Below are 57,076 nucleotides of genomic sequence, written 5' to 3' on the forward strand. Positions count from 1 at the left end.
CGTATCCGGAGCGGGTGTTGAATGGGTATGTGAAGGTGCAGTTGAGGGGGGAGGAGATTGTCGAGACGTTTTATGGGGAGGATGGCAGTGTGCGGTGGTCTTCCCAGTAGTCGGTGAATGTCAGGCCGCTATCGCGAGCAAGCTCGCTCCCACATGGGGTCTTCGGTGCGCTGAAGACCCCCTGTGGGAGCGAGCTTGATCCGGGCGGCGATCCGACGATGCTTTTGATTTAGCCCTGGACCGGCACGCCCTTGAGGTACGGCGCCGGCTCGGCCCCCAGGTTATTGAGCATGCGCTCGCTGTACCAGTCCACGAAGTTCACCACGCCGAACTCATAGGTCTTGGAGTACGGGCCTGGCTGGTAGGCGGTGGAGTTGATGCCGCGCTGGTTTTCCTCGGCCAGGCGACGGTCCTGGTCGTTGGTGGCGTCCCAGACCTGGCGCATGCGCTCCACGTCGTAGTCCACGCCTTCGACCGCGTCCTTGTGCACCAGCCACTTGGTGGTGACCATGGTTTCCTGGGCGCTGATCGGCCACACGGTGAAGACGATGATGTGGTCGCCCATGCAGTGGTTCCACGAGTGCGGCAGGTGCAGGATGCGCATCGAGCCCAGGTCCGGGTTCTTGATGCGACCCATCAGCTTGGCGCAGCCCTGCTTGCCGTCCATGGTCATCGACACGGTGCCCTTGAGCAGCGGCATGCGCACGATGCGGTTGCGCAGGCCGAAACTGGCGTGGGCGTAAGGGATCTTCTCGGCTTCCCAGGCGGCGGCGGAGGCGGCCACGTGGTCCTTGAACGCCTGGTCGGCGCGCGGGTCTGTGACGTCGTCCCATTCCAGCAGGGTCTTGAGCAATTCGGGGTGCGAGGCGTTGCAGTGGTAGCACTCGCGGTTGTTTTCCAGCACGAGCTTCCAGTTGGCCTTTTCCATCAAGGTGGTTTGCACCGCCACCTTGGTGTTTTCCATGTCGTACGGTTCCATGTAGTGGTTCAGTGTCGACAGGAAGTCATCGATCGCCGGCGGGTTCTCGGCCAGGCTGATGAAGATGTAGCCGCCAGCAGTCTTCACGTTCACAGGCTTGAGGCCGTACTGCTTCATGTCGAAGTCGGCGCCCATCTCGGTACCGGCGAACAGCAGGCGACCGTCCAGCTCGTAGGTCCACTGGTGGTAGTGACAGACCAGTTTGGCGACCTTGCCCTTTTCACTGGTGCACAGCCGCGAACCGCGGTGGCGGCAGACGTTATGGAAGGCGTGCACCACGCCCTCGGCGCCGCGAATCACGATGATCGGGTTCTTGCCGATCTGCAGCGTCAGGTAGTTGCCCTTGGCCGGGATCTCGCAGGTCATGCCGGCGATCAACCATTCTTTCTGGAAGATTTCCTGCATGTCGATATCAAACAGGCGCTCGTCACTGTAGAACGGTTGCGGCAGCGAAAAGGTACGCTCGCGCTCTTGCAGCATTTGCGCGGTGGCCTTGCGTGCGGGTTCCAGCGGATCGCCCAGGCTCAGGGTAGTGGTGACGTCCATCGTTTTGTCCTCATGGTCCTCTACGTGACCATCAAAAAAGTGGCTGATCGGTTGTGCTACGCAAGGCAAAAAAATCTGTTTGTCTGTTGGGGCGAGTGTGGGGCCGCGCAGGGGCGCAACCTTATCCATGGGCGACATGGCCCAATCTGTTCCCGACGCGCAAGCCCCGGTCGTTGGGGGCTGGTCGCGATAAGTATGTGAATGTCGCAGATAGGTAAATGGTCACTCAGGTGCCTGCGCACAATCGCCCTCATGAAGGCCGACAGTCGGCCGTGGAGATCAGCATGTCCAATAATTTCCTGAACCCGGTCACGACCCAGACCTGGGCCAATGGCCGACATATCGTGCGTTGCGTCAAAGTCATCCAGGAAACCTGGGATGTGCGCACCTTTTGCTTCATGGCCGACCAGCCAATCATGTTCTTTTTCAAGCCGGGGCAGTTCGTCACCCTGGAGCTGGAAATCGAAGGCCAGCCGATCATGCGTTCCTACACGATCTCCAGCTCGCCGTCGGTGCCCTACAGTTTCTCCGTGACGATCAAGCGCGTGCCGGGGGGCAAGGTTTCCAACTGGCTGCACGACACCCTGCACGAGGGCCAGGAACTGGCGGTACATGGGCCGGTGGGGCTGTTCAACGCTATCGATTTCCCGAGCCCGAAAGTGCTTTACCTCAGTGGCGGCGTGGGCATTACGCCGTGCATGTCCATGGCGCGCTGGTTCTACGACACCAACGCCAATGTCGACATGACTTTCATCCACAGCGCCCGCTCGCCCAAGGACATCATCTACCACCGCGAGCTGGAGCACATGGCGTCGCGGATCGACAACTTCAGCTTGCACCTGATCTGCGAAAAGCATGGCCTGGGCGAGCCGTGGGCCGGGTATCGCGGCTACCTGAATCACAAGATGCTGGAACTGATGGTGCCCGACTTCCTCGAGCGCGAGGTGTTCTGCTGCGGCCCGACCCCGTACATGACTGCGGTCAAGCGCCTGCTGGAAGCCGCTGGCTATGACATGAAGCGCTACCACGAGGAGTCCTTCGGCGCGACGCCGCCGGAAGCCCGTGCCGACGCGGTGGAGCAGGCCGAGCAGGCTGCCGACGCGCCAGAAGTCGATGCGGCTGACCTGCACCTGGTGGAGTTCACTTCATCGGGCAAGAGCATTCGCGTGGGGCCGGGAGAAACCGTCCACGCCGCTGCCGCCAAGCTCGGCATGATGATCCCCAAGGCCTGCGGCATGGGCATCTGCGGCACCTGCAAAGTACTGAAGCTGGGCGGGGAAGTGGAGATGGAGCACAACGGCGGCATCACCGAGGACGACGAGGCCGAGGGTTATATCCTGTCGTGCTGCAGCGTGCCGAAGGGGGATGTGCGGATCGATTTCTGATTTGCTCGCTCAGGCAGGTGTAAATCCCTCTGTGCCTGGAGGGATTTACTTGTGCCCAGAGGGATTTCCTGTGGCGAGGGGATTTATCCCCGTTGGGCTGCGAAGCAGCCCTAAAACCTGCAATCGCGGTGTTTCAGGCAGACCGAGTTGACTGCTTTGGGGCTGCTTCGCAGCCCAGCGGGGATAAATCCCCTCGCCACGGGTGTCCCGGCCCGGTCTTGAGTGTATTTCTACTTAGCCCGCCATCACTTCCCGAATATCCGCCGCCAATTCCCGCACCCGCGCTTCCTCGGTATCCCACGAGCACATGAAGCGTGCGCCGCCCTTGCCGATGAAGGTGTAGAAACGCCAGCCCTTGGCCGTCAGTGCGGCGATGGCCGGTTCCGAGAGTTGCAGGAACACGCCGTTGGCCTGGACCGGGAACATCAGTTCCACGCCGTCGATGTCGCTGACCAGTTCTGCCAGCAGTTGCGCGCAGCGGTTGGCGTGGCGGGCGTGCTTGAGCCACGCGTCGTCTTGCAGCAAGCCGACCCACGGTGCGGAGAGAAAGCGCATTTTCGACGCCAACTGCCCGGCCTGTTTGCAGCGATAGTCGAAGTCTTCGGCCAGGTCGTGGTTGAAGAACAGGATGGCTTCACCCACCGCCATGCCATTCTTAGTGCCGCCGAAGCACAGCACGTCGACGCCGGCTTTCCAGGTCAGGTCGGCTGGGGTGCAGCCGAGGAAGGCGCAGGCGTTGGAGAACCGTGCGCCGTCCATGTGCAGGTTCAACCCCAGTTCCTTGCAGGTGGCGCTGATGGCGCGGATTTCATCCGGCGTGTAGACGCTGCCGACTTCCGTGGCCTGGGTCAGGGTCACGACGCGCGGCTTGGGATAGTGGATGTCCTGGCGCTTGAGGGCGACCTCGCGGATCGACTCGGGGGTCAGCTTGCCATTCTCGGTGCGCGCCACCAGCAGCTTGGAACCGTTGGAAAAGAATTCCGGTGCGCCGCATTCGTCGGTTTCGACGTGGGCGGTTTCCGAGCAGATCACGCTGTGATAACTCTGGCACAGCGACGAAAGGGCCAGGGAGTTGGCAGCCGTGCCGTTGAACGCAAAGAACACTTCGCAGTCGGTTTCGAATAGCTCCCGAAAGCCATCTGCGGCGCGGTGGGTCCAATCGTCATCACCGTAGGCACGCTGGTGGCCCTGGTTGGCTTCTTCCATGGCGGCCCAGGCTTCGGGGCAAATACCGGAATAGTTGTCGCTGGCGAATTGTTGGCTCTTGTCGGTCATGGCCTTGCTCCTTGAATAGAGAGTCCTGGGTAAGAGATCCCTGGCGGAATGCCCCGGATGAGGGGTTCCATGGTTCGGCGTGCTTGGGTCCACAACGCCGTGATCGATACTGGTGCGCACTTTACCCAAGATTGGCGGAGGAACATAAGGGATGTTTCTGTCAGAAAAAGACCAAGTAACTGGGCCGATATAAACATGAGACGACGTGATGGTGCCCTGGACTTGCTCAAATGGTTGGCACTGTTGTCGATGATTCTCGATCATCTGCGATATGTCGGTTTTTCCGTCGATTGGCTATATGTGCCGGGGCGGCTGGCGTTTCCGTGGTTTTGCCTGGCGATGGCGGCAAACCTGGCGCGCGGCGGGCCAAGTGCCGGCTCGTGGCGCTACCTGGGCTGGCTGTTGCTGTTCAGTGCCGTCAGCGAAATCCCTTATCGCTTGTTCATTCCCGACCCCTCCACGCTGAACGTCATGCCAACGCTGGTGCTCGGGTTGCTTGTGGCGCGCGGTTGGCAGGCGTCCACCCTCGAGGCCCGATGCCTGGCCGCGGTGGCGCTGCTGTTGGCGGCGCTGTTTTCGTCGAATTTGATGTTCGGTTTCTTCGGCGTGCTGCTGCCGCTGGTGATGTTGCTGCTGTTCAAGCATTCCTTGTATCTGGCCTTGTTGCCGGGACTGGTCTGTGTCGCGGCCAACCAATGGCGGGTGTTGTATGGCGCAGCATGGCTGGGGGATGCGGTGGCGTTGTGGGGGCTGGTGGCTTGCCTGATCGCGCCATGGCTGGGGCTGGTGCTTTTGCGACAGGCCGGTCGTTTTCGTCCATTGCCGATGCGGCGCTGGGCGTATGCGCTATATCCCGCGCATTTCTTGGTGCTGCTCGCGGTTCGCCAGATTGCCGCATAGCCCTTGTGGTGAGGGAGCTTGCTCCCGCTGGGCTACGTAGGAGCTGTCGAGCGAAGCGAGGCTGTGATCTTTCCGCTGCTCATTGAATCAAGAGTGAAAGATCAAGATCAAAAGATCGCAGGCTTCGCCAGCTCCTACAGAGTCTGGCGGGAGCAAGCTCCCTCGCCACAGTGCCGGTGTTCGATTCCATTTGATCCCATGTCGTAAACGCACCTTTGCGTGGCGTCCATAGGCATTTGACCTGCCTGCGCCGGCCATACCATCGCATCCAAAGGGCACGACCGAAACGGTCCGTGCCTCACCGAGACGAAAGGCGCACCGCCGCCGCTGGGAGAGACGCGATGTTCAGCAAGCAAGACCAAATCCAAGGCTACGATGATGCACTGCTGGCGGCGATGAATGCCGAGGAGCAACGCCAGGAAGATCACATCGAACTGATCGCGTCGGAGAACTACACCAGCAAGCGTGTGATGCAGGCCCAGGGCAGCGGCTTGACCAACAAATACGCCGAAGGCTATCCGGGCAAGCGCTACTACGGTGGCTGCGAGCACGTCGACAAGGTCGAGGCCCTGGCCATTGAGCGCGCCAAGCAATTGTTCGGCGCCGATTACGCCAACGTCCAGCCGCACTCCGGTTCGTCGGCCAACAGTGCCGTGTACCTGGCCCTGCTGCAGGCCGGCGACACCATCCTGGGCATGAGCCTGGCCCACGGCGGTCACCTGACCCACGGTGCGAAAGTGTCGTCCTCGGGCAAGCTCTACAACGCGGTGCAATACGGCATCGACACCACCACCGGCCTGATCGACTACGACGAAGTCGAGCGCCTGGCGGTCGAGTGCAAGCCGAAGATGATCGTTGCCGGTTTCTCCGCCTACTCCAAGACCCTGGATTTCCCACGCTTCCGCCAGATCGCCGACAAGGTCGGTGCCTTGTTGTTCGTCGATATGGCCCACGTCGCTGGCCTGGTTGCCGCCGGCCTGTACCCGAACCCGCTGCCCTACGCCGACGTGGTGACCACTACCACTCACAAGACCCTGCGCGGTCCACGTGGCGGCCTGATCCTGGCCAAGGCCAACGAAGAAATCGAGAAGAAGCTCAACGCGGCGGTATTCCCCGGCGCCCAGGGCGGCCCGCTGATGCACGTGATCGCCGGCAAGGCGGTTTGCTTCAAGGAGGCCCAGGAGCCAGGCTTCAAGGCTTACCAGCAGCAAGTGATCGATAACGCCCAGGCCATGGCTGGCGTGTTCATCAAGCGCGGCTACGATGTAGTGTCCGGCGGCACCGACAACCACCTGTTCCTGGTCAGCCTGATTCGCCAGGGCCTGACCGGCAAGGACGCCGACGCCGCCCTGGGCCGCGCCCACATCACCGTCAACAAGAATGCCGTGCCGAACGACCCGCAATCGCCGTTCGTGACCTCGGGCCTGCGCATCGGCACCCCGGCGGTGACCACGCGTGGTTTCAAGGTTACCCAGTGCGTCACGCTGGCCGGCTGGATCTGCGACATCCTCGACAACCTCGGCGACGCCGATGTCGAAGCCAATGTCGCGCAGCAAGTGGCGGCCCTGTGCGCGGACTTCCCGGTTTATCGCTGAGTCGGTTTTGGAGTAAATGACTATGCAACGCTATTCAGGCTTCGGCCTCTTCAAACACTCACTCAGCCATCATGAAAACTGGCAGCGGATGTGGCGCACGCCGACCCCGAAAAAGGTCTACGACGTGGTCATCGTCGGCGGTGGCGGACATGGCCTGGCGACCGCCTATTACCTGGCCAAGGAGCACGGCATCACCAACGTGGCCGTGGTCGAGAAGGGCTGGTTGGGCGGCGGTAACACCGCGCGCAACACCACCATCGTGCGCTCCAACTACCTGTGGGATGAATCGGCCCACCTGTACGAACACGCGATGAAACTCTGGGAAGGCCTGTCCCAGGACCTGAACTACAACGTGATGTTCTCCCAGCGTGGCGTCTACAACCTGTGCCACACCCTGCAGGACATCCGTGATTCCGAGCGTCGCGTCAGCGCCAACCGCCTCAACGGCGTGGACGGCGAGCTGCTCAACGCCAAGCAAGTGGCCGACGAGATCCCGTACCTGGATTGCTCGAAAAACACCCGCTACCCGGTGATGGGCGCCACCGTCCAGCGTCGCGGCGGCGTGGCGCGTCACGATGCCGTGGCCTGGGGCTTTGCCCGGGCGGCTGACGCCTTGGGCGTGGACTTGATCCAGCAGACCGAAGTGATCGGTTTCCGCAAGGAAAACGGTGTGTGCATCGGCGTGGAAACCAACAAGGGCTTCATCGGCGCCAAGCGCGTCGGTGTGGTCACTGCCGGTAACTCCGGGCACATGGCCAAGCTCGCGGGCTTCCGCCTGCCGGTCGAATCCCACCCGCTGCAAGCGCTGGTATCCGAGCCGATCAAGCCAATCATCGACAGCGTGATCATGTCCAACGCCGTGCACGGCTACATCAGCCAGTCCGACAAGGGCGACCTGGTGATCGGCGCCGGTATCGACGGCTACAACGGCTACGGCCAGCGTGGTTCGTACCCGGTGATCGAGCACACCATCCAGGCCATCGTCGAGATGTTCCCGGTGTTGTCCCGCGTGCGCATGAACCGCCAGTGGGGCGGCATCGTCGACACCACGCCGGACGCCTGCCCGATCATCTCCAAGACCCCGGTGCCGAACATGTTCTTCAACTGCGGTTGGGGCACCGGTGGCTTCAAGGCCACACCTGGCTCGGGCAACGTGTTTGCCGCGAGCCTGGCCAAGGGTGAAATGCACCCATTGGCCGCACCTTTCTCCATCGACCGTTTCCACAACGGTGCGTTGATCGATGAACACGGCGCTGCTGCGGTTGCCCACTAACAGGAGAAATCCCCATGTTGCATATCTTCTGTCCTCACTGCGGCGAACTGCGCTCCGAAGAGGAATTCCATGCATCCGGCCAGGCGCATATCCCGCGTCCACTGGATCCGAACGCCTGCACCGACGAGCAGTGGGGCGACTACATGTTCTTCCGTGACAACCCACGCGGGTTGCACCATGAACTGTGGGATCACGTCGCCGGTTGCCGCCAGTACTTCAACGCGACCCGTGACACCGTGACCTACGAGATTCTCGAAACCTACAAGATCGGCGAAAAGCCGCAGTTCACCGACAAGGCTGACAGTCCGAAAGCGGCTGCACAGGCTCTGGGAGAGAAGGTATGAGCCAGATCAATCGCCTGTCCAACGGCGGACGGATCGACCGCAACAAAGTGCTGACATTCACCTTCAACGGCCAGACCTACAAAGGCTTCGAAGGTGACTCCCTGGCCGCCGCGTTGCTGGCCAACGGTGTCGACATCATCGGTCGCAGCTTCAAGTATTCCCGTCCGCGCGGCATCTTCGCCGCCGGCGCCGAAGAGCCGAACGCGGTGCTGCAGATCGGTGCCACCGAAGCCACGCAGATTCCCAACGTGCGCGCCACGCAACAGGCGCTGTACCAAGGTTTGGTCGCCACCAGCACCAACGGCTGGCCGAATGTAAACAACGACATGATGGGGATTCTCGGCAAGGTCGGCGGCAAGCTGATGCCGCCGGGTTTCTACTACAAAACCTTCATGTACCCGCAATCGTTCTGGATGACCTACGAGAAGTACATCCGCAAGGCCGCAGGGCTGGGTCGCTCGCCGACCGAGAACGATCCGGACACCTACGACTACATGAACCGTCACTGCGACGTGCTGATCGTTGGCGCCGGCCCGTCTGGCCTGGCTGCAGCGTTGGCCGCTGGCCGCAGCGGTGCCCGAGTGATCCTGGCCGATGAGCAGGAAGAGTTCGGCGGCAGCCTGCTCGATTCCCGCGAGAGCCTGGACGGCAAGCCGGCGACCGAGTGGGTCGCGGCCGCAGTGGCTGAGCTGCGCTCGATGCCGGAAGTGGTGCTGTTGCCTCGCGCCACCGTGAACGGTTATCACGACCATAACTTCCTGACCATCCATGAGCGGCTCACTGATCACCTGGGTGACCGCGCACCGATCGGCCAGGTGCGCCAGCGCATCAACCGCGTTCGTGCCAAGCGCGTAGTCCTGGCGACCGGCGCCTGCGAGCGCCCATTGGTCTACGGCAACAACGACGTGCCGGGCAACATGCTGGCTGGCGCGGTTTCTACCTACATCCGCCGCTACGGCGTGGCCCCGGGCAAGAAACTGGTCCTGAGCACCAACAACGACCACGCCTATCGCGTGGCCCTGGACTGGTTCGATGCCGGCCTGCAAGTGGTCGCCGTGGCCGACGCCCGCAGCAACCCACGGGGTGCGCTGGTGGAAGAAGCCCGCGCCAAGGGCATCCGCATCCTCACCGGCAGCGCCGTGATCGAGGCCCGTGGCAGCAAGCGCGTCACCGCGGCGCGTGTGGCCGCAATCGACGTTCGTGCCCACAAAGTCACCAGCCCCGGCGAATGGCTGGACTGCGACCTGGTGGCCAGCTCCGGCGGCTATAGCCCGGTGGTCCATCTGGCTTCACACCTGGGCGGCAAGCCGATCTGGCGTGAAGACATCCTCGGTTTCGTACCGGGCGAAGCCCCGCAAAAGCGTGTCTGCGTCGGCGGTATCAACGGCGTCTATGGTCTCGGCGATAGCTTGGCCGACGGTTTCGAAGGCGGCGTGCGTGCGGCCAGCGAAGCCGGCTTCAAGGCCGTCGAGGGCGTGTTGCCTAAAGCGCTGAGCCGTCACGAAGAACCGACCCTGGCGCTGTTCCAGGTGCCCCACGAAAAAGCCACTGCACGGGCGCCGAAGCAATTCGTCGACCTGCAGAACGACGTCACTGCCGCCGCCATCGAGCTCGCCACCCGCGAAGGCTTCGAGTCGGTGGAACACGTCAAGCGCTACACCGCACTGGGCTTCGGTACCGACCAGGGCAAGCTGGGCAACGTCAACGGCCTGGCCATCGCGGCCCGCTCGCTGAACGTGAGCATTCCGCAGATGGGCACCACCATGTTCCGTCCGAACTACACGCCGGTGACTTTCGGCGCGGTGGCGGGCCGGCACTGCGGGCACATCTTCGAGCCGGTGCGCTTCACCGCGCTGCATGCCTGGCATGTGAAGAACGGTGCCGAATTCGAAGACGTCGGCCAGTGGAAGCGCCCTTGGTACTTCCCGAAGAACGGCGAAGACCTGCATGCCGCGGTCAAGCGCGAATGCCAGGCCGTGCGTGACAGCGTCGGTCTGCTCGACGCTTCGACCCTGGGCAAGATCGACATCCAGGGCCCGGATGCCCGCGAGTTCCTCAACCGCGTCTACACCAACGCCTGGACCAAGCTCGACGTGGGCAAGGCCCGCTACGGCCTGATGTGCAAGGAAGACGGCATGGTCTTCGACGACGGCGTAACGGCCTGTCTGGCGGACAACCACTTCCTGATGACCACCACCACCGGCGGCGCGGCGCGCGTCCTGCAATGGCTGGAGATCTATCACCAGACCGAATGGCCGGACCTGAAGGTGTACTTCACCTCGGTCACCGACCACTGGGCGACCATGACCCTGTCGGGGCCCAACAGCCGCAAGCTGCTCGGCGACGTCACCGACATCGACCTGGACAAGGACGCTTTCCCGTTCATGACCTGGAAGGAAGGCCTGGTGGGCGGCGTCCCGGCGCGGGTGTTCCGGATCTCGTTCACCGGTGAGCTGTCGTACGAAATCAACGTGCAGGCCGACTACGCCATGGGCGTGCTCGAACAGATCGTCGAGGCCGGCAAGAAGTACAACCTGACCCCGTACGGCACCGAGACCATGCACGTATTGCGGGCCGAGAAGGGCTTCATCATCGTCGGCCAGGACACGGACGGCTCGATGACCCCGGACGACCTGAACATGGGCTGGTGCGTTGGCCGGACCAAGCCGTTCTCGTGGATCGGCTGGCGCGGCATGAACCGTGAAGATTGCGTGCGTGAAGACCGCAAGCAACTGGTGGGCCTCAAGCCGATCGACCCGAATGTCTGGCTGCCGGAAGGCGCGCAACTGGTGTTCAACCCGAAGCAGGCGATTCCGATGTCGATGGTCGGCCACGTCACCTCCAGCTATGCGCATAACTCCCTGGGTTATTCGTTTGCGATGGGCGTGGTCAAGGGCGGCTTGAGGCGCCTGGGCGAACGCGTGTTCGCGCCATTGGCCGACGGTAGCGTGATCGAGGCAGAGATCGTTTCTTCGGTGTTCTTCGATCCGAAGGGGGATCGGCAGAACATCTAAGGGACTTTGGTCCTGTGGGTGGGCAGCTTCACCGAGTCGCCTGATTCGCGAGCAAGCCCGCTCCCACAGGATTGAAGTCGCCAAAGGAATTTGAGCCAGGCATCAATCCAATGTGGGAGCGGGCTTGCTCGCGAAGACGGCAGGACAGCCACCACAAAGGCCGGAACTACAGAATTCAAGACAGGTGCTCCATATGACCGCAGTCAACGTGTACCAACAACGCCCAACCACCGGGGCCAAGGCCGAGTCGTCGCTGCACCATGCCGACCTCGCCAGCCTGGTGGGCAAGGGCCGCAAGAACGCCGGCGTGACCGTGCGCGAGAAAAAACTCCTCGGCCACCTGACCCTTCGTGGCGATGGCCACGACCCGGCGTTCGCCGCCGGCGTACACAAGGCCCTGGGCCTGGAATTGCCGGGCGCCCTGAGCGTCATCATCAAGGGCGAGACCAGCCTGCAATGGCTCGGTCCGGATGAATGGCTGCTGGTGGTGCCCACCGGCGAAGAGTTCGCCGCCGAGCAGAAGCTGCGCGAAGCCCTGGGCGACCTGCACATCCAGATCGTCAACGTCAGCGGCGGCCAGCAGATCCTCGAACTGTCCGGCCCGAACGTACGCGACGTGCTGATGAAATCCACCAGCTACGATGTACACCCAAGCAACTTTCCGGTGGGCAAGGCGGTGGGCACGGTGTTCGCCAAGTCGCAGCTGGTGATCCGCCACACGGGTGAAGACACCTGGGAACTGGTGATCCGTCGCAGCTTCTCCGATTACTGGTGGCTGTGGTTGCAGGATGCGGCGGCTGAGTATGGGTTGAGCGTGCAGGCCTGACTAAGGTCGGACACTGTCTTTTTGTGGCGAGGGGATTCATCCCCGCTGGGCTGCGCAGCAGCCCCAAAAGCTTGATGTGATCAACCTGACACTCTGAAGTTGCAGGTCTAGGGGCTGCTTCGCAGCCCAGCGGGGATGAATCCCCTCGCCACAGGGTTCTGTGCTTAGCGGGGGATTTGTCCATAACAAACAGGAGTCACCGCAATGAGCCGCGCCCCAGACACATGGATCTTGACTGCCGACTGCCCCAGCGTGCTCGGCACGGTGGACGCGGTGACCCGCTTTCTGTTCGAGCAGGGCTGCTACGTCACCGAGCACCATTCCTTCGACGACCGGCTCTCGGCGCGTTTCTTCATTCGCGTGGAGTTCCGCCAGCCTGACGGTTTCGACGAACAGAGTTTCCGTGCCGGCCTGGCCGAACGCGCGCAAGCCTTCGGCATGGTCTTCGAACTGACGCCGCCGAACTACCGGCCCAAAGTGGTGATCATGGTCTCCAAGGCCGATCACTGCCTCAACGATTTGCTCTACCGCCAGCGCATCGGCCAGTTATCCATGGACGTGGTGGCCGTGGTCTCGAACCATCCCGACCTCAAGCCGCTGGCCGACTGGCACCAGATTCCCTACTACCATTTCCCCCTGGACCCGAACGACAAGCCGGCCCAGGAGCGACAGGTGTGGCAGGTGATCGAAGACACCGGCGCCGAGCTGGTGATCCTTGCCCGCTACATGCAAGTGCTGTCGCCGGAGTTGTGCCGCAAGCTCGATGGCAAGGCGATCAACATCCATCACTCGCTGCTGCCGGGCTTCAAGGGCGCCAAGCCGTATCACCAGGCCTACAACAAAGGCGTGAAGTTGGTGGGCGCCACGGCGCACTACATCAACAACGACCTGGACGAAGGCCCGATCATCGCCCAGGGCGTGGAGGTGGTGGACCACAGCCACTATCCCGAAGACCTGATCGCCAAGGGCCGGGACATCGAAGGGCTGACCTTGGCCCGGGCGGTGGGGTATCACATTGAGCGGCGAGTATTTCTGAACGCCAATCGTACCGTGGTGCTTTAGCCACAAGCTTCAAGCTTCAAGCCGCAAGAAAAGGCGGTATGCGTGCTTCTTGCGGCTTGTAGCTTGCCGCTTGAAGCTCAGGCATCAACCCGAGCAATCAACGCGCTGCCTGCCTGGGCAACGCAGTTCCACAAAAACAACAGCGAGGTGAAAGCATGTCTGGTAATCGTGGTGTCGTGTATCTCGGCAACGGCAAGGTCGAAGTACAGAAAATCGACTATCCAAAAATGCAGGACCCGCGCGGCAGGAAGATTGAGCACGGTGTCATCCTGCGCGTGGTCTCCACCAACATCTGCGGCTCCGACCAGCACATGGTGCGCGGCCGTACCACTGCCCAGACCGGTCTGGTCCTGGGTCACGAAATCACCGGTGAAGTGATCGAAAAGGGCAGCGACGTCGAGAACCTGAAAATCGGTGATCTGGTGTCGGTGCCGTTCAACGTGGCTTGCGGGCGCTGCCGTTCCTGCAAAGAGCAACACACGGGCGTGTGCCTGACCGTTAACCCGGCCCGTGCCGGCGGTGCCTATGGTTACGTGGACATGGGCGACTGGACCGGCGGCCAGGCCGAATACGTGCTGGTGCCGTACGCCGATTTCAACCTGTTGAAACTGCCGGACCGCGACAAGGCCATGGAGAAAATCCGTGACCTGACCTGCCTGTCCGACATCCTGCCGACCGGCTACCACGGCGCCGTCACTGCCGGCGTTGGCCCTGGCAGCACCGTCTACATCGCCGGTGCCGGCCCGGTTGGCCTGGCCGCTGCTGCTTCCGCTCGTCTGTTGGGCGCGGCCGTGGTCATCATCGGCGACGTCAACCCGGTTCGCCTGGCCCACGCCAAGGCCCAGGGTTTTGAAATTGCCGACCTGTCCCAGGACACCCCGCTGCACGAACAGATCGCCGCGCTGTTGGGCGAGCCTGAGGTCGATTGTGCGGTCGACGCGGTTGGCTTCGAAGCCCGCGGCCACGGCCATGACGGCGTCAAGCACGAAGCCCCGGCCACCGTGCTCAACTCGCTGATGGGCGTGGTCCGCGTGGCCGGCAAGATCGGCATCCCCGGCCTCTACGTCACCGAAGACCCGGGCGCCGTCGATGCAGCGGCGAAGATGGGCAGCCTGAGCATCCGCTTCGGCCTGGGCTGGGCCAAATCCCACAGCTTCCACACCGGCCAGACCCCGGTAATGAAGTACAACCGCCAACTGATGCAGGCGATCATGTGGGACCGCATCAACATCGCCGAAATCGTTGGCGTGCAGGTCATCAGCCTGGACGACGCGCCGAAAGGCTACGGCGAGTTTGATGCGGGCGTGCCGAAGAAGTTTGTGATCGATCCGCACAAGTTGTTCAGCGCGGCATAAGGCTGTAGGCAAGACGGAAAAAGGGCGACAGTGATGTCGCCCTTTTTATTTTGTGCTTTCTCTCAGTTCCAAGTTCGCGAACCATCTCGTGCAGGCTCGTATCCGAAGGGTGTGGCAGGAAAATTCAAGAAATAACGGCTTGCCCTTGCTAATCAGGTAACTGCCGTAGCGGTCATGGCTTGCGCCTGTAGCCTGCGTCCGATTACATCCAGTAAGTCGCATCCGTCGCGCAGCGGAATGGATAACAACAAGGCGAAATCGTGGAGCACGACCGCGTCCGAGCTAAGCTCTTCGCGAAATGCGATGTTTTCCCGCAGTGGGTCACGGCGCGAATACGGTTCCGATGCAGTCGTGGCGAGGGAGCTTGCTCCCGCTGGGGTGCGAAGCGGCCCTCACTTTTCAAAACGGGAGGGCGAGCTTTGCACTCGCCACGGTCATTCAGGGGCCTTCGGTGGCAGGACCCGCTCGCAGAACTCAGGATAAAATCCACGGGCGCTAGGGCCACGGCAATAATCCTGGGCCTGGGTCAAGGCCTCGCGGCTGAACACCATGCTTCGCGGCATGCTGGCGAACGTCACGTAGCCGCCCTGTCGCGTCTTGATGGCGTCGAACCCCGACATGTCGTAGACCAGTTCCACGTCATCATCGACAAGCATCCGTGCCTTGATCGTGACTTGCGTGTATTGCTTGCCGCCGGGGGCGCCATTGAGTGCGGCCAGGCCATGGCCAACCACACGCAGCATGTGATCGACCCAAGGTTCTGACGCCTGCGTCGCAGCGTCTGGACGGTAGAGCACGATCAGGGCTTGCTGGTCGCGTATGACTTCGGTCAGGGCCGGGTCCGAGCGCTTGATGCGATGTTCAACAGTCAGCCAGGACTTCTGTTCCTCACTGGTGTCGTCGGCAATGTCCGGGTTGAGGGGGCCGCGTTGGCATTCGTTGACACCCAGGACGATGAGCATGCCTGTCAGGATAACGGCGAGTGTCGCACCGCCAATTTGTACGTTCATAGGCGAACTCTGGGAGAAGAAACCGCACTTTACGGGAACTGCGCCGGGAAGGGCAGGCCGAAAGCTGAAGCAGGTGGACCATAACCCAATCGACCCTAATCAAAGTTGACTTGGAAATAATCGGCGGTTATCAATTGGCACTGGTTGACGTCCTGGTTGTTGCAGGTGTTATCCCGCCACGCAGAGTAGGCCGGTTCTTGAACGCTCGAATATTCAAGTATCAAGTTTATTTCGCCGTATCTGCATGTGACGGTCGTAAGCGTGGGAAGTCCCTCGCCATTATTTTCAACATGCAATGCATAATTAGCACCCTTGAATGACAGCGATTGTGGGTTAACTGCATCCACAACGGATTGGCTCTGCCACTCGAACGCATTTTGTTCGTCGACAAAATAGATGTCTTCTACCGCTTCGATGTTTCGATGTATGTTCGCGGCGGAAGGACAGGTTATTTCACTCGCATGAACCTGGCCCATAGTCAACGATAATAGTGCGGTGCTGCCGGTCCATAAGATTTTTAACATCGCGCGCCTCCTGGCTCGGTCCGTAGCCATTATTGTGGCTGTCTCCGGGGCGGGCTACTGTCAGAGTTGACAGGTCGTCATGTCAATTTTGAATTATGTATGAATATTTAACAGCTAATTGCTCAGGTTATGAGTTGTTTAAGTTAAAAGCTAAAACTTTCCGAATTGTCTGTAGGAAGTTTCTGAAGATGCTGTTGAAGCTTATTAAGTTAATGATGGAACAATTCCCCGATGCCCCAGTCCAACGCTCGGTTTTCGCGCCGCTTCCTACGAAGCGGCTTTTTAATGGCAAGAGGGTATGTCCGGATGAAGGTTTCACGCGGTTTTGCACTGTCTTGCCTGCTGTCGTTGGCGGCCAGCCCGGTCTTTGCGCAGTTCAGCCTTGGTGATGCGGCCAATATGATCACGGCCATCCAGGGCGACGAGCAGGAGGGCGCCGTGGCCGCTGCGCCGAAAGCGGCCGGACTGCTCAATTCGCTGGGCTCGGAACTCGATATAACCCCCGAGCAGGCCATCGGTGGAGCAGGGGCAATGCTGGGGTTGGCGAAGAACCGCCTCAGCGAACCGCAGTTCTCCGAGTTAAGCAAAAGCGTGCCGGGGCTGGACCAGATCGCCGGCAACAGTGCTATCGGCGGGCTCAACGGCTTGGGCGGCTTACTGGGCGGCGGGTCGGAAAAGAACGCCTTGCTCGACGGCCTGCTGGGGAATGTCAAGGACACCAACGACCTGAACAATGCCTTCGGCGCCCTGGGCATGGACAGTGGCATGATTGGTCAATTCGCCCCGATTATCCTGCAATACCTCGGTCAACAAGGCGTAGCCAGTTCGTTGTTGCAGAACCTGGGCGGCATCTGGGGGAACGGCGCCGGTCTCTGATCATTCGGGCTCGTTGCGCAACGTGGCGATGCGTTGGTCTTTCTCGGCCCAGAGCTGGTTGACCCAATCCTGGACGTGTTGGCGAAACACCGGGTCGTTTTCGTAGTCGCCTTGCCATAGCGTGGGGTCCAGCTCGCGAGTCTTGATGTCGATGATGACCCTGGGCACGGCGCCGCTGATCAAATTCCAGAAGCCGGGGATTCGTTCCTGCGGATACACCACCGTCACATCGAGCACCGCGTCCAGTTGCTCGCCCATTGCCGCGAGCACGAACGCCACGCCGCCGGCCTTGGGCTTGAGCAGGTGGGTGAAGGGCGATTGCTGCGCCTGGCTCTTGGCTGCCGTGAAGCGTGTGCCTTCGAGGTAGTTCACCACGGTGACCGGCTGGCGCTTGAACAACTCGCAGGCGGCCTTGGTGATTTCCAGGTCGCGGCCAGCCAGTTCCGGGTTCTTCGCCAGGAAGGCCTTGGTGTAGCGCTTCATGAAGGGGTAATCCAACGCCCACCAGGCCAACCCGAGAAAGGGCACCCAGATCAGTTCTTTCTTGAGGAAGAACTTGAAGAACGGCGTGCGCCGGTTGAGGGTCTGGACGAGGGCGGGAATGTCGACCCAGGATTGGTGATTGCTGATCACCAGGTACGAGGTGTCGCCGCGCAGCCCTTCGCCACCGCGAATGTCCCAGCGAGTGGGGATGCACAGGGCGAAGATCAGCTTGTCGATTTCAGCCCAGGTCTCGGCGATCCACATCACCGCCCACGAGGCGTAGTCGCGAAAGCGCCCGGGCAGGATCAGCTTGAGCAGTGCGAACACCATGAGCGGCCCGAACAGCACCAGGGTGTTGAGCAACAGCAACAGGGTGACGAGACAGCCGGTGAGCAGGCGGCGCATAGACGACTCTTGAAAGCGGGTGGGCGGGCCATGATAAGCAAGCTTCGGGTGGTAGGCCAAATTGCGATGGACGAATGTTTCACCTTTTGGCCGGTATGCTGGGTGTGCTTGTGGCGAGGGGATTTATCCCCGTTGGGGTGCGAAGCGCCCCCGAAACCTGATATTCGGTATGCCAGACTGATTGAGCTGACTGCTCTGGGGCTGCTTCGCACCCCAGCGGGGATAAATCCCCTCGCCACAGAGGTAGTGCTTGGCTGGAGTTTCTCCTAGCCATTGCTACCGAAGTCAACCGAACGAATTCATCAGCCACGGTCTAAAAAACCACCCACACAGGAAGCCCTATTGCATGAAATCCCTTCTAGCCCTGCTTTCCCTGGTGGCCCTTCCTGCATTGGCCGCCGAACCCACGCTGTATGGGCGCTATGAATACATCGCGCTGCCGGAAATGGGCGGCGAAGTGCTCAAGGCAAAGATGGATACCGGTGCGCTGACTGCCTCGCTGTCGGCCAAGGACATCGAGACGTTTACCCGTGACGGCGATGATTGGGTACGGTTCCGCCTGGCGACCAAAGGCGCGAGCAACAAGATCTATGAGCACAAGATCGCCCGGATCAGCAAAATCAAGACCCGGTCCGAAGAGGACGAGGACGACGATGAAAAGATCGCACCCACCAAGCGTCCTGTGGTTGACCTGGAATTGTGCCTGGGCAACGTCAAGCGCACCGTCGAGGTCAACCTGACCGACCGCAGCAGTTTCAATTACCCATTGTTGATCGGCGCCAAGGCCCTTCGCGAGTTCGGCGCAGCGGTCAACCCGGCGCGGCGGTTTACCGCGGATAAACCGGCCTGTTGATTTCCCCGATTGACGTGCCCCGAGGCTTGGGGCACCGTTCCGGCAACTTTCCTGTCGGGCTCGGACGCCATGCCGCATATTCTGATTGTCGAAGACGAAGCCGCCATCGCCGATACGCTGGTGTTCGCCCTGCAGGGCGAGGGCTTTGACACCACTTGGTTGAGCCTTGGCGCCGCCGCCCTCGAGCACCAGAAGCACACCCCGGCGGACCTGATCATCCTCGATGTGGGCCTGCCGGATATCAGTGGATTCGAGACGTGTAAGCATCTCAGGCGTTTCAGCGACGTTCCGGTCATCTTTCTTACCGCTCGGGATGGCGAGATCGATCGGGTCGTGGGTCTGGAAATCGGTGCCGACGACTATGTGGTCAAGCCTTTCAGCCCTCGGGAAGTGGCCGCCAGGGTCCGCGCGATTCTCAAGCGAGTGGCGCCGCGACCGGTCGTCGAGACGGGAGCCGCGTTGTTCCAGGTCGATCATGATCGCGTGCAGATCAGCTATCGCGGCAAACCGTTGAACCTGACTCGCCACGAATTTCGCCTGTTGCATTGCCTGCTGGAGCAGCCCGAGCGGGTGTTCAGCCGCGAACAGCTGCTGGATGCACTTGGCGTGGCCAGCGACGCCGGCTACGAGCGCAGTATCGACAGCCACATCAAGAGCCTGCGCGCCAAGTTGCGCCTGGTCAGGGCCGAGGCCGAGCCGATCCAGACCCACCGGGGCCTTGGCTACAGCTACAGCCCGGGGCACAGTTGATGTCCCTGGGAATCCGTATTTTCCTGGTCTACGTGCTGTTTATCGGCTTGACCGGCTATTTCGTGCTCAACACGGTGATGGAAGAAATCCGCCCTGGCGTGCGCCAGTCCACCGAAGAGACCTTGGTGGACACGGCCAACTTGATGGCCGAAATCCTGCGGGACGATTTCAAGGCCGGGACGCTCGGCCAGAATCGCTGGCCTCAATTGCTCAAATCCTACGGAGATCGGCAGCCGGCGGCGACGATCTGGGGCCTGCCGAAAAACCAGGTCAGCCATCGTATCTACGTCACCGATGCCAAGGGGATCGTGGTGCTGGACTCTAGCGGCGTGGCGGTGGGCCAGGATTATTCGCGCTGGAACGACGTCTACCTGACCCTGCGCGGCCACTACGGCGCCCGCTCGACCCGCAGCGATCCGGATGACCCGGCGTCTTCGGTGATGCACGTCGGGGCGCCGATCCGTGACAACGGCCAGATCATCGGCGTGGTCACAGTCGCCAAGCCCAATAGTTCGCTGCAGCCTTATATCGACCGTACGGAGCGGCGGCTGCTGATCTACGGCGGCGGGTTGGTCGTGCTGGGCCTGTTGCTGGGCGCCCTGTTGTCGTGGTGGCTCAGCGCGGCGTTGCGCCGCTTGACGGTATATGCCCAGGCGGTCAGCCAGGGCCGTCGGGTTGAGGTGCCGCATTATCGGGGGGGGGAATTCGAACAACTGGCCGGCGCTGTCGAGCACATGCGCACGCAACTCGAAGGCAAGGCGTACGTCGAGCGATACGTCCATACGCTGACCCACGAACTCAAGAGCCCGCTTGCTGCGATCCGTGGCGCCGCCGAGCTGCTGCAGAGCGACATGCCCGCTGCCCAGCGACAACGGTTCGTCAGCAACATCGACAGTGAAAGCGTGCGCATGCAGCAACTGATCGAACGCTTGCTCAACCTGGCCCAGGTCGAGCAGCGCCAGGGGCTGGAAGAAGAAGTCCCGGTGCCGCTGGCGGCGTTGCTGGACGAAGTGTTGGAAGCGCGTGGTGGCTGGATCGAAAGTCGCCAGTTGAGGATCGAACAGCACATCGCCGCCGATCTGGCGCTGACCGGAGAGCCGTTCCTGTTGCGCCAGGCCTTGGGCAACCTGTTGGAAAACGCCCTGGATTTCACGCCTGCCAACGGACTGCTGCGGGTCAGCGCCGAGAGCACCGGCAGCCGCGTCGAATTGCGCCTGTTCAACCAGGCCGAGCCGATTCCCGACTATGCCTTGCCACGCCTGAGCGAGCGTTTTTACTCTTTGCCTCGCCCGGGTACCGGCCGCAAGAGCACAGGCCTTGGGCTGAATTTCGTCGAGGAAGTGGTGCAGTTGCATGGTGGTGAGTTCAGTATCGGCAATGTCGAGGGCGGGGTGGAAGTGGTGCTGCGGTTGCCCTGAAACCCCGTTCTAGGAAATGAAATACAGTTGTGGCGAGGGAGCTTGCTCCCGCTGGGCTGCGTAGCGGCCCCGTTTGCGACTGCTTCGCAGCCGAGCGGGAGCAAGCTCCCTCGCCACAGGTTTCTCTTTGGGTCGGATAACTTCTACTCTCCACACAATCTCCACATTCGCCCCATAAACCCCCCACACTGCCGCGCCAGACTCTCCCCCATTCGAACAGGGAGAGCCTCACATGAACCGCAGTCTCGCTATAAAACTGGGCATGATCGCCCTCTTGATCCTCTTGCTGATGATCCCGCTGTTGATGATCAACGGCCTTATCGACGAGCGCCAGGAATTGCGCGATGGGGTGTTGCAGGACATCGCCCGCAGTTCCAGCTACAGCCAGCAATTGGTCGGGCCGATGATCGTCGTGCCGTATCGCAGGGACGTGAAGGTGTGGAACACCAACGAAAAGACCGGCGTGCGTTTCCTGGAAACCGTCCAACGAAGTGGCGAGTTGTACTTCTTGCCGGAGCAATTCGAACTCGACGGTCAGATCCGCACCGAAACCCGCGCCCGGGGCATCTACGAGGCGCGTCTGTTTCATGCCGACAACCGGATCGATGGCCGCTTCAAGGTGCCGGAGCACTATGGTGTCGCCCCCAAGGATTTCGCCGACTACCGCTTCGATGAACCGTACCTGAGCGTTGGCATCAGCGACATTCGCGGTATCGAAAATGCGCTGACCCTCACGCTGAACCAGAAGACCGTTGATTTCCTGCCTGGCTCGCGCCTCAGCTGGTTGGGGCAGGGTGTGCACGTGCCGTTGCCGATGATCACTGCCCAGGGCAGCCCCGAGCTGACTTTCGGCTTCGACCTGCGCTTGCAAGGCACTGGCGACCTACAGATTCTTCCGGTGGGCAAGACCACCAAAGTGCACCTGTCCGCCGACTGGCCGCACCCCAGCTTCATCGGCAACTACTTGCCGGTCAATCGCGAGATCAACGAGCAGGGTTTCAATGCCGATTGGCAGACGTCGTTTTTCTCCACCAACCTCCTGGAGACGCTTCAAGCCTGCGTGCCCACCGATGGCTGTGAAGCGTTCCGCAGTCGTGCGTTCGGTGTGAGTTTCGTCGATCCGGTGGACCAGTACCTCAAGAGCGATCGAGCGATCAAATATGCGCTGCTGTTCATCGCGCTGACCTTCGCCGGGTTCTTTCTCTTCGAAGTGCTCAAGAGCCTGGCAGTGCACCCGGTCCAATATGCGTTGGTGGGCGTGGCCCTGGCATTCTTCTATCTGTTGCTGCTGTCGCTGTCGGAACACATCGGCTTCACCTTGGCGTACCTGGTGTCGGCCAGTGCCTGCGTGGTTTTGATCGGATTCTACGTCTGCCATGTGCTGCGTAGCGTGGGCCACGGCCTGGGCTTTTCCGCGGGGTTGGCGGGGCTGTATGGCTTGCTCTACGGCCTGTTGAGCGCTGAAGACTACGCGTTGCTGATGGGCTCGCTGTTGCTGTTCGGTCTGCTGGGCGTGTTCATGGTGCTGACCCGCAAGCTGGACTGGTACGGCGTGGGCGCGAAACCTGCGGCGGCGATGAGCTTCGATCTGGGAGAGGTGAAATGAGCCGGTCGTTGGGGCTGCGTGAGGATCAGCGAGAGGGAGAAAAGTTGGTGATGCTGATTGCTGGGTTGTTTCCTCTGGATCCGGTGCGCTGCCATCGCGAGCAAGCTCGCTCCCACAGGGGATCCCGGTGGTCAAAACAAAGCAACCCAATGTGGGAGCGAGCTTGCTCGCGATGAGGCCGGATCAGTCAATGCAAAACTAAACCCTGGGCACCGTCTCGGCCATTGAAGGCCGCAGGCTCACCTCGGCAAACCACGCCGCCAACTGCGGATTGGCCTTGCGCCATTCCAGGTCCGGGTGGCGCAGGTCCAGGTAACCCAGGGCACAGGCGACGCTGATGGCGGCGATGTCGAAATGGCTCGCCAGTTCGGCAATCGCCTCGGCTTCGAGCATGCCCACGGCGCGGCGAATCTTGTCCCGTTGCGCATCGAGCCATTCGTCCCAGTGTTTTTCCGCAGGGCGCAGCGCGGTCTCATAACGGATCATCACCGCCGCGTCCATGATCCCATCGGCCATTGAGGCCAGGGTCAGGCGCCGCCAGCGTGCCGCGCCATCCCGAGGGATCAGCGGGTTGCCGACGTGCTGGTGGTCGAGGTAATCGAGGATGACGCGGCTGTCATGGATTACCGTTCCATTGGCCAGGCGCAGGGCCGGGATCTTGCTCAACGGGTTTTCGTCGATCAACGCGCGGTCCGGCTTGACCGGCGTGAGTTGGCTCAGTTGCAACGCCACGCGGTCTTGCTGGCCGGTTTCGTGCAGCAGCACCAGGACCTTGCGGACGAAGGGCGAAGCAGGGTTGTGAAACAGCGTCATGCTGGGGGTGGACATGTGGGGCATCCTCGATTAACGGGCTGGGCCTAGACTAGTCAGTTACGGAACGGCTGGCGAGTGCTCGGTTGAGTGGTGAACCCTAGTGTGGCTGGGGCTATCCGCGCTTGATCAAGCCCCAAGTCCCCAGCACCGTAGGGACTCCCAATCCAACCCAACTCACGGCATCCCACGCGCCATCGCCCAACAACGCCGAAAACAGCCCCGCCGCGCTCAATGCGCCAATGACCACGGGAATACCAAACACCTTCCAGAAATTCGACTGTCGAGGCCTCACGGAGCGACCTCCGCGCCGACGGTTGCGCGCTTGGCGGCCTTGCGCCGAACGACCCACAGATAAACGCCACTGCCCAGGACGATGATGGTCAGGATGTCCAGGGTCGCCCAGAAGATCTGCATCGGCCGGCCGCCGTAGTCGCCGAAATGCAGTGGCAGGGACAGGCTCATCATGTCCATGTACCAGGGCCGTTCAGCCACGGCGGTGACGTCCAGGGTGCTGGCGTCGATCAGGACCGGCGTCAGCAAATGGGAGGTCAGGTGGGTGCTGCCTTTCATGAACACGCTGTAATGGTGTTCGCTGGAAAACAGCGTGCCGGGGAACGCGATGAAGCTCGGCTCCATGCCTGGCGCGACGTCCTTGGCGATGTCCAGCAAGCGGGTGGCCGGCGCCAGTTCGGTCAATGGCGGGGCGTTGCGATAGGGCTCGACCATGGCGCTGAGACTGTCATTACGCCACGCGGCGATGATCAAGTCTGCGCAAGCGGCGATCACACCGGTAACGCCAACGGTCAGCGCCCACACCAGCGTGACGACGCCGATCAGGTTGTGCAGGTCGAGCCAGCGCAGGCGCGTGGATTTGTCCTGGCGCACCGTGGCGAATTTCAAGCGGCGCATGAATGGTAAATACAGCACCACGCCGGAGACGATGGCGATCACGAACAGCAAACCCATGAACGCCAGTAGCAACTTGCCCGGCAAGCCAGCGAACATGTCTACGTGCAGGCGCAGCATGACCATCATGAAGCCGCCGTTGGCCGAAGGCATTTCGAGGGCTTCGCCGGTGCGCGCATCGAGCATGAACGTGTGGGATGAGTTGGGTTCGGTGCCCGGCGTCGGCGCCATGATGGTGATGATGCCGTTGGGGTCGTCCTCGTCCCAGCCAAAATACTGGACCACCTCGCCCGGGCGATGGGCCTTGGCTTTTTCCACCAGTTGTTGCAGGTCCAGCGGCGGCGTGCCGGCCGGCATTTCCCGAAGTTCCGGGGCGTCGCCCAGCAGATGCTCGATTTCGTGATGGAAAATCAGCGGCAAGCCGGTGATCGCCAGCATCAGCAGGAACACCGTGCAGATCAGGCTGGTCCAGGTGTGGACGAAGGACCAGCGGCGGATGGTTTTGCTTTTCATGATCGGTCCGAATGCAAAAGGGCACCTGTAGTAATAGCGCGGTTCGCTTGGCGGGTACTCATTGTGGCGAGGGAGCTTGCTCCCGCTGGATCGCGGAGCGGTCCCAAGCTTTTTGGGGCTGCTACGCAGCCCAGCGGGAGCAAGCTCCCTCGCCACGGTTTTGTGCCCTTACATGAACCGTGTTGCATCCAGCGGGTGCCTCTAAATAGGTTTACGCAAATGCTAACCGTTTACCATTTGTAATTCACGCTGGCGACGACGTTGCGTTGGTCGCCGTAGTAGCAGTAGGAGCCGTCACAAGTGGACAGGTAGTCCTTGTTGAAGAGGTTCTTCGCGTCCACCGCGACCGTGACGCCCTTGAGGGTCTTGTTCAAACGACCGAGGTCGTAATGGGCCGAAGCGTCATACACCGTGTAGGACCCGACATGCCCCCAATCGGTGTTGGTGGTGTTGCCGTAGGTATCGCCGACATAACGCACGCCGGCACCGACACCAAAACCGTCCAGCGGGCCGTTGTGCCAGGTGTAGTCGGCCCACGCGGTGGCCTGGTGACGCGGTACCTGGGCCATGCGCTTGCCTTCTTCGGCCGCGGTGCCCTTGGTGATCTCGCTGTCGTTATAGGTGTAGGAACCGATCAGCTTCAGGTTGTCGGTCACGTCGCCGGAGGCTTCCAATTCGACGCCGCGGACGCGAACCTCGCCCACTTGGCGGGTGATGTTGTTTTCGGTGACGGAGTTGTTTTTTTGCGTCAAGTCGAACACCGCGGCGGTCAGCAAGGTCTTGGTGCCGGGTGGCTGGTACTTGATACCCGCTTCGTATTGTTCGCCTTCGGTGGGCTTGAACGCTTGGGTGCTGTTGACGGTAGAACCCGCTGCCGCCTGGAACGATTGCGCGAAGGAAATATAAGGCGTCACGCCGTTATCGAAGACATAGCTCAGCGCCGCGTTGCCGCTGAATTTCTTGTCGCGCAGGGTGTCGGTCGCGTTGTTCTGGTTGTGGAATTCGGTGCTAGTGTGAATCCAGTCTTCACGACCGCCGAGGGTCAGGCGCCAATTGTCCAGGGCGATCTGGTCCTGGATATACAGACCAGTCTGGTTGGTCTTCTGGTTATAGTCGTACATGGTGAAGTACTGGACGTTGGAAAAGTCCTGCCCGTAGATCGGGTTGTGGATGTTGCTGTCGGGGACGCCGTTGGAGCCCCAGAGCCATTTTGAATTTGCATTGGAGCGCTGGTGGTCCAGGCCCAGCAGCAAGGTGTGGCTCACTGCTCCGGTCTGGAAGTCGGCTTGAATGTTGTTATCAACGGCGAACTGACTGACATCTTCGTTGACGATCCCGGCGCTGCGCTTGACTGTCCCGTCGGGACTCACTGCCTGATCAGGTGGGAACGTCCCCGCTGTAATTCCCTGGAACTCGAGATCACTCTTGGTATAGCGCAGGTTCTGGCGGAACTGCCAGGTGTCGTTCAGGCGGGTTTCAAAGGCATAGCCCAACGCGTAATAAGTACGATCGTAGAATTCCCAGTCCGGATCGCCCAGGTTCTTGTGATGGGAAATCTTGCCCGCCGGCGAGGACAGCTTGGTGCCTTGCAATGGCAGGAATTGCCCGGTGATGCCGGTGTCGTCGCGGGTGTATTGCGACAGGAAGGTCAGGTGCGTGTCGTCATTGATATTCCAGGTCAGGCTCGGGGCGATGTTGTAGCGCTTGTCCGGGATGTGATCGACCTGGGCGTTGCTGTCGCGCACGGTGCCGCTGAGTCGATAAAGGAACTGGCCGTCGTCATCGACCTTGCCGGTGCTGTCGAAGTTGATCTGCTTGTGCTCGTAGCTGCCGGCCTGCAATTCGACTTCATGGCTGCTTTCAGATTGTGGGCGACGGCTGACCATGTCGAGCATGCCGCCAGGCGGCGTCTGCCCGTAGACCGAGGAGGCCGGGCCACGCAGCACGGCGATGCGCTCAAGGTTCCAGGGTTCGATTTTCGGCGTGACGTAGTTGCCCTTGGGCAGCGGCAGGCCATCGAGGAATTGGGTCGGCACGAAGCCGCGCACCAGCAGCCAATCGTTACGTGAGTCCGAACCGTAGCCGCTGCTTTGCACGCCGGCGGTGTAGCGCAAGGCGTCGTTCAGGTTGAGGACGGAGCGGTCGTCCATCTGCTGGCGCGTGACCACCGAGACCGAGCGCGGCAGCTCGACAATCGGCGTATCGGTCTTGGTGCCGGCGGCGGTGCGGGTAGCGGCGTAGCCCTCGGTCGGCCCCCACGCGGTTTCGCTGACGCCTGCGCCGATCACGCTGGTTTCCGGCAGCATCAGCACTCCTTCAGGCGCGGCCACCAGGCTGAAGGTGCCGGCGCTGCTTTGTTCCAATTGCAGACCGGTGCCCCGCAAGGCTTCGCGCAGCGCGCCAGTGGCGTCGAACTGACCCTGGACCGGCGCCGACGTCTTGCCGGAAGCCAGGGACGGATCCAGGCTCAGGGCGAGGCCGGCCTGGCTGGCGATCTGGGTCAGGGTGCTGGCCAATGGCGCAGCGGGCAGGTTGTAGGCGCGCAAGCTTGAGGCCTGCTCGGCGGCCAGCAGCGTGGCGCTGGTCAACGGGGCGGCAAGGGCAATGGCAACGGCCAGCAGGCTGGGGCGCAACAGGGTCTCAAGCGGGCGGGACATACGGCGGCTCCTGAATGGAAATATTTCTCAATTGCCTGTGTGCCGGATGAAATTCGGAAAGTGATAGGGCTGGATGAAAATAATTTAGATTAAGATTGATATCGGTGGCTTTGTGCTGGCATCCATGGCTCCTTCGCGAGCAGGCTCGCTCCCACATGGGAATGCAAACCCTTGTGGGAGCGAGCCTGCTCGCGAAGGGGCCATTACTGGCGCAACATCTTTCAGCGTTTGGCGTCGACCCGTGGCCCCACCACCACCCACCACCGCGTGTGATGCTCGACCTGCACCGGCAAGGTCGGCAGCAGGGCGGTCAGGGCCAGATCGGTATCGTGCAACGGGAAGCTGCCGGTGATCCGCAAGTCGGCTACCTGGGGCTCGACGCCGAGATAACCACGTCGATAACGCCCCAGCTCCTGGACCAGGTCTTCAAGGCGCGCGTTATCCACCACCAGCATGCCGCGGGTCCAGGCATCGGCGCCGGGCTTCAACGCCAGGGTTGGCCCGAGGCCATCCCGGCGCATCAGCACTTGCTGGCCTTCACGCAGGATCTGTTCTTCATCGGTGGCCTGCGGATGCGCCGCCACCGCGGACTTCAGCACGCTCAGGCGCGTGCCCTGGTCTTCGAGCCTGACCAGGAAACGCGTGCCCAGCGCGCGCATGCTGCCTTCGCGCGTCTCGACGATGAAAGGACGCGGATCGTTGTGGCCGGTTTCCACCAGGATCTCGCCTTCCTGCAGGACGATACGCCGCTGCTTGTCGTCGAAGCGTACGTCCAGCGCACTGTGGGTGTTGAGGTTGATCAACGTGCCGTCCGCCAGGCGCAACGTGCGCTGTTCACCCGTGGCGGTACGCTGGTCGGCCAGCCAATAATCCAGTGGCAGGTAACGATCACCGGCGAACAGCGCCAAGCCGATGACCGCGACGATGCTGGCCAGTCCGCTGCCAACCTTGCGCAGGCGTCGGCGGATGCTGACCCGCGATTGCAGCAACACGGCGCGCGCCGGGCCGCTGGCGACGTTGAAGCGCTGGTCGAGCATGCCCAGTTGTTGCCAGGCGCGAGCATGTTCCTCATCGGCGGCATGCCATTGGGCGAATGCTTCGCGGTCCTGACGGCTGCTCGAGTCCAAGGACAACTGCCAGGCAATGGCCGCGTCCAGAACGCGGGCCGAAACCGGTTTTCCGTGGGCCGCGGTCATGTCGGCTCACCATAAAGCGCGATGTAGCACTGCCGCATGCCTTGGGCCAGGTATTGCCGTACCCGTGGAACCGAAACCCCCAGGCGCTCGGCGATTTCAGCGTGGCCGAGGCCGTCGAGGCGGTTATAGAAGAAGGCTGCGCGGGCCTTGCTGGACAACTTGCCCAACAGGCGATCTATGTTCTTGAGGTCTTCGAGGATGAGTTGTTGCTCTTCTACCGATGGTTGCTCGTCTTCTGGAATCAGCATCAGTTCGGTCAGGTAGGCCTGTTCGAGGGCGGCCCGACGGAAGTAGTCGAACAACAGCCCCTTGGCGATCGCCACAAGGAATGCACGAGGTTCCCGGGGCGCCTTCAATTCCTCGCGACCCAGCAAGCGCACAAACGTGTCCTGGCTCAGGTCCTCGGCCCGCTGCGCGCAGGCCACGTTGCGCCGAAGCCATGCCAATAGCCAGCCGCGATGGTCACGGTACAACGCACCAACCAAATCACTATGAGGAGTAGTGCCCGGTCTCACAAGTACCGTTCCTTTTTGACGGTGTCTGCTGCCGTCATGCTGTGTTGCCGCTCCTCGCCATAGCGGGCTATGACTCGTCGCGGCGCCTTGCCTGACGACAGCAGCCACTCGTCAAAAAAGGGACGGTACTTGTGAGACCGGACACTAGGGACTGACGACACGAAACATCACCGACGTTTTAAGTAACGAGAATTGTTCGCGATTGTGGCAGAGGCGGGGGAGGGAAAGCAATTGGCGCTGGTCGGGGTATGCAATACCCCTGTGGGAGCGAGCTTGCTCGCGATAGCGGTGGGGCAGTCGCATTGGGGGACTGATGCTGCGCCATCGCGAGCAAGCTCGCTCCCACAAGGGCTAGGTGTGCTCAAGGTCTTGGATTAAAGCGAAGGCGCCTGCTGCCGCCGCTTCCATTGTCCCAGGCGCTGTTGCAGGGCGAGGGGGCTGTGGATGTCCTGTTGACCAGCGCGACTGAACAGGATCAAAGCCAGCTCCGCCGTGGCCAAGGCGTCGGCGCTGGCATTGTGGCGTTCGAAGACTTGCAGCTTGAACCAGTCGATCCATTCGTCCAGGCCGGACTTGCGCAGGTTGGCTTGCGGGCAAAGCATCGGCGCCAGGTCGGCCACGTCCAGGAAGGGATGCTGGAGTCGGTAGCCCAGGTAATCTTTCGTGGCGCGCCCGAGCATGTGGGAATCGAATGGCGCATGAAACGCCAGCAGCGGACTGTCGCCGACGAATTCCATGAACGCCAGCAGGGCTTCGGCCGGGTCGCTGCCAGCGGCGATGGCACTCGGCGCCAGGCCGTGGATCAGCACGCTTGGCCCGAGCTTCTGCTTGTCGCATTGCAAGGTCCGCTCGAATTGCTGGCTGAAGTCGATGGCACCGTCTTCGATCACCACGGCGCCGATGGACAACACCTGGTCTTTGTTCAGGTTAAGGCCGGTGGTTTCCAGGTCGACCACCACCCAACGCTGTTTCCGCAAGGTGCATTCAGCCAATGGGGCGGGGGCGGGCAGGTTGGCCAGGCGTTGCTGCAAGGCGTCGCCAAGCGTTGGCTGGACCGGGCGCAGCCAGGAAAACAGGCTCACAGTTGATACCTCAACGTCAGGCTGCTCTGCAGGCGTTGGGCCTGGCGCAAGGATTCGCGCAGGATCCGCCGGTCCAGATGATTGAGGTTGTCGGGGTCGACACGGTTGGAATAGGGCAGGTTTTCCCGGGTCTGCAATTGATGTTGCTGCATCCGGGTCTGCTGGATGAAGTGGTAGGCCTCTTCATAAGCCGCGCCGTCCAGCGGTTCGATGACTTCCTTGACGACCAGTTGCCGCAAGCGTTCGAGGGTGTTGTTGGCCTCGATGCCGTTGGCCAATGCCAGCAATCGAGCGCCGTCGACGAAAGGCGTCAGGCCTTGCACCTTCAGGTCGAGGGTGGCTTTTTCGCCGTTCTTTCTGCTCAGCACGAAATCCCGGAAGCGTCCAACGGGCGGGCGATGGCGAAGGGCATTCTCGGCCATCATGCGCTGGAACAAGCGGTTGTCGGCCACTTGATCGAGAATCTGCTGGCGCAGTTGCTCGCAGCCTTGCTCGTCGCCCCAGACCACTCGCAGATCGAAATAGATGCTCGAACCCAGCAGGTTCTCGGGCGTCGCTTCGCGAATGAAGGCCGCGAAGCGCCGTGCCCATTCAGCTCGGGATAGGCACAGCTCGGGGTTGCCGGCCATGATGTTGCCTTTGCACAAGGTAAAGCCGCACAGCGCCAGGCTCTGGTTGATCTGTTGGGCGATGGGCAGCAGCAGGCCACGGACCTGCGCAGCGTGGGCGGCATCGCGGGCTTCGAAAAGAATGCCGTTGTCCTGGTCGGTGTGCAGGGTCTGCTCGCGGCGGCCTTCGCTGCCGAAACACAGCCAACTGAACGGTACGCCCGGGTCGCCCTTGTCGGCCAGGGTCAACTCGATGACCCGGCACACGGTGTGGTCGTTGAGCAAGGTGATGATGTGGGTGATCTGCGTTGAGGACGCGCCGTGGGCCAGCATGCGCTCCACCAGTTGGCCGATCTCGCCGCGCAGCGTCACCAGGTTTTCCACCCGGGGGGCGTTGCGAATCGTCCGGGCCAGGTGCACCAGGTCGACGCGTTGCAGGGAAAACAGATCCCGCTCCGACACCACGCCACACAGGCGCTGGTCCTTGACCAGGCAGACATGGGCGATGTGGCGCTCGGTCATGGCGATGGCCGCGTCGAAGGCGCTGTGGTCCGGTGACAGGAAAAACGGCGCCTGGGTCATGTGCATTGCGATCGACTCGGAAAAATCCCCGCTGCCGTCAGCCACGACTTGCCGCAAGTCGCGCAGGGTAAAAATCCCCATCGGCGCTTTTTGTTCATTGACCACGACGATGCTGCCGACTTGTTGGTCGTGCATCAGCTTCACGGCTTCGCGCAGCGGCGTTTCAGGGCTGCAACTGACCGGGTGACGCATCGCCAGCTCGCCCAGGCGCGTATTGAGGGAATATTGCGTGCCCAGGGTCTGCGCGGATTTTTGCTGCACTTGCTGGTTGACCTGGTCGAGCAGGCTGCTGACCCCTCGCAGGGCGAAATCGCGAAACGGGCCGGACAGGGCGAACAGCTTGATGAAGGCCAGCTTGTTCAACTGCAGGCAGAACGTATCTTCACCGGCCCGATGCTCGGTGCGGGTGGCTCGCTCGCCCAACAGCGCGGCGAGGGGAAAACATTCGCCCGTGGTGATTTCAAAAGTGGTCTCGGTGCCGCCCTTCGCTGAATGGGGACGCTCGCCCACCACGCGGCCTTGCTTGACGATATAGAAGTGCTCTACCGGACCGTCGGCCGGCTTGATGATCGTTTCGCCCGGCGCGTAGAAACGCAGCAGGCATTGCTCCACCAGATAGGCCAGGTGGGCGTTTTCCATTTGGTTGAACGGGGGGAAGCGTTGCAGGAACTGCAAAGTGCCCTGGATGTTCTGTAACACCGCGGTTTTCCCTGCCTGGATAAAGGCGTCCGCTTTTTTCATAACCATGGCGCAATCTTTTTCGAATTGTTGTGGTCGGATCTGTTCGCCATGGTCGGCCTCTGAACGTGGAGTGCCCATTGGACGTAAGTCTAGGTCGCCGTCATCAGGCCGGAACTACGGAAATATCCTACGCTTCGCCTCGGAAAATTCTTCCTCGAATGCTCTTGGAAAAAAATCCGACGAAGTGCACATTGAAGCGCCGCAGAACGATGTCTGACCACTGTGCCAGGGGATCGATTCAAGGAACGTAGAGAGCATCATGTCCGACCACGATATTTTGAGTGACGCCGAGCGCGAGGCGCTGAGTGCCGTCATGCTGGAACCCGACCTGCCGCCGCAGCGTGTATTGATCGTCGATGACGACAAGGACGCCCGCGAGCTGCTGTCGGAGATCCTGGCATTGGACGGCATCCGCTGCATGACCGCCGCCAGTGGCGAAACCGCACTCAAGATGCTGGAGACCAAGCCGTCCATTGGCCTGCTCATTACCGACCTGCGCATGGGCAACGTCGATGGCCTGGAACTGGTGCGCCTGGTGCGTGAGTCGGAGCGGGCCGCGTTGCCGATCATCATCGTGTCGGGCGACGCCGATGTGAAGGACGCCATCGAAGCCATGCACCTGAGCGTGGTGGATTTCCTGCTCAAGCCGATCGACACCGAAAAGCTGCTGGGGTTGGTCAAGCATGAGTTGGGGATGGATCTTTAGCCCATCTTCTTCAATCGTGCCGAAGTGCTTTTGTGGCGAGGGAGCTTGCTCCCGCTGGGCTGCGAAGCAGACCCTTTTCCAGACCTGGGAATCTCCATTGAGCTGTATCGCGGTCGCTGCGCAACCGAGCGGGAGCAAGCTCCCTCGCTACAAAGGCTGTCAGGTGTTGCAAATGAAAAAGCCCTGATCGAGAGATCAGGGCTTTTTTGTGATGCGCTCTCTACCGCTCAATCACAACCCATTGGCGGCCTTGAACTCGCGACGACGACGGTGCAGCACCGGCTCGGTGTAGCCATTCGGCTGCTTGGTGCCTTCGACCACCAACTCGACCGCCGCCTGGAAGGCGATGTTGCTGTCGAAGTCCGGCGCCAGCGGGCGGTACAGCGGGTCGCTGGCGTTCTGGCGGTCGACCACCGGCGCCATGCGCTTGAGGCTTTCCATCACCTGATCTTGCGTGACGATGCCGTGGCGCAGCCAGTTGGCGATGTGCTGGCTGGAAATACGCAGCGTCGCCCGGTCTTCCATCAGGCCGATATCGTTGATGTCCGGCACTTTGGAACAGCCGACGCCCTGGTCGATCCAACGTACCACGTAGCCGAGGATGCCCTGGGCGTTGTTGTCCAGTTCGTTCTTGATCTGCTCCGGCGTCCAGCTCGGGTTGACGGCCAGTGGGATGGTCAGGATGTCGTCCACCGAAGCGCGGGCGCGCTTGGCCAGTTCGGCCTGGCGGGCGAACACGTCGACCTTGTGGTAATGCAGCGCGTGCAACGCGGCGGCAGTCGGCGACGGCACCCATGCGGTATTGGCGCCGGCCATTGGGTGAGCGATTTTCTGTTCGAGCATCGCCGCCATCAGGTCGGGCATCGCCCACATGCCCTTGCCGATTTGCGCGCGACCTTGCAGGCCGGTGCTCAAGCCGATGTCGACGTTCCAGTTTTCATACGCGCCGATCCACTTCTCGGCCTTCATGTCGGCCTTGCGCACCATCGGGCCGGCTTCCATGGAGGTGTGGATTTCATCGCCGGTGCGGTCGAGGAAACCGGTATTGATGAACACCACGCGCTCGCTGGCTGCCTTGATGCAGGCCTTGAGGTTGACCGTGGTACGGCGCTCCTCGTCCATGATCCCGACCTTGAGGGTGTTGCGCGGCAGGTTCAGCACGTCCTCGACGCGACCGAACAGCTCGTTGGTGAACGCGGCTTCTTCCGGGCCGTGCATCTTCGGCTTGACGATGTACACCGAGCCGGTGCGGCTGTTGCGGCGCGAGGTGTTGCCGTTGAGGCTGTGTATCGCCGCCAGGCTGGTGACCAGGCCGTCGAGGATACCTTCCGGCACCTCGTTGCCGTCCTTGTCCAGGATCGCGTCGATGGTCATCAGGTGGCCAACGTTGCGCACGAACAGCAGCGAGCGACCGTGCAGGGTTACGCTCGAACCGTCTGCGGCGGTGTAGACGCGGTCCGGGTTCATGGTCCGGGTGAAGGTCTGGCCGCCCTTGGCGACTTCTTCCGACAAATCACCCTTCATCAAGCCAAGCCAGTTGCGGTAGATCACCACTTTGTCATCGGCATCGACGGCGGCGACCGAGTCTTCGCAGTCCATGATAGTGGTCAGCGCCGCTTCCATCAGGATGTCTTTGACGCCGGCGGCATCGGTCTGGCCGACCGGGGTGCTGGCGTCGATCTGGATTTCGAAGTGCAGGCCGTTGTGTTTCAGCAGCACCGCGGTCGGTGCCGAGGCATCGCCCTGGAAGCCGATCAGTTGGGCATCATCGCGCAGGCCGCTGTTGCTGCCGCCCTTGAGGGTGACCACCAGTTTGCCGTCGACGATTTTGTAGGCGGTGGAGTCAACGTGGGAGCCGGCGGCCAGCGGGGCTGCTTCGTCGAGGAAGGCACGGGCGAAGGCGATGACCTTGTCACCGCGGACCTTGTTGTAGCCTTTGCCTTTTTCCGCGCCATCGGCCTCGCTGATGGCATCGGTGCCGTACAGCGCGTCATACAGCGAACCCCAGCGGGCGTTCGAGGCGTTGAGGGCGAAGCGGGCGTTCATCACCGGCACCACCAGTTGCGGGCCGGCCATGCGGGCGATTTCGTCATCGACGTTTTGGGTCGTGGCCTGGAAGTCCGCCGCTTCTGGCAGCAGGTATCCAATGTCTTGCAGGAAGGCTTTGTAAGCCACGGCGTCGTGGGCCTGGCCGGCACGTGCCTGGTGCCAGGCGTCGATCCGCGCCTGGAAATCGTCGCGTTTGGCGAGTAGGGCTTTGTTCTTCGGAGCCAGGTCATGAATGACCTTGTCGGCGCCGGCCCAGAATGCGTCGGCGGTGAGGCCGGTTCCGGGAATGGCTTCGTTATTCACGAAGTCGAACAGGACTTTGGCGACCTGCAGGCCACCGACTTGAACGTGTTCAGTCATTGCTTGCCTCACTCTGCTCAGCTATTTCGCTTTTCAGCTCTTCGATTTTGACAATGAAGCCTCGGACATTTAAACCACAAACCCCTGAACCAGTACATGCCATCGCTGGCGGCTGGGTGATCAAGCCTTGCTGACGGGGCTTTACAGGGATGCGACCGGCCTGGGCAGACATCGGTGGAACATCTCGCAGTACGATTATGTAGTGCGCGCTGCGGCATACTACATGATCAATTGCGCATGTGAAAATTAGACTAATTGCGTCGTTCTGCGACCGACTAAAGCAGTACAGTCACAGCGCGGAACGGGATGTTCTCAAAAAACAGATGGATTGTTCCAGATAAATATTAAAACCTGTACACGATTTATAGGCGGGCTCTGAAGTGCACACACAACTGTGGCGAGGGGATTGATCCCCGCTGGGTTGCGAAGCAGCCCCATCGCATATCGACCCAATCCGTATGGCACGCCGAGGTATAAGGATTAAGGGCCGCTTCGCGCCCCAGCGGGGATAAATCCCCTCGCCACAGGATTTGTGCGCCCTGCCTATACTCTTTCTTCCCCAACAAGAGGACTGCGCCATGGACCACCTCGTCATCACTGTTTTCGCCCCGGACAAACCCGGGCAGGTCGAGCGCATCGCCGATTGCATCGCCGCGCATGGTGGTAACTGGCTGGAAAGCCGCATGTCGCACTTGGCCGGGCAATTCGCCGGGATCCTGCGCCTCAGCGCTCCGGCCGAGGCCCATGAAGAATTGATCGAAGCCTTGCAGGGATTGTCGGTCCACGGCATTCGCGTGTTGATCGCGGAAAGCGCCGTTGAAGAGTCCTGCACCTGGAAACCCATTGCCATGGAGCTGGTGGGCAATGATCGTCCTGGCATCGTGCGGGACATCACCCGCTTGTTGAGCGAGCAGGGCGTCAATGTCGAGCGTCTGGTGACCCACGTCCGGCCGGCGCCCATGAGCAGTGAGTTGCTGTTTCATGCCGAGGCGATTCTCGGGGTGCCCCTGACCCTGTCGCTGGAAACACTGCAGGAACGCCTGGAGACCTTGGCCGATGAGTTGATGGTTGAGCTGAAACTCAGCGACGAAGCCTGACAAGGTTATCCAAGGAAAAACTGCGCCTGCCTGTGGATAACCTGTAGAGACCCGGCCCCAGCCCAAGCCCGCCGGGGCTCAGCGGTCGATGATCAAAAAACCACCAGTTTTCAAGGGCTTGTGCACAAACGGCGGGGATCACGCTGTGGATAACCTTGGGAAGGAAACGCGCAGGCCACGCCGGACGTGGCCTGTAGAAGGTTGTGCGTTTTTTGATCAGTTGCGCCGACGCATGCTGATCACGGCATCGATGCTGTACACCGCCAGTCCGGCCCAGATAAAGATGAACGCCACCAACGTGCTGGACGACAGATGCTCACCGAACAGCAGCACTGCGAGCAGGAGCACGAGCGTCGGGGCGATGTACTGCAAGAAACCCAGCGTGGTGTAAGGCAAATGCCGCGCCGCGGCGTTGAAGCACACCAGTGGGACCAGCGTCACCGGGCCGGCCGCCACCAGCCACCAGGCTTCGGAGGTGGTCCAGAACGCGGCTTGGGCGCTGGTGGCCGATGGATTGAACAGCAACCAGGCGATGGCGATCGGCACCAGCATCCAGGTTTCCACCACCAGCCCGGGCAAGGCCTTGACCGGCGCCTGCTTGCGGATCAATCCGTAGAAGCCAAACGTCAGCGCCAGTGCCAGCGACACCCACGGCAGGCTGCCCACTTGCCAGACCTGCTGGGCCACGCCGACTGCCGCCAACCCCACCGCCAGCCACTGCATGCGGCGCAGGCGCTCGCCGAGGATCAGCATGCCCAGCAATACGTTGATCAGCGGATTGATGTAGTAGCCCAGGCTGGCTTCGAGCATCCTCCCGTTGTTTACCGCCCAGACGTAGGTCAGCCAGTTGGCCGCGATCAACGTGCCGCTCAAGGCCAGGATCGCCAGGCGACGCGGATTGTCCCGCAACTCGCGCCACCAGCCTGGGTGTTTCCAGACCATCAGTAACGCCGCACCGAACAGGGCGGACCACAGCACCCGGTGGATAATGATTTCCACCGACGGCACGCTGGCGATGGCTTTGAAATAGATCGGGAACAGACCCCAGATGATGTAGGCACTCAGGCCCAGGATGTACCCGCGACGCGGGTTGGCGGCTTGCATGCAGAATCCTTGCTTAGGCAGCTAACAAAGGAGTGATTGTAAGGAGATTTGTCTGGTTGTGCTGTGAACCTTTGTGAGCGTTCCACTGCGAACCCTGTGTGGGAGCGGGCTTGCTCGCGAAGGCGGCTGCACATTCAACATCCATGCAAGCTGATCCACCGCTTTCGCGAGCAAGCCCGCTCCCACAGGGGATTCGCAGTGACTGGTGGAACCCAATCCAATCAAAAAAGCTTCAACGGCTCTTCATTGAGCGCCGCCAATTGCTCGCGCAACGCCAATATCTGGTCGCCCCAGTAACGCTCACTGCCAAACCACGGGAAACTCCGCGGAAACGCCGGGTCGTCCCAGCGGCGGGCCAGCCAGGCGCTGTAATGCATCAGGCGCAGGGCTCGCAGAGGTTCGATCAGTGCCAATTCCCGCGGATCGAAATCGTGGAATTCCTGATAACCGTCCATCAACTCCGACAGCTGGCCCAGGCATTCCTGGCGGTCCCCTGCAAGCATCATCCACAGATCCTGCACCGCCGGCCCCATGCGGCAATCGTCCAGGTCGACGATGTGGAACACCTCGTCGCGGCACATCATGTTGCCGGGATGGCAGTCGCCGTGCATGCGGATGTTCTGGTGGGGCGTGGCGGCGTAGGCATCCTCGACGCGCTTGAGCAAGTCCCTGGCAACCGATTCGTAGGCCGGCAGCAGGCTACGAGGGACGAAGCCGCTTTGCAGCACAGTGTCCAGCGAGTCGTGGCCGAAATTCTTCACGCCCAGCGCTTCACGGTGTTCGAACGGACGGGTCGCGCCGATCGCGTGCAGGCGCCCGAGCAACTGGCCCAGGCGATAAAGCTGATCGAGATTGCCTGGCTCCGGCGCGCGGCCGCCGCGGCGGGGAAACAGGGTGAAACGAAACCCGGCATGTTCGTGCAGGCTGGCGCCGTTATGGATCAACGGCGCCACCACCGGCACTTCACGGTCGGCCAGTTCGAAGGTGAATTGGTGTTCTTCCAGAATGGCTTCGTTGGTCCAGCGCTGGGGGCGATAGAACTTGGCGATCAGCGGCTCGGCGTCTTCGATGCCGACCTGATAGACGCGGTTTTCGTAACTGTTGAGGGCCAGCACGCGGGCGTCGCTGAGAAAGCCGATGCTTTCAACGGCATCGAGCACCAGGTCGGGCGTGAGGGTTTCGAACGGATGGGACATGCTGACTCCTGCGCAGCGGCAGGGCTGCCGCGTCCGGCCCAGCATGGTAGCGCAAAGCAGTCGGGATTGATCGTTGAGACTTTGTGGCGAGGGAGCAAGCTCCCTCGCCACAAAGTGTCAGGCGCCGATGACGCCGCCGTCTTCGCGGGTAATCACCATCACCGAAGACCGCGGCTTGCCATTGGGCAGGTGCTCGGGGAAGGTCGAACCGCCGTTTTCACCCGGGTGCTGAATGCCCACGAAAAGGGCCTTCTGGTCCGGTGCAAAACTGATCCCGGTCACTTCACAGCCCACCGGCCCGACCATGAAGCGGCGGATTTCGCCACTGTCGGGGTCGGCGCAGAGCATCTGGTTGTTGCCCATGCCGGCGAAGTCCCCGGCGTTGCTGGAGTCGCCGTCGGTGAGGATCCATAGCCGGCCGGCCTTGTCGAAGCCCAGGCCGTCGGGGCTATTGAACATGTTCTGTGCAGTGACGTTGGACGACCCGGCTTTCGGGGTGCCGGCATGTACCGTCGGGTTGCCCGCGACCACGAACAGGTCCCACTCGAAGGTGTTGGAGGCGTGGTCGTCGCGGTCGGTGCGCCAGCGCAGGATCTGCCCGTAGACGTTCTTGGCCCGTGGGTTTGGCCCGTCCACCGGTTGGCCGTCTTCGCCGCGCTTGGCGTTGTTGGTCAGGGTGCAATAGACCTGGCCGTCTTTCGGGCTGACCACGATCCACTCAGGGCGGTCCATGCGAGTCGCGCCCACGGCACTGCCGGCCAGGCGCGCGTGGATCAGCACCTCGGCCTGGCCATTGAAGCCCTTGCTGGCGTCGAGGCCGTTCTTGCCGTGGCTCAGCTCGATCCACTGGCCCTTGCCTTTCGGATGGTCCGGGTTGCCATCGCCGGCGTCGAAGCGCGCCACGTACAGGGTGCCATGGTCCAGCAAGTCGCGGTTGGCCTTGGCGTTGCGGTGGTCGATGCGATCCCGGCTGACGAATTTGTAGATGAATTCGCCACGTTCGTCGTCGCCCATGTACACCACGGCGCGACCGTCATGGGTTTGTGCGAGGGCGGCGTTTTCGTGTTTGAAACGGCCCAGGGCCGTGCGTTTCACCGGAGTGGATTTTGGATCGAATGGATCGATTTCCACCACCCAGCCATGGCGATTGAGTTCGTTGGGGTTCTTCGCCAGGTCGAAGCGCGGGTCATGCGGGTGCCAGTTGATCTCGCGGCTGGTGACGGTGGCGCCGTAGCGCTTTTGCGCGTCATCGAATTTCAGGTCGGCCTTGCTGCTGCCGAAGCAGTCGGTGAAGTTTTCTTCACAGGTCAGGTAAGTGCCCCACGGCGTCATGCCATTGGCGCAGTTCTGGAAAGTCCCCAGCACTTTCTTGCCGCTTTTGTCGGCACTGGTTTTCACCCAGTCGTGACCGGCAGCCGGGCCGCTCAGGCGAATCGGCGTGTTGCCATGGATCCGGCGGTTGTAGCGAGAATCCTGGACGAACTGCCATTGACCGCGACGACGTTCGATCTCGATCACCGACACGCCTTCGCAGGCCTGGGCCTTGTGCACTTCCTCGGCCGACTGCGGCTGACCGCCATGGGGGAAGAGATAGCGATAATTGGTGTATTCGTTGTTGATTGCCATCAACGCACGGTTTTCGTCCCCTGGCATTGGGAACAGGCTCATGCCGTCGTTGTTGTCGCCAAATTGCACTTCCTGCGCGCGGGCGGTGCCGTTGCCGCTGGGGTCGAATGCCGGTGCGTTTTTTTGCAGTGGCTGGCCCCAACTGATCAACACCGAGGCTTTGTAGCCTGGCGGCAGCGTAATGGTGTCTGTCGTCGCGGCGGCGATGCCGTCGAAGCCCAGCATGTGTTTGTTGCCTTCGCTCACGGCGGCGGCCATGACGCTGCGGCTCAGCAGGTTGCCGCCCAGGAACATCGCCGCACCGCATAGGGCGCCGGCACCAATGAAGCGGCGACGGCTCAAGCCGACGATGTTTTCCAGGTCGGTGGATTGGTTATCTTCTAATAGGCTCATCATCAGGCTCCCTGCTGGTTTTGGCAGTCACCTTAAAGCGGGTCGATGAAGCTTTTGTTTCAGTGGGCTACAACGGTGTGCCCAGCAACACATTCGACGGCGAAAAACACACTTGCACCGGTGAGCCGGCCTCAAGGTTTCGCTCTCTGAGCAGCGATGGATCAGCCAGGGCACACAAGGTCTGGCCATTGGGCAGGCCGATGCGCACCTCGCTGGGGCCGTTTTCGGCGGCGGCTATGTGCTCGATGACTCCTCGCAGCGTATTGGCCCCCGGATGCTCTGGCTGATCAGCGGGGTACAGCTCCAGCCAACCGGCCTTGATCAAGGCGACCACTTCGGTACCGGTTTCCAGTTCCAGGCGCAGCGTGCTGTCGTGGGTGATCTGCGTGTCGATGACCAGGCCGCGAGCCAGCTCCACGCGCACCCGGTCGTTGTGACCTTGGGCGTCGATGCCGAGGACTTTGCCATGCAACTGGTTCCGGGCACTGGTGCGCAGCATCAGTCGGCTGAGCAGCCCCAGGTCCCCTGCGTCCTCGCTCGCTTCCAGCAGTTGCGCCTGCAAGGTTTGCAAGCGCTGATAGAGGCGCAGGACACGTTGGCCTTCCTCCGACAGTTTTGCGCCACCACCGCCCTTGCCACCCACGCTGCGTACGACCAGCGGTTGGTCCGCCAGGTTGTTCAGTTCGTCAATCGCGTCCCATGCGGCCTTATAGCTCAGGCCCGCGCTCTTGGCGGCGCGGGTGATCGAGCCCTGTTCGGCGATGTGCTGCAACAGGGCGATGCGCTGTGGTCGGCGGACGATGTGCTGGGTCAGGAGCGTAGGCAATGACATGACGAAAAACTGCGCGCAGGGATTTGATGCCCGGACGTTGGCGCCTCGGCGGCGGCGCGTCAAGCGGGGTCGCCGGGTTTTGGCGTGCGGGCCAGGCAATACACATCGACCCGGGCGGCGCCAGCATCGAGTAACAGGCGTGCTAGCGTCTGGGCCGTGGCACCCGTGGTGAGCACATCGTCCACCAGGGCCAAGTGGCGGTTCATCAATAAAGCGTCAGGTGCCAGGGCAAAGGCTTGGCGAAGATTGCGGCGCCGCGCCCGGGCATCAAGGGCCTGTTGCGCAGGGGTGTCCTGGACGCGCAGCAGCAGATTCTCGTCGCAAGGAATCTGCAACGGCTCGCTGAGCCAGCGGGCCAGCAGCGCCGCCTGGTTGAAACCGCGCTGCCGGAGGCGTCGAGTCGCCAGTGGCACCGGCACCAGCGCGTCGGGACGCTCCAGCCCTTCATCAAAATGATGTTGGATCGACTGCGCCAACAGTTCGCCGAGTAAGCGCCCAAGCGGCCACTTCGCCTGATGCTTGAAGCGGGTGACCAGCGTGTCCACCGGGAAGTCATAGATCCACGGCGCCACGACCCGTTCGAAAGCCGGCGGTCGCGTGGCGCATTGTCCGCAGCGGAGCCCTGACATGGGCAGCGGAAGCGCGCAGACATTGCATTGATAGCCAAGCCAGGGCAACTCGCTTTCACAAGGCGTGCAGATTGGCTGCGGTGTGTCCGTGGGTTCGCCGCATAACAGACAGGATTGTTTGTTTTTTAACCAGATGTAAACCGGCCATTTGTATCGAGGTTGACAGCGCATGACACTTCCTTAAATATGCCGAACATCCGTGTCGCGCCTGTGGGTATTGAGTGTCCCAGGCGCCAGCCAAGCATAATCAAGGAAATGCCCATGAGCGCCAGCACCACTGCCAACCTGCGTCATGACTGGTCTTTGGCCGAAGTCAAAGCACTCTTCGTCCAGCCATTCAACGACCTGCTTTTCCAGGCGCAGACCGTGCACCGCGCGCACTTCGACGCCAACCGCGTCCAGGTTTCCACGCTGCTGTCGATCAAGACCGGCGCTTGCCCGGAAGATTGCAAATATTGTCCACAGTCCGGCCACTACAACACCGGGCTGGAAAAAGAGAAATTGCTGGAAGTGCAGAAGGTCCTCGAAGAGGCGGCACGGGCCAAGGCCATCGGTTCGACCCGATTCTGCATGGGCGCGGCGTGGAAGCACCCGTCGGCCAAGGACATGCCTTACGTGCTGGAGATGGTCAAGGGTGTGAAGGCCATGGGCCTGGAGACCTGCATGACCCTGGGCCGCCTCGACCAGGAACAGACCGAAGCGCTGGCCCAGGCCGGCCTGGATTACTACAACCACAACCTCGATACCTCGCCGGAGTTCTACGGCAGCATCATCACCACCCGCACCTACAGCGAGCGCCTGCAGACCCTGGCCTACGTGCGTGATTCTGGGATGAAGATCTGCTCCGGTGGCATCCTCGGCATGGGCGAATCCCTGGACGACCGCGCCAACCTGCTGATCCAACTGGCAAACCTGCCGGAGCATCCGGAGTCGGTGCCGATCAACATGCTGGTGAAAGTCGCCGGCACGCCGCTGGAGAATGCCGAGGACGTCGATCCGTTCGATTTCATCCGGATGCTGGCCGTGGCGCGGATCCTCATGCCGAAATCCCACGTGCGCTTGTCCGCCGGCCGCGAAGCGATGAACGAGCAAATGCAGGCCCTGGCGTTTTTCGCCGGCGCGAACTCGATCTTCTACGGCGACAAGCTGCTGACCACCGCCAACCCCCAGGCTGACAAGGACATGCAACTGTTCGCGCGCCTGGGCATCCAGCCGGAAGCCCGTGAAGAACATGCCGATGAAGTGCACCAGGCGGCCATTGAACAGGCGCTGGTGGAACAGAAGAGCAGCGAGCAGTTCTATAACGCCGCTGTTTGATCACGCACCGATTCCCGGATTGGCATGCAAGACCCTGTGGGAGCGAGCTTGCTCGCGATGGCGATGGAACATTCAACATTTATGTCGACTGGCTCACCGCTATCGCGAGCAAGCTCGCTCCCACAAGGGGCTTTGGCCAGTCTTTAAACAGTTGAGGCCAGCATGCCCTTCGATCTCGCCGCACGCCTGGCTGCCCGTCGTGCTGAAAATCTCTATCGCCAGCGACCGCTGCTCGAAAGCCCCCAGGGCCCGGAAGTCGTCGTGGACGGTCAGCCGCTGCTGGCGTTCTGCAACAACGATTACCTGGGCCTGGCCAATCACCCGCAAGTGATCGAGGCCTGGCGCGAAGGTGCCGCGCGTTGGGGCGTCGGCGGCGGGGCCTCTCATCTGGTAATCGGCCACAGCGGGCCGCATCACGCCTTGGAAGAAGCGTTGGCCGAGCTGACCGGCCGCCCACGGGCGTTGCTGTTCACCACCGGCTACATGGCCAATCTCGGCGCGGTCACGGCGTTGGTCGGGCAGGGCGACACCGTGCTGGAGGATCGCCTCAACCACGCTTCATTGATCGATGGCGGGTTGTTGTCCGGCGCGCGTTTCAACCGTTATCTGCACAACGATGCCCGGAGCCTGGCCCAGCGCCTGGAAAAGGCGGTTGGCAATACCTTGGTGGTCACCGATGGGGTGTTCAGCATGGATGGCGACGTCGCCGACTTGCCGGCCCTCGCCCGTGAAGCCAAGGCCAAGGGCGCCTGGCTGATGGTTGACGATGCCCACGGCTTCGGCACGCTGGGCGCCAGCGGCGGCGGTGTCGTCGAACATTTCGCTCTGAGCCAGGAAGACGTCCCCGTGCTGGTCGGCACGCTGGGCAAGGCTTTTGGCACCGCTGGCGCCTTTGTGGCGGGCAGTGAGGAACTCATCGAAAGCCTCGTCCAGTTCGCGCGTCCCTACATCTACACCACGAGCCAGCCACCGGCTTTGGCCTGCGCCACGCTCAAGAGCCTTGAACTGCTGCGCAGCGAACATTGGCGGCGAGAGCATTTGCAGCGACTGATTCGCCAGTTCCGCCAGGGCGCCGAGCAGATTGGTTTGCAATTGATGGACAGCTTCACGCCGATCCAGCCCATCCTGGTCGGCGATGCCGGGCGGGCGATGCAACTGTCACGGATGCTGCGTGAACGGGGGCTGATGGTGACCGCGATCCGTCCACCGACCGTCCCCGCCGGCAGTGCTCGCCTGCGCGTGACACTGACCGCCGCCCACAGCGAAGCCCAGGTGCAACTATTGTTAGAGGCACTGGCGGAGTGTTTTGCCCAACTGGGACCGGAGCCGAGTCATGCGTGATCGACTGATATTGCTGCCTGGTTGGGGCCTGGGCGTTTCGCCTCTCGAACCGTTGGCCGCTGCGCTGCAGGGGCTCGATGAGCACTTGCAGGTGGAAATCGAGCCCTTGCCGGCGCTGGCTTCGAGCAATCTTGCGGACTGGCTCGATGAGTTGGACGCGACGTTGCCCCAGGATGCCTGGCTCGGAGGTTGGTCGCTGGGTGGCATGTTGGCCTCGGAACTGGCGGCGCGTCGGGGCGAGCGCTGCTGTGGCGTTCTGACGTTGGCCAGTAATGTGTCTTTCGTGGCTCACGATCAATGGCCGAGCGCGATGGCCGGCGAGACCTTCGATGGGTTTCTTGCCGGGTGTGCGGCCGATCCGCGCCAGACGCTCAAGCGCTTCAGTTTGCTATGTGCCCAAGGTTGCGGCGACCCACGGGGGTTGTCGCGATTGTTGCTGGGCGGCGCACCGAATACAGCGCCTGAAGTGCTGATGGCCGGGCTCGAGTTGTTGACGCTGCTCGACACTCGCGTGGCATTGCAGGGGTTTCGCGGCCCGCAATTGCATTTGTTTGCCGGGCTCGATGCCTTGGTGCCAGCCGAAGCGGCGGGCGAGTTGTTGGCGCTGTTGCCGGATGTCGAAATCGGCCTGATTGAACAGGCCGGCCACGCATTTCTTCTGGAAGACCCCCACGGCGTGGCGGGGGCGATCCAGGCTTTCTTGCATGAGTCCGGTGATGACTGATTTGTCTGTGAAGCTACCTGGCGCCTTGCCCGATAAACGTCAGGTCGCGGCCTCGTTTTCCCGGGCGGCGGCCAGCTATGACAGCGTCGCTGAACTGCAGCGTGACGTGGGGCAACAATTGCTCGGGCGACTGCCTTCGTCGCTCGATCCGCAGCGCTGGATGGACCTGGGCTGTGGCACCGGTTATTTCACCCGGGCCTTGGGTGCTCGTTTCGGCGAGGAGACCGGCTTCGCGCTGGATATCGCCGAGGGCATGCTCAACCATGCTCGCCCAAGAGGCGGGGCCGCGCATTTCATCGCCGGTGATGCTGAGCGGCTGCCTTTGCAGGCGGCGAGCTGTGAGTTGGTTTTCTCCAGTCTCGCGGTGCAATGGTGCGCCGATTTTGCCTCGGTGCTTAGCGAGGCCCATCGCGTATTGAAGCCGGGCGGCGTGTTTGCCTTTACCAGCCTTTGTGTCGGCACGCTGTACGAATTGCGTGACAGTTGGCGTCAGGTGGATGGCTGGGTGCACGTCAACCGTTTCCGTGATTTCGAGACTTATCAACAGTTATGCGCAAGCAGCGGATTGAATGTCCTCCGCCTGGAAAATCAGCCCCACGTATTGCACTACCCGGATGTACGTAGCCTGACCCACGAATTGAAAGCATTGGGCGCTCATAATCTGAACCCGGGCCGACCCGGAGGATTGACGGGCAGGGCGCGAATCCTCGCGCTGGTCGAAGCCTACGAGCAGTTCCGCCAGGCCCAGGGCCTGCCCGCGACCTATCAGGTGGTCTACGCCGTGTTGGAGAAACCGCTATGAGCCAGGCTTATTTCATCACCGGCACCGATACCGATGTGGGCAAGACCACCGTTGCGGCGGGCCTGCTGCACGCGGCGCGACAAGCCGGCATGAGTACGGCTGCCGGCAAACCGGTGGCCTCCGGCTGCGACGTGACGCCCAAGGGCCTGCGCAATGCCGACGCCTTGGCGTTGCTGGCCGAGTGCTCGGTGCCGCTGACTTATGCACAGGTCAATCCGGTGGCATTCGAACCGGCCATTGCACCGCACCTGGCCGCCCGGGAAGCCGGTGTGGCGTTGACGGTGCAGTCGCTGCTGGGGCCGATGCGCGAAGTGCTGGCGCTGGACGCCGACTTCACCTTGATCGAAGGCGCGGGCGGTTGGCGCGTGCCGCTGGCCGGCCAGGACAATCTTTCCGACTTGGCGATAGCGCTGGGGCTGCCGGTGATCCTGGTGGTGGGCGTGCGCCTGGGGTGTATCAGCCATGCGTTGTTGACGGCCGAGGCTATTGCCCGTGACGGTTTGCAATTGGCCGGTTGGGTGGCAAATATCATCGACCCGGCCACCTCGCGCCTCGAAGAAAACCTGGCGACCCTGGCCGAACGCCTGCCGGCGCCTTGCCTGGGCCGGGTGGCGCGGATCCAGAGCGTGACGGCTAAAGCGGTAGCCGAGCACCTGCAATTGGATTTGCTGGACTGAGAACCCGCCAAGGTTTTGCCTATGACGAGGCACTGTGCCATTAGTGTTTTTGTCGGGTGTTTTTCCAGGGCTTCTGTTTCAATGCCGGTGTCGACCCCTTCAAGTAGACGAGCCCTGCCATGGAAATCTCAGGAAACACCGCGTTCTATGCCGGTCTGAGCACGATTCAGACAGGGCAGAACCGTGTCGATCAGGCCTCCAGCCAGATCGCCAACAATACAATCGAGCGTTCGGTCACCAGCCAGTCGTCCGAAGTCCAGGTCGATCGCCTGCGTTCGGTGGATCGCAGCCAGCAATCGGATGTGGCCAGCAACATGGTCGAAATGGCCCAAGGCAAGTTTCAAGTACAGCTGGGCGTGAATGTCGCCAAGGCTTCCGATGAGATGCTTGGTACGTTGATTGATACTTTCGCTTGATACAAGCACCTGAGATTTATGAGAACGCCGCGATTATTCGCGGCGTTCTTGTCTCTGGTGTCTTATTGCTCGACTAATCTTTTTTTTGCAGGCATCGCTGATTTTTCAACGCGATGGTTTTTCTGTGTCCGATATTTTCCAGGGGTCGATGACGAACGGCGAAGGATCGACGCTTGACAAGGTTTGGGCGTAAACGTATGTTTCAAACACCTGTTTGACCGCTACAACAATTCGCCGCGGTCGTTCATCCCCGGTTACATCAGCAGAGGTTATCGCTATGCCTGACTACAAGGCCCCCTTGCGTGATATTCGCTTCGTTCGTGACGAACTGCTCGGCTACGAAGCGCATTATCAGAGCCTTCCGGCTTGCCAGGACGCAACTCCGGACATGGTTGACGCCATTCTCGAAGAAGGCGCCAAGTTTTGTGAGCAGGTGCTGGCGCCGCTGAACCGCGTGGGTGACATCGAAGGTTGCACCTGGAGCGAGTCCGGCGTGAAAACCCCGACCGGCTTCAAGGAAGCCTACAAGCAGTTCGTCGAAGGCGGCTGGCCAAGCCTGGCCCACGATGTCGAGCATGGCGGTCAAGGCTTGCCGGAGTCCCTGGGCCTGGCGGTCAGCGAGATGGTCGGCGAAGCCAACTGGTCGTGGGGCATGTACCCAGGGCTATCCCATGGCGCGATGAACACCATTTCCGAGCACGGTACGCCCGAACAGCAAGAGGCTTACCTGACCAAGCTGGTGTCCGGCGAATGGACCGGCACCATGTGCCTGACCGAACCTCACTGCGGCACCGACCTGGGCATGCTGCGCACCAAGGCCGAGCCTCAGGCCGATGGTTCCTACAAAGTGACCGGCACCAAGATCTTCATTTCGGCCGGTGAACACGACATGGCGGACAACATCGTCCACATCGTGCTGGCACGCCTGCCGGACGCACCGGCTGGCACCAAGGGCATTTCGCTGTTCATCGTGCCGAAATTCCTGCCTAACGCCGACGGCACCATCGGCCAGCGCAATGCCGTGAGCTGTGGTTCCCTGGAACACAAGATGGGCATCCACGGCAACGCCACCTGCGTGATGAACTTCGACGCGGCCACCGGTTTCCTGATCGGCCCGGCGAACAAAGGCCTGAACTGCATGTTCACCTTTATGAACACCGCACGCTTGGGCACCGCGCTGCAAGGCCTGGCCCACGCCGAGATCGGCTTCCAGGGCGGCCTGAAATACGCCCGTGATCGCTTGCAGATGCGTTCCCTGACTGGCCCGAAAGCGCCGGACAAGGCCGCTGACCCGATCATCGTCCACCCTGACGTGCGCCGCATGCTGCTGACCATGAAAGCCTTCGCCGAAGGCAACCGGGCGATGGTCTACTTCACCGCCAAGCAGGTCGATATCGTCAAGTATGGTGTGGACGAAGAAGAGAAGAAGAAAGCCGACGCGCTGCTGGCGTTCATGACGCCGATCGCCAAGGCCTTCATGACCGAAGTCGGCTTCGAATCGGCCAACCATGGCGTGCAGATCTACGGCGGTCACGGTTTCATCGCCGAGTGGGGCATGGAGCAGAACGTGCGCGACAGCCGTATCTCGATGCTGTACGAAGGCACTACCGGCATCCAGGCCCTCGACCTGCTGGGTCGTAAAGTGCTGATGACCCAGGGCGAAGCGCTCAAGGGTTTCACCAAGATCGTCCACAAGTTCTGCCAGGGCAACGAAGGCAACGAAGCGGTCAAGGAGTTCGTGGAACCCCTGGCTGCGTTGAACAAGGAATGGGGCGAGTTGACCATGAAGGTCGGCATGGCCGCCATGAAGGATCGCGAAGAAGTGGGCGCGGCCTCGGTGGATTACCTGATGTATTCCGGCTATGCCTGCCTGGCTTACTTCTGGGCCGACATGGCGCGCCTGGCGGCGGAGAAACTCGCAGCCGGCACCAGCGAAGAAGCGTTCTACACCGCCAAGCTGCAGACTGCGCGCTTCTACTTCCAGCGCATCCTGCCGCGCACCCGCACTCACGTTGCGGCCATGCTGTCGGGCGCCAACAACCTGATGGACATGAAAGAAGAAGACTTCGCGCTGGGCTACTAAGCCTTACGCGGTTCTTCACAAAGCCGCTGCTTCTTCGGGAGCAGCGGCTTTTTCATGGTCACCACAATTTTTTTGTGGGCATCAACTGTGATCCTGAAACAATATTCATCCAACCCAACCCTAAGAAAACTTCCCCACCTGCCGTTACAGCGATGGCAGTGTGACATCGGTCACACCTCGCATGCACAATGCCATCTTTGTCCAGTCGGGTCGGAGCTTTACCCTTGCCGCGTTCTTCCGCTGTACGTTTGAGCCATTTCCTACCGTCACTGCTGCTGTTGTTGTCGGGGCTTGCGGCTGCCTACGTCAAGGATCTCAACGTCTTCTTCACCTCCCTGTTCAATGTGCTGCCTACATTGGTGCTGCTTCTGGGAGGCGCGTATTGCGCCGTCTACCGCCGTCAGCGCGAGCTGTTTCTGATGGTCACGGTGTACATCGCCTACTTCCTGCTGGATACCCAGACCGATTTTTACCGCGATAACGGCAAGGTGCGTGAAGACGCGGCGGTGGTATTCCATCTCGTCTGCCTGCTGCTGCCGCTGTTGTTCGGGCTGTTCGCGGCGTGGCAGGAGCGCACCCATCTGTTCCAGGACATGGTGGCCCGGTTCGCGGTGTTGCTGGTCTTCGGCAGCGTGGCCCTGGCGCTGGAGCAAAGTTTCCCCCAGCCGTTGTTGTTGTGGCTTTCGGAGATCCGCTGGCCCGCGTTGCACGGCGCCTGGATGAGCCTGATCCAATTGTCCTACCCAATGTTCGCGGCTGCGTTCCTGCTGCTGGCCTGGCAATACTGGCGCAACCCCCGGCCGCTGCACGCGGCGCAATTGGTGGGCTTGCTTGGCTTGTTCTGGATGCTGCCGAAAACCTTCATCCTGCCGTTCACCCTGAACATCATGTGCAGCCAAGTGATGTTGATGATCGCCGCCGCGGTTGCCCACGAGGCTTATCAAATGGCCTTCCGCGACGAACTCACCGGCCTGCCGGGACGTCGGGCGCTGAACGAACGCATGCAGCGCCTGGGGCGCAATTACGTGCTCGCAATGAGCGACGTCGACCATTTCAAGAAATTCAACGATACCCACGGCCACGACGTCGGCGACCAGGTGCTGCGCCTGGTGGCCAGCAAGCTGTCGAAGATCGGCGGTGGCGGTAGGGCGTATCGCTACGGCGGCGAGGAATTCGCCTTGGTGTTCGCAGGCAAGACCATCGATGAGTGCATGCCCCACCTGGAAGTCATCCGCCAATCCATCGAGACGTATGCGATTCAACTGCGCAATCCCGACAACCGTCCCCAGGATGACCAGCAAGGTCGCCAGCGTCGTTCCGGTGCTGGCGCCTCCAGCGTATCGGTGACCGTCAGCATTGGCGTGGCCGAGCGCATCGAGCAGCGTACGCCCGAAGAGGTGCTCAAATCGGCGGACCAGGCGCTCTATAACGCCAAGGGCGCAGGTCGAAACTGTGTGATCGCCTTCGGCCAGAATCGTCGCGGCGCGGTGCGCATGGAAGCCGCCGCGGGTTGAGTGATGATGGCGCATTCAGCGTCTGGACTGTGATTGTGAGGCTTGATGGCCGGCAGTAGGTTGGAACGATCTGCTACCGGAGAAAACCACCATGCCCGAGTACAAAGCCCCCCTGCGTGACATGCGCTTTCTGATCGACCACGTCTTCGATTTCCATGGCCGCTATGCCGAACTGGGTGCCAGCGATGCCAGTCCGGATATGGTCAGCGCCATCCTCGAGGAAGGCGCCCGGTTCTGCGAGCACGTGCTGGCGCCACTCAATCGCCCAGGTGACGAAGAGGGCTGCCATTTCGACAATGGCGTGGTGACTACGCCTACAGGTTTCAAGCAGGCTTTCGCACAGTATGTGGAAGGCGGCTGGCACGGCCTGGCGGCGGATCCGGCGTATGGTGGCCAGGGCCTGCCCAGTTCCCTGGGGTTGGTCATCAGCGAAATGATCGGGTCGAGCAATACGTCCTGGGGCATGTATCCCGGCCTGACCCACGGGGCCATGTCGGCCATCCACGCCCACGGCACCGAGGAGCAGAAGCAGACCTATCTCAGCAAACTCACCGCCGGCCAGTGGACCGGCACCATGTGCCTGACCGAAGCCCACTGCGGCACCGACCTTGGGATCATCAAGACCCGCGCCGTGCCTCAGGCTGACGGCAGTTACGCAGTGACTGGCAGCAAGATCTTCATCAGCGCCGGCGAGCACGACATGAGCGACAACATCATTCACCTGGTGCTCGCCAAGCTGCCGGATGCGCCGGCCGGCACCAAGGGCATCTCGCTGTTCATCGTGCCGAAGTTCCTGCCGGACGCCACGGGCGAGGCCGGGGAACGCAATGGCGTTTCCTGCGGGTCGATCGAGCACAAGATGGGCATCAAGGCCTCGGCCACCTGCGTGCTGAATTTTGACGGCGCCAAGGGTTTCCTGATCGGCGAGGCGAACAAGGGCCTCAATTGCATGTTCACCATGATGAACCACGCCCGCCTCGGCACTGGCATGCAGGGCCTGTGTTTGGGCGAGGCGAGTTTCCAGGGCGCGATCAAGTACGCCAACGATCGTTTGCAGATGCGTTCGCTGACTGGCCCCAAGGCACCGGAAAAAGTCGCCGATCCGATCATCGTCCATCCCGACGTGCGTCGAATGCTGTTGACGATGAAAGCCTTCAACGAAGGCAACCGGGCGCTGACGTATTTCACTGCGCAATTGCTCGACACTGCGCACCTGAGCAGCGACGAAACTGCCCGCCAGGAGGCCGAAGACTTGTTGGCTTTTCTCACGCCAATCTGCAAAGCCTTCATGACCGATACCGGACTGGAGGTGACCAACCACGGCATGCAGGTGTTTGGCGGCCACGGTTTTATCCGCGAATGGGGCATGGAGCAACTGGTGCGCGACTGTCGGATCGCGCCGATCTATGAGGGCACCAATGGCATCCAGGCCCTGGACCTGCTGGGGCGCAAGGTCCTGGGCAGTCAGGGCAAGTTACTGCGCGGCTTCACCAGGATCGTCCACAAGTTCTGCGCCGCCAATGCCGGGCATCCGCAGCTCGACGGATACGTTGCGCAGCTCGATGGCCTCAACCGGCAGTGGGGCGAACTGACGACCCAGGTTGGCATGGCGGCCATGAAAAACCCCGATGAGGTAGGGGCTGCCTCGGTGGATTACCTGATGTACAGCGGCTACATCATCCTGGCCTATCTGTGGCTGCGGATGGCGTTGGTGGCCCAGGCACAGCTCGACAGTGGCGACGGCGATGGAGATTTTTGCCGGGCCAAGCTGGCGACCTGTGAGTTTTATTTCAAGCGCCTGCTGCCGCGCACGACCGCTCATCGGGCCGCCGTCGAGGCTGGGAGTGAATGCCTGATGAAGTTGCCGGCGGAATTGTTTGCGCTTTGATGGGCTGAGACATTCTCCGTGGCGAGGGAGCTTGCTCCCGCGTGACCGGGCTGGCGCTCCAGTGCGTAGCGCTCAAAAGAGGGCTGCTGCGCACCCCAGCGGGAGCAAGCTCCCTCGCCACGGTAAAACATCAACTTTTGACCGTGACTAAAAATAACAAAACAGTCATGGGTTGACCCTATGTGTCGCAAAAGTTGTTGGGGTACACTCTGGCCCATTGCGAAACCGCTTTCCTACGAACCAATTGTTTAGATCTTGCGAGGTTTGCCATGGCTGACTACAAAGCGCCCCTGCGCGATATGCGCTTCGTCCTCAATGAAGTGTTCGAGGTCGCAAAACTCTGGGCCCAACTGCCGGCGCTGGCCGAGACCGTGGATGCTGAAACTGTCGAAGCGATTCTGGAGGAAGCCGGAAAGGTCACCAGTAAAAGCGTCGCCCCCCTCAGTCGTGCAGCTGACGAAGCAGGTTGTCACTGGTCGGACGGCGCTGTCACCACGCCGGCAGGTTTCCCACAGGCCTACAAGACTTACGCCGAAGGCGGTTGGGTCGGCGTTGGCGGTGATCCGGCTTATGGCGGCATGGGCATGCCCAAGGCCGTTTCGGCCCAGGTCGAGGAAATGGTCAACTCGGCCAGCCTGTCCTTCGGCCTGTATCCGATGCTGACCGCCGGGGCTTGCCTGTCGATCAACGCCCATGCAAGCGAGGAATTGAAAGCGGCGTATCTGCCGAACATGTACGCCGGTATCTGGGCCGGTTCCATGTGCCTGACCGAGCCTCACGCCGGTACCGACCTGGGGATCATCCGCACCAAGGCGGAGCCCCAGGCTGACGGTTCCTACAAGGTCAGTGGTACGAAGATTTTCATCACCGGCGGCGAACACGACCTCACCGAAAACATCATCCACCTGGTGTTGGCGAAACTCCCGGACGCCCCGGCTGGGCCGAAAGGCATCTCGCTGTTCCTGGTGCCGAAATTCATGGTCAATGCCGACGGCAGCCTGGGCGCGCGGAACGCGGCCAACTGCGGGTCGATCGAACACAAAATGGGTATCCAGGCGTCCGCCACGTGTGTGATGAACTTCGACGAGGCCGTGGGTTATCTGGTAGGCGAGCCGAACAAAGGCCTGGCGGCGATGTTCACCATGATGAACTACGAGCGCCTGGGCGTCGGTATCCAGGGCCTGGCCACCGGCGAGCGCTCCTACCAGAACGCCATCGAATACGCCCGTGACCGCCTGCAAAGCCGCTCGCCAACTGGCGCGCAGAACAAGGACAAGGTCGCCGACCCGATCATCGTCCACCCGGACGTGCGTCGCATGCTGCTGACCATGAAAGCCTCGAACGAGGGTGGCCGCGCATTTTCCACCTACGTCGCGATGCAACTGGATACCGCGAAGTTCAGCGAAGACCCCGCCACGCGCAAGCGTGCGGAAGATCTGGTCGCGCTGTTGACCCCCGTCGCCAAGGCCTTCCTCACCGACCTGGGTCTGGAAACCACCGTTCACGGCCAGCAGATCTTTGGCGGTCACGGCTACATTCGCGAATGGGGCCAGGAGCAACTGGTGCGCGACGTGCGCATCACACAAATCTACGAAGGCACCAACGGTATCCAGGCGCTGGATCTGGTGGGACGCAAGATCGTCGGCAGTGGCGGGGCGTTCTATAAATTGTTCGCCGATGAGATTCGCCATTTCACCGCCACGGCAAGCAGCGAGTTGTCGGAGTTCACCAAGCCGTTGAACGATGCCGTCGGCACGCTGGACGAACTGACCGAATGGTTGCTGGACCGGGCGAAAAGCAATCCGAACGAAATCGGCGCGGCGTCGGTGGAATACCTCCAGGCATTTGGCTACACCGCATACGCCTACATGTGGGCGCTCATGGCCAGGGCGGCCCTGGGCAAGGAAAACCAGGATGAGTTCTATGCCAGCAAGCTGGGCACGGCGCGATTCTACTTCGCCCGCCTGTTGCCGCGGATCCATTCCCTGAGCGCTTCGGTGAAGGCCGGCAGTGAGTCGTTGTTCCTGCTGGAACCCGGCCAATTCTGAAACATGCCGTCATGTAAGCAAATGCTTACATGACGTGCTGGCGATTTCCCTCTATCGTCCGATTGGATCCAGGGCTAATCTAGCTTCCATGGACGTAGCGCAGGACGCGCAAAAGTAACAACACGGACACGTAGGATTCTGCCAGGAAGGCGGAGTGAAATGGATGTCAGGGAAACAGTCTGCAAAGCCCCGCTTCGGCGGGGTTTTCTTTTGTCCGCGTTTTTTATCGGCGGACGCTTTCGAGGCCTCCCGCGAGCAATTACTGAACCCCGACGAGCGGGCAGGTGTCCATGGCTATGGCAACGTGGCCATCGCTCATCAGGGAGTCATCCATGGATTTCATTCGCATCATCATCGCCATCCTGCTGCCACCGCTGGGTGTGTTCCTGCAAGTCGGTTTCGGCGGGGCTTTCTGGCTGAATATCCTGCTGACGCTGTTGGGTTATATCCCCGGCATCGTGCACGCGGTGTATATCATCGCCAAGCGTTGAAGCCCTGCGGCCAGAGGATTCCTTTATTGAGGATTCCTTTGTGGCGAGGGAGCTTGCTCCCGCTGGATTGCGCAGCGATCGCAAAAAGCTTGGGGCCGCTTCGCGACCCAGCGGGAGCAAGCTCCCTCGCCACAAAAGCTCGTCACTGCTATAAGCCAGCGTCCATCACCTTGCGATAAAACAACCACTCATGCTCCAGCGCATGCGCCTGGTTCACGGCCTTGCGAAAGCCGTGGCGCTCGTCGGCGTAGTAATGCGCCTCCACTGGAACACCTTTGTCCTGCAATGCCTTGACCATATCGCGGGTCTGTTGCGGCACGACCACGGCATCCAGCTCGCCTTGGAAAAAAATCATCGGCGCGCGGATCCTGTCTGCGTGAAGCAACGGAGTACGGGCCCGATAGCGCTCGGCATCTACGTGCGGGTCGGCGATCAGCCAGTCCAGATAGTCGCCTTCGAACTTGTGCGTGGCGCGGCCCAGGGCAACCGGATCGCTGACACCATAGAGGCTGGCTCCGCCACGGAACACATCCCGGAATGCCAAGGCGCAAAGGGTCGTATACCCACCGGCGCTGCCGCCACGAATGAAGGCGCAGCGGCCATCGACCAGGCCTTGCTCATCCAGGTACGCAACGACGGCGCAGGCATCCTCGACATCCACCACGCCCCAATTCAGATGCAATGCCTGCCGGTAGGCCCGGCCATAACCACTGCTGCCGCGGTAGTTGAGATCGGCCACGGCAAAGCCGCGCTGGGTCCAGTACTGGATGCGCGGATCAAATATCGGATAACAGGCGGAAGTCGGCCCGCCATGGATGAATACCACCAGCGGCGGTTTCGGGTTGGCGTCCATGGCCGGATAAAAGAACCCGTGGGCTTCACTTGAAGCAACGGGGTAGCGCAGGGTCTGTGGACGGCTGATCTGTTCGGCCAATAGCGGTGCAATGCCGCCAGCCAGCACGGTGGTGTCGTGGCTCTGTCGTTCGATGGCGATGACCGCCGACGGGCTGGTCGGCGAGGCGGCAATGGCATAGATGAAACGCTCATCTTGCGCCAGGCTGCGAAAGCGGCTGTAGGCCTCGGTAAAGTCTTCGGTTGCGTCACCATGGCACAAGCCCAGCCGACCAAAACCCGCCTCGGTCCAGCTCGCCAGGTAAGTCTCTTCGTCGATGGGCAGCCAGGTACAACCGCCCAATTGCCAGGGCGCGGGGGCGTGGTCGGCTTCGGCGGCAGCCAATGGCCTCAGGACGCCCACGTATTCACCCCAAGGTTGCCAGTAACCGCCTCGATCGGTCAGGCAATAAAGACGATTGGAAGCATCGAAGCGCGGTTGCTGGATGGACTCCTCCGCCCCGTGACCCGCCACGCAGACCGGTTCGCCCCAACCTGCATCGTTGCGCTCGGCCAGCATCAGCCGCGTGGCCGTCCAGGGCTGGTGGGGGCGACTCCACTCGATCCAGGCGAGACGCTTTTGATCAGGACTCATGATCGGCGCGGCATAGAAATCCGCGCCTTCGGCCAATACGCATCGCTGATGATCGGTCAGCCCGATCGACACCAGACGATGCTGGTTGGCCTGTTCTTCCACCGCTAGCACGTGCCCTGCGGCGAAGTGCAGATCGCCATATCGACGTTCACCCGAGGTCAACGCCACGGGGCGCGGGTCTCCCAGCAATTGGTGATACAGCTGT

48 protein-coding genes and 1 pseudogene (2 of these 49 cut by a window edge) are annotated in these 57,076 nt (G+C 61.4%); 28 read left to right on the forward strand and 21 right to left on the reverse strand.

Translation table 11 applies throughout. The features are described 5' to 3' along the window. Window positions 1–110: the 3' end of a metallophosphoesterase gene (locus Q7C33_RS06195; protein WP_407683009.1), read on the forward strand. 1,135 nt of this gene lie to the left of the window's left edge; only the last 110 of its 1,245 coding nucleotides appear in the window; its start codon lies beyond the left edge, outside the window; its stop codon occupies window positions 108–110. Window positions 111–229: 119 nt separating this feature from the next. On the opposite strand, the gene gbcA is transcribed toward Q7C33_RS06195, so the two are convergent. After that, entirely contained in the window at window positions 230–1,525 is a 1,296-nt protein-coding gene (gbcA, locus tag Q7C33_RS06200) for a glycine-betaine demethylase subunit GbcA (protein WP_407683010.1), read from the reverse strand. A gap of 284 nt (window positions 1,526–1,809) precedes the next feature. Between gbcA and gbcB the strand changes: the two genes are divergently transcribed. Further along, window positions 1,810–2,910, forward strand: a complete 1,101-nt coding sequence (gene gbcB, locus Q7C33_RS06205; RefSeq protein ID WP_030139297.1) for a glycine-betaine demethylase subunit GbcB — start codon at window positions 1,810–1,812, stop codon at window positions 2,908–2,910. A gap of 234 nt (window positions 2,911–3,144) precedes the next feature. Here the strand turns inward: gbcB and Q7C33_RS06210 are convergent, their stop codons facing one another. Further along, window positions 3,145–4,185: a threonine aldolase family protein gene (locus Q7C33_RS06210; RefSeq protein WP_030139296.1), complete on the reverse strand. Its 1,041-nt coding sequence runs from the start codon at window positions 4,183–4,185 to the stop codon at window positions 3,145–3,147. Between the two features lie 195 nt (window positions 4,186–4,380). On the opposite strand from Q7C33_RS06210, the gene Q7C33_RS06215 reads away from it, so the two are divergent. From Q7C33_RS06215 to fdhA, 8 genes are all read left to right on the forward strand, one after another. Next, the gene (locus Q7C33_RS06215) at window positions 4,381–5,085 is read left to right on the forward strand and encodes a TraX family protein (protein WP_030139295.1); all 705 of its coding nucleotides are present in this window, start codon (window positions 4,381–4,383) and stop codon (window positions 5,083–5,085) included. A 341-nt stretch (window positions 5,086–5,426) separates the two neighbouring features. Further along, window positions 5,427–6,680 (forward strand): serine hydroxymethyltransferase, encoded by a 1,254-nt coding sequence (gene glyA / locus Q7C33_RS06220; protein ID WP_407683011.1) that lies wholly within the window; start codon window positions 5,427–5,429, stop codon window positions 6,678–6,680. 22 nt (window positions 6,681–6,702) lie between these two features. Continuing rightward, entirely contained in the window at window positions 6,703–7,953 is a 1,251-nt protein-coding gene (locus tag Q7C33_RS06225; protein ID WP_030139293.1) for a sarcosine oxidase subunit beta, read from the forward strand. Window positions 7,954–7,967: 14 nt separating this feature from the next. After that, window positions 7,968–8,297, forward strand: a complete 330-nt coding sequence (locus Q7C33_RS06230; RefSeq protein ID WP_030139292.1) for a sarcosine oxidase subunit delta — start codon at window positions 7,968–7,970, stop codon at window positions 8,295–8,297. Beyond that, on the forward strand, window positions 8,294–11,311 hold the full coding sequence (locus tag Q7C33_RS06235; RefSeq protein ID WP_407683012.1) for a sarcosine oxidase subunit alpha: 3,018 nt from the start codon (window positions 8,294–8,296) through the stop codon (window positions 11,309–11,311). The genes Q7C33_RS06230 and Q7C33_RS06235 overlap by 4 nt, the downstream gene beginning before the upstream one ends. 193 nt (window positions 11,312–11,504) lie before the next feature. Then, window positions 11,505–12,137, forward strand: a complete 633-nt coding sequence (locus Q7C33_RS06240) for a sarcosine oxidase subunit gamma (RefSeq protein WP_202334986.1) — start codon at window positions 11,505–11,507, stop codon at window positions 12,135–12,137. Between the two features lie 204 nt (window positions 12,138–12,341). After that, a complete protein-coding gene (gene purU / locus Q7C33_RS06245) occupies window positions 12,342–13,199 on the forward strand; it encodes a formyltetrahydrofolate deformylase (protein WP_072389895.1) in 858 nt (285 codons plus the stop codon). 155 nt (window positions 13,200–13,354) lie between these two features. Further along, window positions 13,355–14,554, forward strand: a complete 1,200-nt coding sequence (gene fdhA, locus Q7C33_RS06250) for a formaldehyde dehydrogenase, glutathione-independent (RefSeq protein ID WP_003206297.1) — start codon at window positions 13,355–13,357, stop codon at window positions 14,552–14,554. A 152-nt stretch (window positions 14,555–14,706) separates the two neighbouring features. Here the strand turns inward: fdhA and Q7C33_RS06255 are convergent. From Q7C33_RS06255 to Q7C33_RS06265, 3 genes and pseudogenes are all read right to left on the reverse strand, one after another. Next, a pseudogene (locus Q7C33_RS06255) lies at window positions 14,707–14,891 on the reverse strand (hypothetical protein); the annotation flags it as partial. 97 nt (window positions 14,892–14,988) lie between these two features. Further along, on the reverse strand, window positions 14,989–15,564 hold the full coding sequence (locus tag Q7C33_RS06260) for a hypothetical protein (protein ID WP_030139288.1): 576 nt from the start codon (window positions 15,562–15,564) through the stop codon (window positions 14,989–14,991). Between the two features lie 95 nt (window positions 15,565–15,659). Then, window positions 15,660–16,088 (reverse strand): DUF3757 domain-containing protein, encoded by a 429-nt coding sequence (locus Q7C33_RS06265; RefSeq protein WP_407683013.1) that lies wholly within the window; start codon window positions 16,086–16,088, stop codon window positions 15,660–15,662. Window positions 16,089–16,394: 306 nt separating this feature from the next. Here Q7C33_RS06265 and Q7C33_RS06270 point away from each other — a divergent pair, with 306 nt between their 5' ends. After that, on the forward strand, window positions 16,395–16,964 hold the full coding sequence (locus tag Q7C33_RS06270) for a DUF2780 domain-containing protein (protein ID WP_030139286.1): 570 nt from the start codon (window positions 16,395–16,397) through the stop codon (window positions 16,962–16,964). Here Q7C33_RS06270 and Q7C33_RS06275 read toward each other — a convergent pair whose 3' ends face one another. Further along, on the reverse strand, window positions 16,965–17,852 hold the full coding sequence (locus Q7C33_RS06275; RefSeq protein WP_030139285.1) for an acyltransferase: 888 nt from the start codon (window positions 17,850–17,852) through the stop codon (window positions 16,965–16,967). It abuts the gene before it with no gap. 346 nt (window positions 17,853–18,198) lie between these two features. Between Q7C33_RS06275 and rloA2 the strand changes: the two genes are divergently transcribed. The 4 genes from rloA2 (at window position 18,199) to creD (ending at window position 22,479) form a co-directional block, all read left to right on the forward strand. Then, window positions 18,199–18,705, forward strand: a complete 507-nt coding sequence (gene rloA2, locus Q7C33_RS06280; RefSeq protein ID WP_217860505.1) for a retropepsin-like aspartic peptidase RloA2 — start codon at window positions 18,199–18,201, stop codon at window positions 18,703–18,705. 69 nt (window positions 18,706–18,774) lie between these two features. Further along, window positions 18,775–19,455, forward strand: coding sequence for a two-component system response regulator CreB (creB, locus tag Q7C33_RS06285; protein ID WP_217860504.1), 681 nt, complete (start codon window positions 18,775–18,777; stop codon window positions 19,453–19,455). Continuing rightward, entirely contained in the window at window positions 19,455–20,873 is a 1,419-nt protein-coding gene (gene creC / locus Q7C33_RS06290; protein WP_407683014.1) for a two-component system sensor histidine kinase CreC, read from the forward strand. Before creB ends, creC begins: the two co-directional genes overlap by 1 nt. Window positions 20,874–21,105: 232 nt before the next feature. Further along, complete coding sequence (gene creD, locus Q7C33_RS06295; protein ID WP_030139281.1) at window positions 21,106–22,479, forward strand: cell envelope integrity protein CreD; 1,374 nt, start codon at window positions 21,106–21,108, stop codon at window positions 22,477–22,479. Between the two features lie 198 nt (window positions 22,480–22,677). Here creD and Q7C33_RS06300 read toward each other — a convergent pair whose 3' ends face one another. The 8 genes from Q7C33_RS06300 to Q7C33_RS06335 form a co-directional block, all read right to left on the reverse strand. Beyond that, window positions 22,678–23,307, reverse strand: a complete 630-nt coding sequence (locus Q7C33_RS06300; RefSeq protein WP_202334994.1) for a glutathione S-transferase — start codon at window positions 23,305–23,307, stop codon at window positions 22,678–22,680. Between the two features lie 97 nt (window positions 23,308–23,404). After that, complete coding sequence (locus Q7C33_RS06305; protein ID WP_225936074.1) at window positions 23,405–23,584, reverse strand: hypothetical protein; 180 nt, start codon at window positions 23,582–23,584, stop codon at window positions 23,405–23,407. Continuing rightward, window positions 23,581–24,711 (reverse strand): PepSY-associated TM helix domain-containing protein, encoded by a 1,131-nt coding sequence (locus tag Q7C33_RS06310; RefSeq protein ID WP_407683015.1) that lies wholly within the window; start codon window positions 24,709–24,711, stop codon window positions 23,581–23,583. Before Q7C33_RS06310 ends, Q7C33_RS06305 begins: the two co-directional genes overlap by 4 nt. Window positions 24,712–24,941: 230 nt before the next feature. Next, the gene (locus Q7C33_RS06315; RefSeq protein WP_407683016.1) at window positions 24,942–27,368 is read right to left on the reverse strand and encodes a TonB-dependent siderophore receptor; all 2,427 of its coding nucleotides are present in this window, start codon (window positions 27,366–27,368) and stop codon (window positions 24,942–24,944) included. A gap of 221 nt (window positions 27,369–27,589) precedes the next feature. After that, window positions 27,590–28,564: a FecR domain-containing protein gene (locus Q7C33_RS06320; RefSeq protein WP_407683017.1), complete on the reverse strand. Its 975-nt coding sequence runs from the start codon at window positions 28,562–28,564 to the stop codon at window positions 27,590–27,592. Then, complete coding sequence (locus Q7C33_RS06325; RefSeq protein WP_080628536.1) at window positions 28,561–29,079, reverse strand: RNA polymerase sigma factor; 519 nt, start codon at window positions 29,077–29,079, stop codon at window positions 28,561–28,563. The genes Q7C33_RS06320 and Q7C33_RS06325 overlap by 4 nt, the downstream gene beginning before the upstream one ends. 374 nt (window positions 29,080–29,453) lie before the next feature. Then, window positions 29,454–30,161, reverse strand: coding sequence for a 3'-5' exonuclease (locus Q7C33_RS06330; RefSeq protein ID WP_198797853.1), 708 nt, complete (start codon window positions 30,159–30,161; stop codon window positions 29,454–29,456). Further along, complete coding sequence (locus tag Q7C33_RS06335; RefSeq protein ID WP_309475725.1) at window positions 30,158–32,092, reverse strand: putative nucleotidyltransferase substrate binding domain-containing protein; 1,935 nt, start codon at window positions 32,090–32,092, stop codon at window positions 30,158–30,160. Before Q7C33_RS06335 ends, Q7C33_RS06330 begins: the two co-directional genes overlap by 4 nt. Window positions 32,093–32,351: 259 nt before the next feature. Here Q7C33_RS06335 and Q7C33_RS06340 point away from each other — a divergent pair, with 259 nt between their 5' ends. After that, the gene (locus Q7C33_RS06340) at window positions 32,352–32,798 is read left to right on the forward strand and encodes a response regulator (RefSeq protein ID WP_030139271.1); all 447 of its coding nucleotides are present in this window, start codon (window positions 32,352–32,354) and stop codon (window positions 32,796–32,798) included. 231 nt (window positions 32,799–33,029) lie between these two features. Here the strand turns inward: Q7C33_RS06340 and Q7C33_RS06345 are convergent, their stop codons facing one another. Continuing rightward, window positions 33,030–35,207 carry a malate synthase G gene (locus Q7C33_RS06345; protein WP_030139270.1) on the reverse strand — a complete coding sequence of 726 codons (2,178 nt, stop codon included), beginning with the start codon at window positions 35,205–35,207 and terminating at the stop codon, window positions 33,030–33,032. Window positions 35,208–35,785: 578 nt separating this feature from the next. Between Q7C33_RS06345 and Q7C33_RS06350 the strand changes: the two genes are divergently transcribed. Continuing rightward, window positions 35,786–36,304, forward strand: a complete 519-nt coding sequence (locus Q7C33_RS06350) for a glycine cleavage system protein R (RefSeq protein ID WP_030139269.1) — start codon at window positions 35,786–35,788, stop codon at window positions 36,302–36,304. Between the two features lie 216 nt (window positions 36,305–36,520). Here the strand turns inward: Q7C33_RS06350 and rarD are convergent, their stop codons facing one another. The 5 genes from rarD to Q7C33_RS06375 form a co-directional block, all read right to left on the reverse strand. Next, window positions 36,521–37,408: an EamA family transporter RarD gene (gene rarD, locus Q7C33_RS06355; protein ID WP_198797850.1), complete on the reverse strand. Its 888-nt coding sequence runs from the start codon at window positions 37,406–37,408 to the stop codon at window positions 36,521–36,523. 221 nt (window positions 37,409–37,629) lie between these two features. Beyond that, window positions 37,630–38,604 (reverse strand): serine/threonine protein kinase, encoded by a 975-nt coding sequence (locus Q7C33_RS06360; protein WP_030139267.1) that lies wholly within the window; start codon window positions 38,602–38,604, stop codon window positions 37,630–37,632. Window positions 38,605–38,721: 117 nt separating this feature from the next. Beyond that, window positions 38,722–40,623, reverse strand: a complete 1,902-nt coding sequence (locus tag Q7C33_RS06365) for a PhoX family protein (RefSeq protein ID WP_407683018.1) — start codon at window positions 40,621–40,623, stop codon at window positions 38,722–38,724. A gap of 67 nt (window positions 40,624–40,690) precedes the next feature. Then, window positions 40,691–41,455, reverse strand: a complete 765-nt coding sequence (locus tag Q7C33_RS06370) for a TOBE domain-containing protein (protein WP_407683019.1) — start codon at window positions 41,453–41,455, stop codon at window positions 40,691–40,693. Between the two features lie 59 nt (window positions 41,456–41,514). After that, window positions 41,515–42,255: a ComF family protein gene (locus Q7C33_RS06375; protein WP_030139264.1), complete on the reverse strand. Its 741-nt coding sequence runs from the start codon at window positions 42,253–42,255 to the stop codon at window positions 41,515–41,517. A gap of 90 nt (window positions 42,256–42,345) precedes the next feature. Between Q7C33_RS06375 and bioB the strand changes: the two genes are divergently transcribed. The 11 genes from bioB (at window position 42,346) to Q7C33_RS06430 (ending at window position 55,385) form a co-directional block, all read left to right on the forward strand. Next, window positions 42,346–43,401, forward strand: coding sequence for a biotin synthase BioB (gene bioB / locus Q7C33_RS06380; RefSeq protein WP_039590691.1), 1,056 nt, complete (start codon window positions 42,346–42,348; stop codon window positions 43,399–43,401). A 162-nt stretch (window positions 43,402–43,563) separates the two neighbouring features. Next, the gene (gene bioF / locus Q7C33_RS06385; protein WP_407683020.1) at window positions 43,564–44,742 is read left to right on the forward strand and encodes an 8-amino-7-oxononanoate synthase; all 1,179 of its coding nucleotides are present in this window, start codon (window positions 43,564–43,566) and stop codon (window positions 44,740–44,742) included. Further along, window positions 44,735–45,466: an alpha/beta fold hydrolase gene (locus tag Q7C33_RS06390; protein ID WP_407683021.1), complete on the forward strand. Its 732-nt coding sequence runs from the start codon at window positions 44,735–44,737 to the stop codon at window positions 45,464–45,466. Before bioF ends, Q7C33_RS06390 begins: the two co-directional genes overlap by 8 nt. Then, window positions 45,459–46,268, forward strand: a complete 810-nt coding sequence (gene bioC, locus Q7C33_RS06395; RefSeq protein ID WP_407683022.1) for a malonyl-ACP O-methyltransferase BioC — start codon at window positions 45,459–45,461, stop codon at window positions 46,266–46,268. The genes Q7C33_RS06390 and bioC overlap by 8 nt, the downstream gene beginning before the upstream one ends. Next, entirely contained in the window at window positions 46,265–46,945 is a 681-nt protein-coding gene (gene bioD, locus Q7C33_RS06400; RefSeq protein WP_030139259.1) for a dethiobiotin synthase, read from the forward strand. Before bioC ends, bioD begins: the two co-directional genes overlap by 4 nt. Window positions 46,946–47,064: 119 nt before the next feature. Continuing rightward, a complete protein-coding gene (locus Q7C33_RS06405) occupies window positions 47,065–47,361 on the forward strand; it encodes a hypothetical protein (protein ID WP_030139258.1) in 297 nt (98 codons plus the stop codon). Between the two features lie 277 nt (window positions 47,362–47,638). Next, a complete protein-coding gene (locus Q7C33_RS06410; protein WP_407683023.1) occupies window positions 47,639–49,444 on the forward strand; it encodes a phenylacyl-CoA dehydrogenase in 1,806 nt (601 codons plus the stop codon). A 224-nt stretch (window positions 49,445–49,668) separates the two neighbouring features. Beyond that, entirely contained in the window at window positions 49,669–50,958 is a 1,290-nt protein-coding gene (locus Q7C33_RS06415; protein ID WP_323154451.1) for a GGDEF domain-containing protein, read from the forward strand. Window positions 50,959–51,049: 91 nt separating this feature from the next. Next, window positions 51,050–52,846: an acyl-CoA dehydrogenase C-terminal domain-containing protein gene (locus Q7C33_RS06420; protein ID WP_323154452.1), complete on the forward strand. Its 1,797-nt coding sequence runs from the start codon at window positions 51,050–51,052 to the stop codon at window positions 52,844–52,846. A 269-nt stretch (window positions 52,847–53,115) separates the two neighbouring features. Continuing rightward, the gene (locus tag Q7C33_RS06425; protein WP_323154453.1) at window positions 53,116–54,894 is read left to right on the forward strand and encodes an acyl-CoA dehydrogenase C-terminal domain-containing protein; all 1,779 of its coding nucleotides are present in this window, start codon (window positions 53,116–53,118) and stop codon (window positions 54,892–54,894) included. A gap of 332 nt (window positions 54,895–55,226) precedes the next feature. After that, window positions 55,227–55,385, forward strand: coding sequence for a YqaE/Pmp3 family membrane protein (locus Q7C33_RS06430; protein ID WP_003177654.1), 159 nt, complete (start codon window positions 55,227–55,229; stop codon window positions 55,383–55,385). 148 nt (window positions 55,386–55,533) lie between these two features. On the opposite strand, the gene Q7C33_RS06435 is transcribed toward Q7C33_RS06430, so the two are convergent. Beyond that, window positions 55,534–57,076, reverse strand: the 3' portion of a protein-coding gene (locus Q7C33_RS06435) for an alpha/beta hydrolase family protein (RefSeq protein WP_407683024.1). 284 nt of this gene lie beyond the right edge of the window; the window shows 1,543 of its 1,827 coding nt (coding positions 285–1,827); the start codon falls outside the window, past its right edge; its stop codon occupies window positions 55,534–55,536.

Source organism: Pseudomonas sp. BP11-1-1, assembly GCF_052112105.1.
Lineage (GTDB): Bacteria > Pseudomonadota > Gammaproteobacteria > Pseudomonadales > Pseudomonadaceae > Aquipseudomonas > Aquipseudomonas alvandae.

What these genes read in the sequence shown, in the direction of transcription:
- Q7C33_RS06225 (WP_030139293.1), top strand. Translation starts at nt 6,703, where the DNA reads ATGCAACGCTATTCAGGCTTCGGCCTCTTCAAACACTCACTCAGCCAT.
- gbcB (WP_030139297.1), top strand. Translation starts at nt 1,810, where the DNA reads ATGTCCAATAATTTCCTGAACCCGGTCACGACCCAGACCTGGGCCAAT.
- creB (WP_217860504.1), top strand. Translation starts at nt 18,775, where the DNA reads ATGCCGCATATTCTGATTGTCGAAGACGAAGCCGCCATCGCCGATACG.
- Q7C33_RS06425 (WP_323154453.1), top strand. Translation starts at nt 53,116, where the DNA reads ATGGCTGACTACAAAGCGCCCCTGCGCGATATGCGCTTCGTCCTCAAT.
- Q7C33_RS06240 (WP_202334986.1), top strand. Translation starts at nt 11,505, where the DNA reads ATGACCGCAGTCAACGTGTACCAACAACGCCCAACCACCGGGGCCAAG.
- Q7C33_RS06230 (WP_030139292.1), top strand. Translation starts at nt 7,968, where the DNA reads ATGTTGCATATCTTCTGTCCTCACTGCGGCGAACTGCGCTCCGAAGAG.
- creD (WP_030139281.1), top strand. Translation starts at nt 21,106, where the DNA reads ATGAACCGCAGTCTCGCTATAAAACTGGGCATGATCGCCCTCTTGATC.
- Q7C33_RS06340 (WP_030139271.1), top strand. Translation starts at nt 32,352, where the DNA reads ATGTCCGACCACGATATTTTGAGTGACGCCGAGCGCGAGGCGCTGAGT.
- Q7C33_RS06365 (WP_407683018.1), bottom strand. Translation starts at nt 40,623, where the DNA reads ATGAGCCTATTAGAAGATAACCAATCCACCGACCTGGAAAACATCGTC.
- rarD (WP_198797850.1), bottom strand. Translation starts at nt 37,408, where the DNA reads ATGCAAGCCGCCAACCCGCGTCGCGGGTACATCCTGGGCCTGAGTGCC.
- bioC (WP_407683022.1), top strand. Translation starts at nt 45,459, where the DNA reads ATGACTGATTTGTCTGTGAAGCTACCTGGCGCCTTGCCCGATAAACGT.
- Q7C33_RS06260 (WP_030139288.1), bottom strand. Translation starts at nt 15,564, where the DNA reads ATGAACGTACAAATTGGCGGTGCGACACTCGCCGTTATCCTGACAGGC.
- Q7C33_RS06390 (WP_407683021.1), top strand. Translation starts at nt 44,735, where the DNA reads ATGCGTGATCGACTGATATTGCTGCCTGGTTGGGGCCTGGGCGTTTCG.
- fdhA (WP_003206297.1), top strand. Translation starts at nt 13,355, where the DNA reads ATGTCTGGTAATCGTGGTGTCGTGTATCTCGGCAACGGCAAGGTCGAA.
- Q7C33_RS06375 (WP_030139264.1), bottom strand. Translation starts at nt 42,255, where the DNA reads ATGCGCTGTCAACCTCGATACAAATGGCCGGTTTACATCTGGTTAAAA.
- Q7C33_RS06410 (WP_407683023.1), top strand. Translation starts at nt 47,639, where the DNA reads ATGCCTGACTACAAGGCCCCCTTGCGTGATATTCGCTTCGTTCGTGAC.
- Q7C33_RS06320 (WP_407683017.1), bottom strand. Translation starts at nt 28,564, where the DNA reads ATGACCGCGGCCCACGGAAAACCGGTTTCGGCCCGCGTTCTGGACGCG.
- Q7C33_RS06265 (WP_407683013.1), bottom strand. Translation starts at nt 16,088, where the DNA reads ATGTTAAAAATCTTATGGACCGGCAGCACCGCACTATTATCGTTGACT.
- purU (WP_072389895.1), top strand. Translation starts at nt 12,342, where the DNA reads ATGAGCCGCGCCCCAGACACATGGATCTTGACTGCCGACTGCCCCAGC.
- Q7C33_RS06350 (WP_030139269.1), top strand. Translation starts at nt 35,786, where the DNA reads ATGGACCACCTCGTCATCACTGTTTTCGCCCCGGACAAACCCGGGCAG.
- Q7C33_RS06235 (WP_407683012.1), top strand. Translation starts at nt 8,294, where the DNA reads ATGAGCCAGATCAATCGCCTGTCCAACGGCGGACGGATCGACCGCAAC.
- gbcA (WP_407683010.1), bottom strand. Translation starts at nt 1,525, where the DNA reads ATGGACGTCACCACTACCCTGAGCCTGGGCGATCCGCTGGAACCCGCA.
- bioD (WP_030139259.1), top strand. Translation starts at nt 46,265, where the DNA reads ATGAGCCAGGCTTATTTCATCACCGGCACCGATACCGATGTGGGCAAG.
- Q7C33_RS06275 (WP_030139285.1), bottom strand. Translation starts at nt 17,852, where the DNA reads ATGCGCCGCCTGCTCACCGGCTGTCTCGTCACCCTGTTGCTGTTGCTC.
- Q7C33_RS06315 (WP_407683016.1), bottom strand. Translation starts at nt 27,368, where the DNA reads ATGTCCCGCCCGCTTGAGACCCTGTTGCGCCCCAGCCTGCTGGCCGTT.
- bioF (WP_407683020.1), top strand. Translation starts at nt 43,564, where the DNA reads ATGCCCTTCGATCTCGCCGCACGCCTGGCTGCCCGTCGTGCTGAAAAT.
- Q7C33_RS06405 (WP_030139258.1), top strand. Translation starts at nt 47,065, where the DNA reads ATGGAAATCTCAGGAAACACCGCGTTCTATGCCGGTCTGAGCACGATT.
- Q7C33_RS06430 (WP_003177654.1), top strand. Translation starts at nt 55,227, where the DNA reads ATGGATTTCATTCGCATCATCATCGCCATCCTGCTGCCACCGCTGGGT.
- Q7C33_RS06310 (WP_407683015.1), bottom strand. Translation starts at nt 24,711, where the DNA reads ATGAAAAGCAAAACCATCCGCCGCTGGTCCTTCGTCCACACCTGGACC.
- bioB (WP_039590691.1), top strand. Translation starts at nt 42,346, where the DNA reads ATGAGCGCCAGCACCACTGCCAACCTGCGTCATGACTGGTCTTTGGCC.
- glyA (WP_407683011.1), top strand. Translation starts at nt 5,427, where the DNA reads ATGTTCAGCAAGCAAGACCAAATCCAAGGCTACGATGATGCACTGCTG.
- Q7C33_RS06345 (WP_030139270.1), bottom strand. Translation starts at nt 35,207, where the DNA reads ATGACTGAACACGTTCAAGTCGGTGGCCTGCAGGTCGCCAAAGTCCTG.
- Q7C33_RS06215 (WP_030139295.1), top strand. Translation starts at nt 4,381, where the DNA reads ATGAGACGACGTGATGGTGCCCTGGACTTGCTCAAATGGTTGGCACTG.
- Q7C33_RS06420 (WP_323154452.1), top strand. Translation starts at nt 51,050, where the DNA reads ATGCCCGAGTACAAAGCCCCCCTGCGTGACATGCGCTTTCTGATCGAC.
- Q7C33_RS06360 (WP_030139267.1), bottom strand. Translation starts at nt 38,604, where the DNA reads ATGTCCCATCCGTTCGAAACCCTCACGCCCGACCTGGTGCTCGATGCC.
- Q7C33_RS06210 (WP_030139296.1), bottom strand. Translation starts at nt 4,185, where the DNA reads ATGACCGACAAGAGCCAACAATTCGCCAGCGACAACTATTCCGGTATT.
- Q7C33_RS06370 (WP_407683019.1), bottom strand. Translation starts at nt 41,455, where the DNA reads ATGTCATTGCCTACGCTCCTGACCCAGCACATCGTCCGCCGACCACAG.
- rloA2 (WP_217860505.1), top strand. Translation starts at nt 18,199, where the DNA reads ATGAAATCCCTTCTAGCCCTGCTTTCCCTGGTGGCCCTTCCTGCATTG.
- creC (WP_407683014.1), top strand. Translation starts at nt 19,455, where the DNA reads ATGTCCCTGGGAATCCGTATTTTCCTGGTCTACGTGCTGTTTATCGGC.
- Q7C33_RS06270 (WP_030139286.1), top strand. Translation starts at nt 16,395, where the DNA reads ATGAAGGTTTCACGCGGTTTTGCACTGTCTTGCCTGCTGTCGTTGGCG.
- Q7C33_RS06335 (WP_309475725.1), bottom strand. Translation starts at nt 32,092, where the DNA reads ATGAAAAAAGCGGACGCCTTTATCCAGGCAGGGAAAACCGCGGTGTTA.
- Q7C33_RS06300 (WP_202334994.1), bottom strand. Translation starts at nt 23,307, where the DNA reads ATGTCCACCCCCAGCATGACGCTGTTTCACAACCCTGCTTCGCCCTTC.